Origin of the sequence: Meiothermus hypogaeus (genome assembly GCF_003574035.1) — a bacterium.
GTDB classification, from domain to species: Bacteria; Deinococcota; Deinococci; order Deinococcales; family Thermaceae; genus Meiothermus; species Meiothermus hypogaeus.
Map to the genome: position 1 here is coordinate 1 of NZ_QWKY01000023.1, position 45,454 is coordinate 45,454.

Below are 45,454 nucleotides of genomic sequence, written 5' to 3' on the forward strand. Positions count from 1 at the left end.
GGGTACGGCCAGCCTGGCCATGCGGGGTGGGGTGGTGGTGGGGGCCATCGTGGCGGCCAACGCCCATGGCCGGGCCCACGACCCGGTCACGGGTGAAATTTATGCACGCTACCTGGAACAAAACGGTGAGTTCCAGCTCAAGCACCCGCCCAAATCTCCGGCGACCCCGGATTATACCGATGTCTTCGCCGACTCGTTCGTTCGCAGCAATACCGTTATCGGCTGTGTGGCCACCAACGCCAAACTAAGCAAAACCCAGGCCCAAAAGGTGGCCCAGATGGCCCACGACGGCATAGCTCGGGCGGTCTTTCCGGCCCATACCATGTTTGATGGCGACACGATCTTTTGTCTGGCCACTGGCGAGGTGGAAATAGAGGGCCCCGCCGAACTCAGCCGACTTGGAGCGGTGGCCGCCGATGTGTTCGCTCGGGCCCTGGTGCACGGGGTGCTGCATGCCTACTCGGTGGGGGGGCTTTTTTCCTACCGCGAGTTGTACGATACCTGATACCAGATTCGGTTAGTTCGTCACCCTTTGGTGACGAACTAACCCGACCGAAGTTATCCGCGTAGCGGAGGGCGATACCGCCCCTTGGAAGGGAGACGCTTTCTTCGCCGACCGACAGTGAAGGGCCATCGGCCCCCGGCTAGCGCCGGTACTCAAGGGAGGGGTGTGCTCTAGGATTCAAAAAGACAGCCTCTAGTGTTTTTGGTTTTGTAAACTGTCTTTTTGAATCCGGTATGAAAACCCAAGGCGCAAAGCTGCAAACGCCTGCATCTGCATCGCTTGCATTCCGATAACTCGATACCCCGTTGTTCGACGCCAGGAATCTTGAACCGCTGCCCATCAGAATCGAAAGGATCTGCTGCAATGGACAAACATCAACTAGCCCAAAGAGCGGCCCAGGAAGTGGATGTGAACGAAGTCGTTCGCCTGACCCAGGCCCTGGTTCGTATCGAGAGCTACTACCCGGGGCCCGGCGAGCAGCCGGTGGTGGATTTTCTGGAACCCTACCTGCGCGAGCGCGGCTTCAAGACCACCGTGCAAGAGGTAGAGCCGGGCCGCCCCAACCTGATCGCCGACCTGGGGGAAGGCCCCGGCGGGCTGATTCTGGAGGGGCACACCGATGTGGTTACGCATGGGAACCTCGAGCGCTGGACCGTCCCCCCCTACGAGGCCCGACTGGTGGATGGCCGCATCTATGGGCGCGGGGCTTGCGATATGAAAGGAGGGCTGGCGGCGGCCATCTGCGCGGCGGTGGCGGTAAAGAAAGTGCTGGGAGAGCCCCAGAAAACCCTGCGCCTGTGCATTCCTTGCGACGAAGAAGGCTTGATGATTGGCATCAAGGCCTTTATTCGGGCCGGCCATGCCGAGGGCTTTGCTGGGGCTATTATCTGTGAGCCGGAAGAAAACCAGGTGTGCTTGTGGCAGAAGGGGGCGATGCGGGTCTGGGTGCGCTTTCAGGGCAAGATGGCCCACGGGGCCATGCCCTACGCCGGGGCCAACCCCATTCCCTCGGCCTCCCGCTTTGTGGTGGCCCTCCAAACACTTCAAGCCGCCTTGCAGGCCGAAAGCCAGCACGAGTACCTGGGGCTGCCCTGGGTTACCCCCACGGTGTTTCAGGCAGGGGCAGGGGAAGGGCAGTTCAACGTGATGCCAGACCAGGTGTGGGTGGGCCTGGACATCCGCACCAACCCCGGCCAGGATCACAGTGCGCTGGAAACCAGGCTCAGGCAAGCCATGGAGGGAAGCCTCGAGGCCGGTGTAAGCGCGTCCCTGGAAGTCTTTGAAGACCGCCCCGCCACCGAGACCTCGCGCAACACCACGCTGGTACAGGCGGTGGAGCAGGGCTTACAGCTACTCCAGATGCCCCTTCGGTACGGGGGTGTGCCGGGGGCTACCGACGGTACTTTTCTGTGGGCCTGGGCAGGGCTACCCATTGTGACGATAGGGCCCGGTGGCAAGACGGTTCCCCACCAGGCCGACGAATACATCGAAGTCGAGGAACTCATTGCGGCCGCCCGGCTGTATGCGGCTACCAGTGTGCTGATGCTCACCTAGCTAAAATCTGACAATCGCGTTAGATTGTTAGCAAAGCTGAGTTGGCAGTTGCTGGAAACGGGTTCTTGCTCGGATTTGCCCAGCGTTGGGGTGGTTCGCAGCGTCTTTTCCGGCGAACTCAGCGTCAAGGAGGCAGAGCAATGAAGAAATATCTGGTTGGACTGCTGGCGTTCTTGGTGCTTGGTCTGGGTTTGGGGATGGCCCAGCAACGAGGGGGTGCGATTACCATCGCCATCCAGACCGAACCCGCGGCCTGGGATCCTACCCAGGTAGCCGGCGCCGATATCTCCCGGGTGGTCTACGACAACGTGCTGCAAGGGCTCGTGAAGCGCAACCCCAAAGGCGAGATTGTGCCCTCGCTGGCCTCGCGCTGGACGGTCTCGAATTCCGGCCTGACCTACACCTTCACCCTGCGCCAGGGGGTGAAGTTCCACGATGGCTCCGACTTCACCGCCCAGGATGTGCTGGCCAAGTTCAACCGGGCCCGCAACCCCGATACCCGGGCCTCGGGCCACCTGCGCCCCGATCTCTACCGCGACATCGCCAACATCACCAGCCCCAACCCCAGCACGGTGGTGTTCAGCCTGCGCCAGCCCAACAACGATTTTCTCTTTATCCTCTCGCGCCCGGAGTCCCTGATTGGCCCACGCCAGCGCCCCCTGGCCGAACAGCGGGTGCAGCCCATCGGTACGGGCCCCTTCCGTTTTGCTGGGTGGGAGCGGGGTGTAGCGGTGCGCCTGGAGCGCAACCCCAACTACTACGTGCAGGGCCTGCCCTACCTGGATCGGGTCAACTTCCGCTTCCTGGGGGATGGGGACGCCCAACTGGCCGGTCTGCGGGCCGGTGACCTGGATGTGATTGCCTATAGCTTGCTGCCCGAGAACGCGGTGGTGCTCTCGCGCGACAGCAACTTCAAGGTGTTCTCTGGTTCTGCTACGGCTGAAGCAGTGGCCGGTTTCAACAACAGCCGCCCCCCCTTCAACGACGTGCGGGTGCGTCGGGCCATTACCCTGGCGACCAACAAGGACGAACTGATTCAGGGGGCTATGCTGGGTTATGGCACCAAGATCGGCTCCATGCGTTCGCCGGGCGAAGCCTGCTACGTGGACCTGAGCAACTTCAACGCCTATAACCCCGACGAGGCCCGCCGCCTGCTGGCCGAGGCCGGCTTTACCAACCAGAACCCCCTGCGCTTTACCTTCAACCTGGCCGCCGAGTTCCCCTACGAGCGCCGCATTGGCGAGGCCATGGTGGCCCAGCTCAACAAGCTGGGTCCGCTGCAGGTGACTATCCAGGTGACCGACTTCAACACCTGGATTCAGCGGGTCTTCAGCCAGGCCGACTACGCCATGACCATCATCGGGCACGTGGAGGCCAATGATACTTCCAACTACGCCAACCCCCGCTACTACTGGCGTTACAACAGTCCGCGTTTCCAGCAGTTGTACACCCAGTACCTGCGGGCTCCCAACCAGACCAAAGCCTGTGAAGCCTTAGCTGCTGCGCAACGTTTGCTGGCCGAGGATGCGGCTGGGGTTTGGACCATGAGTTTGCCGGCGCTGGGCGCGTATCGCGCCCGCATCCAGAACTGGCCGGATGGTTTCCTGACCCCCGCCATCAGCGTGGCGGAGGTGTGGGTGCGTCAATAGTTCGCTAACGTTTGCGCCGGGGTCGAGTGTCCAGGGCACTACCCGCTCTAGGCCCTCGGCCCTCTACGCTTGACCATGTTTGCCTATACCGTTCGCCGCCTCGGCTTTGCCCTCGTGACCTTGTGGTTGGCGACCTTGCTGGTGTTTGGGGCGCTCCTCCTCATTCCAGGTAATCCGGCCCAGGCCATTTTGGGCATTGATGCCACCCCTGCCGACCTGGAAGCCCTCGAGGCCCGCCTAGGGCTGGATAAACCCCCCCTCGAGCGCTACTTGAACTGGCTGGGAGGTGTGTTGCGGGGCGACCTGGGGCAGTCCATTCGCTACGAGCGGCCCATCTCCGAACTCATCGTGGCCCGGCTGGGCATCACTCTGCCCATCGTGGTGGCCTCCTTGCTCCTGGCGACCCTGCTGGCCGTGCCACTGGGCATTCTGGCTGCGCGCAAGGCCGGAACCTGGGTGGATGTAGCGGTCTCTACGGGCTCGCTGGTGGGCATTGTGCTGCCCTCGTTCTGGGTGGGCCTGATGTTTATCTACATCTTCATCGTCTGGCTGAAACTGCCCTTGCCGACCAGCTTTCCCATTGGCGGCTGGGAGAACCCCCAGCGGGCCCTGGCTGCTCTGGTGCTGCCGGTGCTCACCGTGGGGCTGGCCAGCGCTTCGTTTCTGGTGCGGCTGGTACGGGGAAGTGTGCTCGAGGTCTTGCACCAGGACTATATCCGTACTGCTTTCGCCAAAGGGCTGGGCGAACGGGTGGTGTTGTACAAGCATGCTCTCAGGAACGCCGCTTTACCGGTGGTGACGGTGCTGGGGCTCGAGTTCGCCAGCCTGCTCATTGCTACCGTGGTGGTAGAGACGGTTTTTGGCATTCCTGGCCTGGGCTCGCTCTCGCTCACCGCCATCAGCGCCCGCGACTACCCCCTGGTGCAAGGGGTGGTGCTGGTGATCGCGGCTTTTATCGTGCTTATGAACCTGCTGGTAGACTTCCTATACGCGTTGTTGGATCCGAGGGTGAGCTATGCGTAGGTGGATCCCCATGCCCAGCGGAATGCAAGGGGTAGACGGTGGCTAGCCAGGCTGCTCTTCGCCCAGGAGCCCGGCGGCGTTCCTGGTGGGGTGGGCTGCCCATCTCGCTCAAGGTGGGGGCTTTTCTGATTTCCCTCATCCTTCTGATGGTGTTCCTCAGCGCGCTGAATCCCACCAACCCCAACGCCACTACCCCCAACCGCCTGGCTCCTATCTTTTCCGAGGGGCATCCCCTGGGCACCGACATCCTGGGGCGCGATACCCTGGCCCGGGTGCTGGCCGGGGCCCAGAACGCCCTCTATGTGGGGCTGATTGCGGTGGGCATTGGGCTTTCGGTAGGGCTTTTGCTGGGGGTGCTGGCCGGATATTTGGGTGGCTGGCTCGACCAGATTTTATCGGTGCTGCTAGAAACCCTTTACGCGCTGCCCGCCCTGCTGCTGGCGTTGCTTCTGGCGGCCATCTTCAACCCGGGTGTGACGACTTCCATGGTGGCCATCGGCCTGGCAGCGGTGCCCGCTTTTGCCCGGGTGGCTCGAGCCAGCGTGCTCTCGGTCAAGGCCCTGCCCTACATCGAGGCGGCCCGCGCCCTGGGCATGGGCCAGGGGCGCATCATGCTGCGGCACGTGTTGCCCAACATCATGGGGCCGCTGGTGGTGCAGGCCAGCCTGGCTTTTGCGGTGGCCATTCTGGCCGAGGCCGCGCTTTCGTACCTGGGCCTGGGTACTCAGCCCCCCAACCCCAGTTGGGGCCGGATGCTACGCGAGGCCCAGAGTTACCAGGAGCTCACGCCTTATCCGGTCATTTTTCCGGGGCTGGCCATCGGCCTGGCGGTACTGGGCTTCAATCTGCTGGGCGATGGGCTGCGGGATTACCTTGACCCCAGGAAGAGAAGCTAATGGCCGATAGCCAGTTGCTCTTGGTTATGGGCTATAGGCTGTAAGCGAGGTACACATGAACTACAAAGACATGTTTCGACTGGACGGCCAGGTGGCGTTGGTGGTGGGTGGGGGTTCGGGGATTGGACAGGCTTCCTGCGAAGCCCTGGCGGCCCAGGGGGCAGCTGTGGTGGTCGCAGATATGAAGGCCGAGCTCGCCGCCGAAACTGTGGAAAAAATTAAGGCCAGCGGTGGGCAAGCCGAGGCCCTCGAGGTCAACATTACCGATGCCGAGGGGGTCAAGGGGCTCATTGCGGGTATTGTGGAGCGCCACGGTCGGCTGGACGTGGCGGTCACGACCCCCAGCATCAACGTCCGTAAGCCCATCCTGAGCTACACCGGTGAAGAGTTCGACCGGGTGGTGAACGTTAATCTCAAGGGCACTTTTAACGTACTGACCGAAGCAGGCCGGGTCATGGCCCAACAAGGCTCAGGCTCGCTCGTGGCCTTTTCTTCCATCCGCTCGCTGGTGGTGGAGCCGGGGCAGTCGGTCTACGCCATGACCAAGGCCGGAACCGTGCAACTCGTCCGGGGTTTGGCGGTAGAGCTAGGCCCCAAAGGGGTGCGGGCCAATGCCATTGGGCCCGGTGTGATTGATACCCCCCTCACCGCGCCCATCAAGAGCAAGCCCGACTGGTACAACGCCTACGCAGAGCGCAACATCTTGCGTCGCTGGGGCCGCCCCGAGGAAGTGGCTGCAGCGGTGGCTTTCCTGGCCTCACCGGCGGCCTCCTACATTACCGGCACCATTTTGTTTGTGGATGGCGGCTGGACGGCTATTGACGGGCGCTTCACCCCACCGCTCTAAAAAAACTGTGGCGCAAACAAACCCTGGGGCTTTGGTATAGTACCCTGATGCTGTTTGGCCCTCCGGGGCCGACGTGGGTGGTGCATGGGTCGCAACAATGCTTACTGGTTTGCACTCCCGGCGGTGGCGCTGCTGGGCCTGTTTTTGTTGTACCCCTTTCTAGATGTGCTGCGTTTCTCGACCTGGGACTGGTCGGGGTTGTCGGAGCCTAAGGTGATTGGCCTCGAGAACTACCGCAACATTCTGCGCGACCCCGATTTTTACAACAGCCTGCGTATCACCCTGATCTTTGGGGTCATGACCCTGATTCCCTTTGTGATTCTCTCGATACTGCTGGCCCTGGCCCTGGACGGCCAGCCCTACGAACGCCCCATCAAAGCCCTGCTCTTTTTGCCGGGGCTGGTCACGTTGGGCGGAGCGACGGTGGCCTGGTATACCCTGTTTTCGCCCGAGTACGGCGCGCTGGCTTCGGTACTGCCGGTGCCGCGCTGGGATCAGAGTCCTTTTTGGGCGCTGGTTCTGATTATGCTCTTCACCATCTGGCGGCACATTGGCTATGGGGTGCTGGTGGTTTCGGCCCGCCTCAAGGCCATTCCCAAAACGCTGCTCGAGGCCGCCGCCGTGGACGGGGCCACCGCTTCCCAGGCTTTCCGCTACATCACCCTGCCCCTGCTGCGCCCGGCCATTACGTTTCTGGTGGTCATTGGTACGGTGCTCACCTTACAGGGCTACACGGCGGTGTTCCTGCTGACCCGGGGCGGCCCTTTTGGCGGCACCGAGGTGCTGGGCTACTACCTCTACAAAACCGGCTTTGAAGTGGGCCGCCTGGGCTACGCCGCCGCCCTCACGGTCATCATCTTGCTGCTCACCCTGGCCTTTGCCCTGGCGCAGGCCCGGCTCTTGCGGGAGGAGAAATGAACTGTAAGACCGTATGCTCCGCACGGACTGGGGTGTGTGGTGCCGATGGGCTCGAGCTGCGGAGGGTTGGGCGTGTTCGACTGCTTTTCCCTGCCCTAGCGCCCTTATGTCCTTATGCCAATCTGGAGGTTCGCGCATGCGCTGGTTAGGGCATTTGTTGGTGGCAACGGTGGCCCTGCTGGTGGCCCTGCCCTTTGTCTGGATGGCCTATGCGGCCTTCATCCCACCTGAAGCGGTGTTCAGTGGCGATATCTTCGGACAGCTAGGCTTTAGCCTGGCCAACTTCGAGGTGCTGGGCCGGGGCGGTTTCTGGGAGGGCTTCTGGGGGCGTTTGCTGTTTTCGGTGCTCCTGACCGGCGGCGTGACTTTGCTTCAGCTCACCACCGGCTTTCTAGCGGCCTATGCCATCAAGGAAGGCACAAAAATTTTGCCGTTCTTTCTGGTGTTGCTGGCCATTCCAGTGGAACTGCTGCTGGTTCCCTTGTACGGACTGCTGGTGGGCCTGAAGATTCTGGACACCCTTTGGGCTCTGGTACTTCCCTTTGCGGCGAGTCCTTTTATCGTGTATCTGCTCTTCCAGGGGATGCGTACCGTACCGGAGGAACTGCTGGAGGCCGCCCGGCTGGACGGGGCGGGTCATCGTGTCCTGCTGACGCGCATTCTGTTACCGCTGTTGCGCCCCCAACTGATTGCAGCGGGGGTGCTGGCTTTTGCCGCCCACTGGAACCTGGTGCTCTACCCGCGCATCGTAGCGGGTAGCAAGGAACTCAAAACCGTGCAAACCTGGATTACCGATTTACAGCGCCAGAACCCTGCCGACTGGGGGCCGCTCTCGGCAGCCGCCCTGGCTGCAACTTTGCCTTTGGTCATCATCTACCTGCTCTACGAGCGGCGCATTGTAGAGACCTTTGAAGAAGGGCTCAAGGGCTGAGATGCTGCATAATCTATAGAGGCCTCCGCTCGCTGCACGTCTTGGCAGCATCCAGCCCTGGTCTTTTCCTCACCCTGACCCTTGTATCTTGCTTTAGCCCCTTGAACGCCTTTCTCATCCTCGGTATGGCAAACTGGTAAGGGTTTGCAAAGGCAAACCGTGGAGGATGATTAAGTCCATGCGTCTGTTGATGTTGCTTGTGATGGGGTTGGGGCTGGCCTGGGCCCAACGCCCGGTAGAGGTTCCCTTCTGGCACACGGCGGGGCCGCCCGGCCAGGAGGTGCTGGAGGGTATGATCCGCGAATTCAACGCTTCGCAGCGGGAGTACCGCATCGTACCAAGCTTTGTGGGCGACTACCGCGAGGGGGGCCTGAAGCTGCTGGCTGCCTTGCGTTCGGGTGGTGCGCCAGCGCTTTTCCATGCCGAAATCTCTTTTTTGGGCCGGATGGTGCAGGATAATGTGGCCCTGCCCCTGGACGAGTATCTGGGCAACCTGCCGAGCGATTTTTATCCGAGCTTTTTGGAGGCCGGTAAGTTACGGGGCCGTAGCTATGGCTTGCCGATTGGCCTGTCCATCCCAGTATTTTTCTACAACGCCGACCAGTTTGCCGCCCGTGGACTGGGGGCACCGCGCACCTGGGACGATGTGGCCACGGCGGCCCAACGCCTCACCACCCGCGCCGCCAAAGGGTACACGGTCTCGAGCGACATTTACAGTTTCAATGTACTGGTGATGAGCCGGGGGGGAGCAATCGTCAACGGGCAGGGTCGCCCCGACTTCACCAACGCCAAGGCGGTAGAAAGCCTTCAGTACCTGCAAGACCTGGTAAAGCGCAACATCGCCCAAAGCCGCAACATTGCCGAAGCCCAGTTCTCGGTCGCGGACTTCTTGCGTACCAAAACCTTCATGGGCATTGCGCCCATCACCATGTGGCCCCTCATCGAGAACCGTGCGCCCATCCCCTTTAAGTTGGGTGTGGCCGCGGTGCCGCGCTCAGAGGGCGGTAAAGTGCCGCTGGCCGGGGGTACGCTGGTGGTGCTGCGGGGGGCCAGTGAGCAGCAGGCGCGGGGTGCGGTGGCTTTCTGGCGCTTCCTGATGGAGCCGGCCAACATTGCCAAGTGGGTGCGGGCTACCTACTACATGCCCATGCGCCGGGCAGCGCAGCCCCTGCTGGAGGACTTCTACCGCGAAGACCCCCGCCGCCGGGTGGCCTTTAGCCAGGTGGAGTATGCCGAAGTATGGCTGCAAGACCCCGAGTTTACGGTCTGGTATAGCTTTTTGGAGGACGCCCTCGAGCGTGCCCTCAAAGGCAATGCCAACCCCCGGCAGGTGCTGGAAGAGGCCCAACGAAGAGCCAACGCCGTGGAGCGGCGCTAGTAGACAGACCCCGGTGAAAGCCGGGGTTTTTGCTTGCGTATGACCAGGAGATCGTACGTCTGATGGTTATCCCTTCCATGCCCCTGACCCCCTGCTGATGGCTGGATGGTTTTCTGTTTGTGCGTAGAATAGAGCTACTCACAGGAGGAACGTGTGAAGCATTTGCTAGCTTCGTTGGTTTTGCTAACCGGATTGGCCTCGGCTCAGACCGAAATTTCCTTCTGGCACAGCATGGATGGCCCCGCCGAGCGGGTGATCGCGCAGTTTGCAAGTGCCTTCAATGCCTCGCAGCGCAACTACCGGGTGACGCCGCGCCTGATTGGCGACTACCGCGAGGGTGAGGCCCGGCTCCTGGCAGCCCTACGGGCCGGGGGAGCGCCGGTCATGTTCCAGGCCGAGATTCTGCTGTTCCCCCGCCTGGTGGCCGAAGGGGTGGTGCTGCCGCTGGATGAGCTGGCGAATGCTCTACCCAAAGCCTTCACGGACGATTTGTTCGAGGCCGCCTGGGATTATGGGCTCATCAACAATCGCCGCTTTGGACTGCCCTTCAACACCTCGACCCCGGTACTCTTCTTTAACGAAAACCAGCTGCGGGCCAGGGGGCTCAAAGTGCCCAGCAACTGGCGGGAGTTTGAGCAGGCGGCCAAGGGGCTCACGAGCCGTACTTCCAAGGGCTTTATTGCCCTGTCGGAGTCGTGGACCTTTGAGGCCCAGGTGACCAGCCGGGGGGGTAATCTGGTCACTGCGGATGGGCGGCCCAACTTTACCTCCAAAGAAGTGGTGGAGGCCCTCGAGTTCCTGCAGCGCCTGGGACGCGAAGGCAGCACCAATGTGCGCAACCTCTCCGAGAGTTTCTTTGCCCAAACCGATTTTATCCGCACCAAGGGCATGATGGTCATGGCCTCGATTGCCAACTGGCCGGCTGCCGAGAATGCTTCCTTCGCCTTCAAGCTGGGGGTGGCCCCCATCCCCCGCGAACCGGGCGGCAAGGTTCCGCTGGGCGGAGCACAACTGGTGGTGCTGCGCGGGGCCAGCCCGGAGCAGCAGCGCGGGGCCTTCGAGTTCTGGCGATTCCTGATGGAACCCCAGAACATCAAGACCTGGGTGGAGGCCAGCTACTACGTGCCCTTGCGCAAGTCGGCTGCGCCCTTGCTGGAAGCCTTCTACCGCGAGAACCCCTACCGCAAGGTGGCCTTTGAGCAGGTGGCGGTGGCCCAGCCCCGCCCACGGGTACCGCAGTTTGCCATCTGGCGTAACTTCCTGGAAGAAGCCCTGGAAAAAGCCCTCAAGGGCAATGTGCCTGCCCGGCAAGCCCTGGAAGAAGCCCAGCGCAAGGCGGAAGCTGCACGCTGATGGCGGTTCTGGGTCGTCGGGCAAAAAAAGCTGGGGTTATACCGGATTCAAAAAGACAGTTCACAAAACCAAAAACACCAGAGGCTGTCTTTTTGAATCCTAGAGCACACACCTCCCTTGAGTACCGGCGCTAGCCGGGGGCCGATGGCCCTTCACTGTCGGTCGGCGAAGAAAGCGTCTCCCTTCCAAGGGGCGGTATCGCCCTCCGCTACGCGGATAACTTCCAAGGGGCGGTATCGCCCTCCGCTACGCGGATAACTTCGGTCGGGTTAGTTCGTCACCCTTTGGTGACGAACTAACCGAATCTGGTATTAGTGGGTAAAGCGCGGCAGTCAAAGGCCGCGATGTAAATGGCAAGTTTCTGCTCGAGCTTTAGGCTTTTGGCCTCTGCCACGCTCCGCTGACGGGGGTGGGGTATAAAACTACCATCATGGTGCTTTTGCACAGGCTGTGCAAAGGACTGTGAAAGACTGTAGTTGTAGATGGGGGCTATGAGACGATTCTTGCTTGTATTGGGAGTGCTGGGCTTGCTTGGGGGGATGGGTTGGTCGGTCTGGCAATGGTACGGATTTCTTCGACCTGGGCAGGACTTTATGGACTTGCAGAGTATCGGGATTGTGCCGCTTAGTGTCTTGTGCGAACGAAAAATCCGGCCTCCGAAAGCCCGGTTGGACGCTGCTACCAGGCGATTGAAAGCTCAGCTTTTGGAAGCGGTCTACCGCCCGCTCAACCCTCGTGCTGCGGGCGAGGCCATCGTGCTCAATTACCACGATGTGTTCCCCAGGCGCACTGCGGATAATGTCTGGTGGGACATAACCCCCCAGGAGTTCGAGCAGCAGATCGCCTGGCTCAAGGCCAGGGGCGCTCGTTTTATTACCCTCGATCAACTTCGCCGACACTTGACCCTGAACGCACCTTTGCCAAAAAATCCTGTAGCCCTCACTTTCGACGACAACCACCAGGGTTTCTACGAGCATATCTATCCCATCCTCAAACGTGAAAAAATCCCGGCGGCCATGTTTGTCCACACCGATTTCGTGGGGCGCGGAGGGCCTCGAGCCCGCATGGACTGGGCTACACTGCGTAAACTCGATCGAGAAGGGTTGGTGACGATTGGTTCCCATACCGCCTCGCACCGCGACCTGACCCAGCTCACGCAGGCAGAGCAGCGCCTTGAGCTTTTGGAGTCGAAGTGGGCGCTGGAACGCGAATTAGGCCGCCCGGTGGTCTACGTTGCCTATCCCGAAGGCAAGGCCGATGCCCTGACCCTCAAACTGGCCCGCGAGGCGGGCTATGTCATGGGCTTCACCATAGACTGGCGCCTGCCGGGCGACTCGCCGGATATGCTGGCCATTGGTCGCTACATCCAGACCCAGATGCCCCGGGCCTGGTACACCCTCAACCCGCAGGACAAACCCCAGCCCCGCATCGGCCTTGTGGAGCGCCGCCTGAAAGAAACGCCCGTGCGCCTGGAGTACCGCCGCGACCTGGGCGTGCGCTGGGCCATGATTCGGGGGGGGCGGGCCGAAAGCCGGCTCTCGAGCTACCGCGAGAGTGTGCGCGACTTTGTACAGCAGGCTGGAGCGGTGGCCGGCATCAACGGTACCTTTTTTGCCGACCCTTACCTCAAAGCCCAGGACAACACCATGGTGGGGCCCATTGTGGCGGCGCCCAAGCGGTTTTTCGTTCCGGAGCGCAACCCCTATGTGATGTACCGCATAGTGGAGCGCCCCCTGGTGGCCTGGAACCGCGAACGCATGATTTTTGTGCCACTCAAGCTAGACATGAACCGGCCCGACTCCATCCGGCGCTTCATGCCGGACTACACCGACCTTTTTGTGGGCGGGGTCTGGATGGTGCGGGGGGGCAAGGCGGTCTGGCCGCTCAAGAACCCACCCGCCGACCACTGGGAACCCCGGCCCAGGGTGTTTTTTGGCTATGCCCAGGGTGAGCCGGTGCTGGGCGCCTCCTTGCAGCCGGTGAGCACAGCCCTGCTGGCCCGGACGGCCGCAGCGGCGGGAGTCGAAGAGGCTGTCTTGTTGGATTCGGGTTACTCGACCTCGCTGGTGTACCAGGACCGGTTGGTGGCGGTGGGTCGGCAATGGGACGGGGTGCCCAGCCGACCGGTACCGCATGCCATTGTGCTTTTGGGGCGGCTCGAGCAGGCCCGGAGCCCTACTGCTGCCAGACAGAACTAAGAGCATCGACCTTGAGTTGTAGAGCCCAAAAGTGCGGGGTTCCAAGCTAGAGAATAGCGTCAATCTTGTTTTTGGGCCGCGCCAGCACTGCACCTTTTTCGGTAATCACGATGGGACGCTGAATCAGGATGGGGTGCTCGCTCATGGCTTGCAGAATGGCCTCTTCCGAGGCCCCTTCGTAAAGGCCTAGCTCCTCGCCCTTTTTCTCGCCTGGACGCAGCAATTCCGAGGGCTTCATGTTCAACTGTTTCAGTATGGACTCGAGTTCAGTCCTGCCGGGTTTTTCTTTTATGTAGAGGTAAATTTCGGGCTCGAGGCCTTTGGACTTGAGATACTCGAGGGCGCCCCTGGAGGAACCACAGGAAGTGTGGTGCCAGATGGTGATTTTGCTCATGACCCCTATCATAGCTATGAAATGTCAGAAAAAAGCGGGGCAGAGCAAAGATGCGATGCCGGGCGCGTCACCTCTTCCTGGGCGTTCTTGCAGAAAGCTTTGGGGGTGATGGCTTTATCCAGGAAAAAAGAAGAACCTGCTCGTGTGGTCGTGCTTAGTATTACAGCTCGTCTTCCAAGAGCGCTTCCCAGGTTTGCTGACGGCGGATAACTTCCCAGTTTTGACCGGTCCACAGCAACTCGGCGGGGCGCGGGGTGTCGAGGTAGTTGCTGCTCATGCTGCTGGCGTAGGCCCCCCCTTGCAGGATGGCCAGCAAGTCGCCCTCCTGGGGTTCGGGCAGGGTGATATCCCGCGCCAGCACATCCCCCGACTCGCAGGCCGGGCCTGCCAGGTCGTAGGTTTCTTTGAGGGGGTTTTTGTAGAGCGGTTCCACCGGGTGAATGGCACCATAAAGCATGGGCCGGATCAACTGACTCATGCCCGCGTCAATGAGCAGATAGTTGCGCCGGGTGCGCTTGACGCCCCAGCAGCGCGTGACCAGCACCCCAGCCTCGGCAACCAGGTAACGGCCCGGCTCCAGCCATAGCTCGGCGCTATGCTTGCGGGCCAGTGAGATAGCCTGTGTTCCTACCTTGCCCAGGTCGAGGCCCAGCCCAAAACCACCCCCTAGGTTCATCACTTGAAAAGGGCCGTGGGTACGGTAAAGCTCATCCATCACCCGGTAGCCCGCCGAGTAGTCTTCGGGGTGCTCGAGGGCCGACCCCAGGTGAATGTGCAGGCCCAGCACTTCCAGGTGGCTGTGGCGGGCTTGCTCTAGGGCAGCCCCTACCTCTTCGGGCAGGATGCCGAACTTGCTCTCGCCGCGCCCGGTGGCCAGATGGTCGTGGGTGGCGATGGGCAGGTCGGGGTTGACCCGCAAGAGAACCTTGGCCTTGGGCAGCATCTTGATGGCCCGTCGCAGGTCAGCCAGAGAATCGAGGCCCAGAATGGGGATGCCGATTCGGTTGAGCTCCTCGAGCATGGCCGGGGTCTTGACCGGCCCATTCAGCAACACCTCGTTGCGCTGGAAGCCGGCCTTGTACGCCCGGTAGACCTCGCCCAGGCTTACGGCCTCCACAAAAGCCCCCCGCTCCAGCAGCCGCCGTAGCAGGCCCAGGCGGGGGTTGGCCTTCATGGCATAGAAAATTTCAGCACCCGGAAAGGCTTTTTGCAGCCGCTCCAGCCGCTCCAGAATGACCTGCAGGTCGTAGGCATAAAAAGGGGTGGGGAAGAGGCGGGCCGCTTCCTTGAGGGCTTCTCTAAACTCAGGTCGCAGGGCGGTGTAGGATTGGGACATGCTCATCGGTGTGACCCCTCAATCGCGCAGCACAGAAGGTCTTTTTCGAACCAGAATCTGGGGCCTGCTCGAGCCGTACGTACGGGCTCTGGAAAGCCAGGGTGCGAGCATTGTAATCCTTCCCCCCCAGGCCAGCGATAGGCTGCCTGCCCTACTGCACAAGCTCGATGGGGTCTTGCTGCCCGGTGGGGTAGATGTAGACCCCGCTCACTTTGGCGAAGAGCCCATTCCGGAGATGGGCGAGGTGAGCCTGGAGCGCGATGCCATAGAGCTGTTTGTGGCCCGCTACACCGCCCAGCACGGCATCCCCACCCTGGGGGTTTGCCGGGGGGTACAGGTGATGAATGTAGCCCTGGGGGGTAGCCTCTACCAGGATCTGCCCGCCCAGGGTTTCCGTAGCGTGCAACACTACCAGAAAGCCGAGCCGCCGGTGTTGGGCCACAGCGTCGAACAGACTGGCCAGAGCCCCCTGAACAAGCTATTTGAGCCCCGTTTTCGGGTGAACTCGTACCACCACCAAGCCCTCAAAGATCTGGCCCCAGGGCTACGTCCGGTCGCCACTGCGCCCGATGGCATTGTGGAAGCAGTAGCCCTGGAGGGCCACCCCTTCTACCTGGGGGTGCAGTGGCACCCCGAGCTGCTCCCAGAGCAGTGGGGTATTTTCCGTGCGCTGGTGGAGGCTGCCGCCGGGCAACCTGTCGGCTAGTGGTCTGGTAACCGGAAAAACAGTATGCACTACGGTCCCTCCAAATGAGCCGCACATCGCAATTTTGGGCAATCAATGTGCTTCAAAACGAACCGCAAAACAAGCTACCCGTGCATTGGACAGCATCACAGTGCGGGTAAGGTCTCCCGGGGGGGCAAGAGTCCAGGGTAATGGGCCACCCAAGCACACTGCTTTTTGCCGAATTTGTTCTCCAGACATAGGCCAGGGAGTATGCTCGAGCCAATGAGCCTGGAGCAGTATTCCTCTGCGGTTTTGGCCCTGTTACAAACCGTCCTCGAGCAGGAGGCCCCCGCCTTGCGCACGGCTGCGACCTGGATTGCCAATGCGGTGGCGGAAGACCGCCTGATTTATACCTTTGGCACCGGACACTCCCATATGCTGGCCTCGGAGATGTTCCACCGGGCCGGTGGGCTGGCTTCGGTAAGCCTGATGATCGAGCCAGGCGCCACTTTTCAGGTAGGGGCGCTGGCCGGAACCCTCCTGGAGCGGACGGTTGGCTATGGTTCGATCATTGCAGAGCGCTACCCCATCGAGCCAGGGGATGTGCTGATTGCCATTTCCAACAGCGCCGCCAACGCGGTGGTGCTGGAGGTGGCCCAGGCGGCCAAAGCCAGGGGAGCCAGGGTCATTGCGCTTTTGAGCCGTCAGTATGCCCAGATGAAGCAATCGCCCATGTTCGAAATAGCCGACCTGGTGCTGGACAACCACGGCCCTGCTGGCGATGCCCTGGTGGAAATCGGCGGCGAAGTGGTGGGCCCGGTCTCGACGGTGGCGGGTGCGTTTATCCTGAATGCAGTCTGGTGTGAGGCCGCGCAAATACTCCACCGCCGAGGGCTGCCCATTCCGGCCTACCGCAGCAGCAACATGCCGGGGGCCGAAGACCACAATGCCCGTTGGGTTGCACACTTCAAGGGCAGAGTACGGCACCTGTGAGCCGGGTTAAGCCAGAGCGGTTTATTCGCACTGAACACAACCCTGTGCTTAACCATGCTGATAGCGGCTCTCATACTTCCATGAGAGCCACCCTCAGGATCGCTTGCGTGCAGAAAGATGTAAACGATGAAAGTTGAAGGAATCTTAACCCGGCTGTGAGGGTTTCTTAATGTCGTTTTGAACCACCCTATTTTTTTGTGCGATATACACTAGATTTAGTGCGGGTATCCTATGGTTTTATCCGGAGGTCAGGGCTTGTCGTTGTATCAGACTCTCAGTAGATCCCTTGAACCCATGCTTGGGGAACGCACCCGTATGGTGTTGGAAGAGGGGGTGCGTCGGCTGGGCATCAGCCCGGACAAGCTCGATGCATCCCAGGCCGAGGTTATTCTCAAACGCCTGGTCTACCGCGAGCTTCAGACCAAAATGAGCCCCAACGCGGCCCGCAGCCGCATTGAAGAGATGCTCAGGGAACTGGGCATTGGCGGAGTGAACGGCGCTAACGCGGGCGCGGACAAGCTATCGGCCCATGCCAAAGGTGTACTGGCCGACCTCGAGGCCGGCCTCAAGCGCTTCAGCCTGTACCTGGACTGGCCCGAGGTAGGGCGCTTGCGCGGTCTGATTAATGTGATCAAGCAAGACCCCGAGGCCTCGGCGGTGCGGGCTTTGCTGCGTGAAGGGCAGGAGGTGTTGGCGGCGCTGGAGGAAAAGCTCCAATCGGCCCTGCTGCGCCAGACCCGCGACCTGACCGACCTCGAGATGGCCTTGCAGCGGGTGCAGAGCGTGGGTGGCCCCAAGTTGCGCCGCCTGGAAAGCCTGATTCGCCAGATTCAGGAGGCCCACGCCCAGGAAACCCTGGCCTCCGCCGAAGTTGAGCGGGCCCGGGCACTGGCTGCCGATATGCGCAAGCTGGTCGAATCGTCGGTGGTGCAAAACCCCACCAGCGAGACGGCCATTACCCTGGACACCATCGAAGATATTCCGGCAGTGGATCGCCCCACCGAGCCCCAGGTGGTGCTCAAAGACCCCACCATCGAAGCACCCGCCCTGGTGGAGGAAGCGCCGGATGGCTTCGACGATGAAGCCCTGGTGCTCGACCTCGACTTCGACGCCCTGACCGCCGAGCAGCAGTCGCGCATCCGCGAGATTGACGTAGCCGAGGATACCCGGCACCTGGAGGCTTTCAAGGAGCGCTACGCAGCGGTGCTGAGCATCCCCAAAATTGCCAGCGAACTGGCCACCCTGCAGGCCGAATTACAGGCCGGAAACCCCCTGGGAGAGCGCCTGGGGGCTTTTGGCGAACTGCTCAAGGCCACCCATGCAGAGGCCCTGGCCGAAGCGCGGGTGCGCTACGAATGGCTGGCCGACCGGCTGGGCCGCCTCGAGCTGCCCCCCGAAAAAACCGCTCCGGTGCAAGCCCGGCTGGCGGTGGTGCTGGAAACCTTGCACGCCGGTGGGATACCGCAGGAACTACCGGAGCTTGAGCGGGCCATGGCCGGCCTCGAGGCCGAAGAAAAAGCCAGCCGCGAGGTCCGCGAGCGCCAGGCCCGTCTCGAGCATGCCCTGGCCACCCTGCGCACCGAGGCCGAACACGCCCTCTCGCCCTTCCGGGGGCACCCGCTGGTGGAGTCTTTCATGATGGCCCTGACGGGTGTGGATATCTCCGAGTCCTCGCTCCAGACCTTGCGCCAGGAACTCTCCGAACTGCTGTCCCAACTGGCCCGCGAGCGCGAAGAGGAAAGTCTCAAGCGCATGGGACTAAGGGCTACAGTGCAGGCCCTGCCCACCCTCGAGATCCTCGATCTGGATAAGCAGCGCCTCATCCAGCAGATTGATCAGGGTGCCGGGAGCCTGGGCGAACTCGAGCGGGCCGTGGGGCAACTGGTGGACAAAGCCAGGGGGCTGGTGGCGAGCAAGCTGGATGCTCTTGAGGCGCGCATTCGCGACCTCGAGCAGACCCTCAAGGAGTCCCTGATCGAGCTCAAGCAGCCCTTGCAGGCCACCCGCGAGGCTCTTGCCCAGGGCCGCATCGCCGACCCCACCCCCCTGGAGCGGGCTCTGGGCGAGCTGATCGCTGCCCGCCGGGCCGCGATGGCCGACGAGCTCTCGCGCTACGAGATGGCGGCCCGCAGCATGAGGGGTCTGGGGGGTGAAGAACTCGAGGACAAGGTGGCCCAGGCCCGGGCCTACCTCCAGGCCGGCGAGCTGCCAGACCTGACCGAAATTCACGCTTTGCTGGGCCGCCTGCGCCGCGCCCAGGAAACCCTGCGGGCTGAGCTGGGGGGGCGCATTGGTGCGCTCCTGGAGGCCTACAACACCCACAAAAGCGTGGGTGGCGAAACAGCTTTTCGCATCAAGCCGTTGTGCGATTTCTTACTCTCGGCCGCCGAGCGGCTGCCCCGCCTGGGGGTGAGCGGCCTGCTCGAGGTGCGCCGGGCCCTGGAAGAGGCTGAACGCCTGGAGGCCCAACTCGCACAGGAACACGCAGCAGCCCAAAGCGTACTTCAGGAGCTTAAAGGGGCCGACCTCGAGTCCTTGCTGGATGTGTTCGAGTCCCCCACCCAACTGAGCACCCCTCCAAAGCCCGAACCCCCCAAACCTGCTCCACCCGAAGCCACCCCATCACCCCAACCACAGGCTTCTGTTTCTGTCCCATCTACCCAGGCCGAAGTGCTGGCCCAGTTTCAGATCCGGGGTGTGGAGGCCATCGCCCTCATCGAGGCGGGCCAGGTGGTGACCGGAAGCCTGCCATTTGCTTCCAGCAGCGCCCAGATGGTCTTCGACGATCTCTTGAACCTCGCCAACGAGCTGGCTGGGCAGTCTGCTCAGCTCTCGGTAATTTCTCTGCCCCAGTGGGTGCTGGTGCTGGTGCCCCTAAAGCAAAAAGGGCTGGTGATCCTGGCCGAAAAAGCTTTGCTCTCACGCTTGCTGGCGCTCATCGAGCGCCAGCGCGACGCACTCGAAGCGCTATAAGAGCACATTTGCAAAGACCGCTTTATTCGCCGCTGCCGTGCACGTACTGAAGCTCGTACAGCTTGGCGTAGTAGCCGCCTTTTCGCAGTAGTTCGTCGTGGCTTCCTTCTTCCAGCAGCTTGCCCTTGCGGAAGACCAGAATCCGGTCCACATGGCGGATGGTCGAGAGGCGGTGGGCGATCACAATCGAGGTGCGCCCCTCCATCACCCGGTAGAGCGCTGCCTGAATCTTCTGCTCGGTCTCGGAGTCTACGTTGGCGGTGGCTTCGTCCAGAATCAGCAGAATATCGGGGTTGTGCAGGATGGCCCTGGCCAGCGCCAGCAGTTGCTTTTGTCCGGTGGAAAGCCCACCCCCCCGCTCGTGCAGCACGGTCTGGTAGCCCTGGGGCAGTCGCTCGATGAACTCGTCGGCCCCAACAAAGGCGCATACCTCCTTAATGCGCTCGAGTGTAATACGGTCGTCTCCCAACCTCAGGTTGGACTCAATCGTACCGCTAAACAAGAAAGGGTCTTGCAGCACAATGCCAATCGCGCGGCGCAGGTCGCGCTGGGCATACTCGCGCACATCTACCCCGTCAATCTTTACGGCCCCCTGCTGCACATCGTAGAAGCGAGCAATCAGGCTAATCACGCTGGTCTTGCCCGCGCCGGTAGCCCCTACCAGGGCAATCTTCTCGCCGGGCCGCACCCGGAAGCTTACCCCCCGTAGCACCCAGTCCCAGTCGTCTTTGGGCTCAGGGGTAAGGGCTGAGGGCCCAGGCCTGGTATCCCTACCCTCTGCTTTTATCGATCTGCTCATGGTTCCGTCGGGTTTGGCCTCCCCGCCTAGCGTTCCGTCGGGTTTAGCCTCCCCGCGCTTGCCGTAGGCAAACCATACGTTTTCGAAGTCAATCTGGCCTCTAAAGCGCTCGACCTGCTGGGCGCTGGGCTTATCGGCCACTTCTTCTTCGGTATCCAGGAGTCCAAAAATGCGCTCCGCTGAAGCCATGGCTGCCTGGAAGATGTTGAACTTGTCGGAGAGGTCTTGCAGGGGTTGGAAGAGCTGGCGCACGTAATCGGTGAATGCCACCAGCAGACCAAGGGTTATGGCCTGCTGCACCACCTGTCCGCCCCCGTACCACAGCACCAAGGCCACGGTGATTTCCCCCATAAAGCCCACCAGCGGAAAAAACAGAGCAAACCACTTGATGATGTCCACCCACGCCCTGCGGAGGTCGCTCGAGAGCAGGTTGAACTGGGACTCGTTTTTCGGTTCCCGCAAAAAAAGCTGGGTGGTCTGAACCCCGGCCAGGTTTTCCTGAAGCGAGGCATTCACCTTGGCCAGCCGGAGCCGCATGGCCCGGTAAGCCTCGCGCATACCGTTGCGGATCCAGGTGGTCACGGCCAGGAAAAAGGGCATGATGGCAAAAGCCACCAGCGCCAGCCGCCAGTCCAGCACCAGCATAAAGGTCATCAGGCCCACAATAAGGGCGAAGTCGGCAATGAGTCCCACCAACCCGCCGGTAATGAACTGGTTGATGGCGTCCACATCGGAGGTAATGCGGGTCATCAGGCGGCCTACTGGGTTGCGGTCGTAGTAGCCCAGGTGCAGGCGCTGGAGCTTGGCGAAGATTTCCGAGCGTAGGTCGTAGAGGATGTGCTGCCCCACCCAGCTAATCAGGTAGGTCTGGGCGTAGTTGGCAATGAAGTCCACCACCCGTACCGCCAGAAATAGCGAGCAAATCAGGAGCAGGGTTTCGTAGCGCTGAGCCAGGGGCAGCACCTCGCGCGGCACGATGGCGTTGTCTATGGCGTATTTGAGAAACAGCGGGGTAGAGGCCGCCGTAAGGGTGCTCACCACCAGGGCCAGCAAGGCCAGCCCCACTTGTTTCCAGTAGGGCCGCACATAGACCAGAATGCGCCGGGCCAGCTTGGCATCAAAACTTTTCTTAAAGGCTTCTTCTTCGTGCATAAGGCTCCGCGGCTGATGGCTAGTGGCTGATGGCTGGTAGCTTTATATCGCCTATGAGCTATCCGCTACAGGCGATGGGCGCTAATCCACCTCCGCTTGCAGGCGTTGAATGCGATCGAGTTCGGCATAGATGCCCCCGGTGGTCAGCAGCATTTCATGGGTGCCCTCTTCGGCGATTTTGCCGTGATCCAGGACCACAATCCAGTCGGCATATTGCAGGGTCGAGGTGCGATGACCGATCAGGAGGGTGGTCTGCTGGCCCAGCATACTCTTGAGGCCAGAGAGAATCCGCGACTCGGTTTCGGTGTCCACGGCACTCATGGCATCGTCCAGAATCAGGATGGGCGGCCTGAGCGCCAGGGCGCGGGCCAGGGCGGTGCGCTGGCGCTGCCCGCCCGAAAGGGTAACGCCGCGCTCGCCCAGCGAGGTGTGGTAGCCCTTGGGAAATCCCACGATGTCGTCGTGCACCCCGGCCAGCTTGGCGGCCCACTCGGCCCGCTGTGGGTCTGCCTCGGGTAGCCCAAAGCAGATGTTCTCCAATAGGGTGTCGGAGAAGAGAAAGGGCTCCTGTGGCACCATCCCGATAGCCCGCCGCAGGGTAGCGAGGGGCAATTCCTTGACGTCGTAGCCCCCCACCAGCACCCGGCCCGCAGTGGGATCCAGGAGGCGGGGAATCAGGCTCACCAAAAGGGTCTTGCCGCTGCCGGTGCGTCCGGTAATGCCCAGGGTGGTGCCCTCTGGGATGGTCAGGGTGATGCCATCCAGCACCTTGCGCCCCCCGAGCTCGAGGCTCACCTCCTCGAACTTGACCTCCCCTCGCAAAAAGCCATCAGCCACCCCCTTCGCCCCGTTCGGGAGAAGGGAATTCGGTGGGTCGGCAATTCGGGCCGGCTCGTGCCAGAACTCCTCGAGCCGCTTGTAGCTCGTCGAGCCCCGCTGGAAGATGGTCAGCGTCCAGCCGAGCCCTACAATTGGCCAGCCCAGCATCATCAGGTAAGCGTTGAACTGCACAAACTGGCCGGCGGTCATCTCGCCCCGGATGACCATTCCACCGCCCATCCACAGCACAATCAGGGCGGCAAAGCCCATCAGGAGGCCCATCAGGGCCCGTACCGGGCCGTCCACACGGGTCAGGGCCAGGCTTTTGGCGATGTAGTCCTTGTTGAGGGCCTGGAACGACTTTAGCTCGCGCTCTTCCAGGGCAAAGCCCTTAACCACCCGAATGCCGGAAAAGTTCTCCTGGGCGCGGGTAGAAATTTTATCGAAGGACTCCTGACTCTCGCGGTAGCGCTGGTCAATCAGGCGTAGAACGTAGTACATGACGACAAAAATGACGGGGAAGACCAGCGAAAGCGCCAGGGCCAGCGGGACGCTGACCAGATACATGGAGACTATGGCAAACACCACAAACATCAGCAGGCGGCTGCCCATGTTGATGCCGCCCCCCAGCATCTCGCGCACCGCGCCCAGGTCGGTGGTGAACTTGTTCATCAGGTCGCCAATGCGGTTTTTGCCGTAGAAATAGCTATCCAGCGAAAGGGCTTTCTTGAACAGGTCCATGCGCAGGTCGTGTTCGATGTAGCGGCTGGCCACCACCAGCAGTTGGCGGTTGGCCCAGGAGAAAAAAGCCGAGGCCACGGCGGCCCCCAGAATGGCCCAGACCCAGACCAGGTAAGCCTCCCCGGCCCGGATAGCGTCGATGGCATGGCGCAGGAAGTAAGGTGAAAGGGCCGCCACACCCACCGAGGCAATGCCGGCCAGCATGCCCCACAAGTATTGGGGCCCATAGCGCCGCAGGTAAGGCATCAACGCCCGGAGGGGGCCGAATACTGACCGGTCAGTTCTGGGGTGCGGTTGCGCTTGATCCGGCGGTTGCATCTTGACCACTTTATTCCTCCCAGGGTGTGTTGAGCGTAAGCTTTGGCCTATTTATGCACCAATGCAAGGCACAAAAGTATAGGGTATCAAACCTTCAAGTCTTTAGCCAGTTCGAAGGCCACCTGGCCCCAGGCGGCATCTAGACCCACTATCCGCCAGGGCTTGGGAGGGGGGGCTTTTTTGAGCAACTTGCGAAGCGGGGTGGGCAGGGGCAGGTATTCGGCATCGTGCACGTAGAGCAGCCCCTCCACCTTGCCCAGCCTCGAGAGGTAGCGGTGCATGCCGGCGGCCTCGAGGTCGGTGGGCAGCTCCAGACCAAGCTCCAGGTGGGCCCCTTCCTGGCGAAGTTTGGCCGGGGCTTTGTCGGCCAGGAACAGGCTCAGCCCGTGTGCGGCCAGCCCAGCCTTCAGGGCGGTCAGCCAATGCGTGTCACAGAGCAGCATGGGCTGGGCAATTAACCCAATCGGATGGGTTCCGGACTGTTTGGGCGGTGAATAAGAGGCGTTGAGCAGGTGCTTGGTGCGCTCCAGGGCCCGCCTTGCCAGCATGGGGTTCTGGGTCAGGTTCTGTCCGATTTCCGCCGCCAGACCGGCCACCTCCGGTGAAAGCTCGGCGGGAACCACCAGTACCGGGGGGAGTCCTGGTACGAGCTGCTCGAGGGTCGCATCCAGGCCCACCAACCAGGGAGAGGAGCTGCCCTTCTGGGCCTCCTGGCCTAGCTGGGTATCGGGCAGTAATAAGAAGTCCACCCCCTGGCTCTTTAGGCTAAAGATTTGGCTCAGCAAGCGCCGAATCGGTGGCGGAAAGGGAAGGTTTATGGCCTCCTCCTCAGCTCGAACAATCTCCACCTCGAGCGCTCGCAAGTATGCTTCCCAGAAAGGCAGGTAGCGGTTGGCAAGCCAGCTATTCAAAACACCCACACGCACCGGACTATCCTATCGCACATCGGGGTGAATGTTGTTTGGGGGTTCTCGCTACTCCAGACCCAGCGCTACTTCTTTCGGGGTGCCAGGGGGCTCGAGCGGGGCATCATCTCCGATTTGCGAAAGAAACTGGGTTAGGGCCTCGAGGCTCTCAAACTGGTGAAGTTGCCCTTGAGCCTCGTCCTTGAGTACCGCCCACAGGCCGTACGGGTCTTGCCAGAGTTGCAATAAATAGGTTCGGGTCTTCGACATAGCGCCCTCGTATGCAACCGAGGGTAGCAAAGCCACCGTTACAAGACCGTTATGTTTGCAGGAGCTGCCACACAAAGCTGCGGAGGGCCAGAACGCCCTGGCGCAGCGACTCGGGTTCGACCCATTCTTCGGGGGTATGAGCACCGCCCCCACGATACACGCTCAGTGTGATGGCCGGGATACCCGCCTCCACGCCCGCCGAGGCATCGGTAGAACCGGCGGTGAACTGGGCCTCGAGGCCTACTTCCATAAAAGCCTTGCGGGCTGCTTCCAGCATGGCCGGGGTGGCTGTACTACCGGCCGGGCGCTCGCCCAGCACCTCAAACTCCAGACGCACATTGAACCGTCGGGCTGCCTCCATCAAAATTTCTAGTACCTGGGCGGTTTTCTGGGCCAGAACCGGGGCTTCCAGTGCCCGCAGATCAAGCTCGAAACCTACCTCCTGTGGGATTGCATTGATGGCTTCACCACCCCACAACTTGCCCACATTCAAGCTGGTATGGCTGGGGCGCTCGAGGGCGTACATCTGGGCCAGGGCCTGTCCCAGCGCAGGCACCGGCGAGGGGGCCTCGCGGTCGCCCCAGGCATGGCCCCCCGGCCCCAAAAAACGGGCCCGCATCCGGTGTGAACCCGCCGAACGGCTCACAATGCCAGGTAGATACCCATCCACCCCGATCATCTGCTGGGGTTGCAAGTGCTTGACCAGATGCCGGGCCCCGCGCAGATTACCCAGCCCCTCCTCGCCCACACTAAAAGCCACCGTGCAGCCCAGGGCCACCAGTTCGCCCGCCAGGGCCATCAAGACCGCCACCCCCGACGAGTTGTCGCCCACCGCCGGGCCATACCAGCGGTTTTTCTCCCGCCGCAGAACTGTAGGGGTCAGCACGGTGTCAATATGGGCGACCAACAAGGTCGGGCCGCTGCCGGCCCAGACATTGCCCAGTTCATCTGTACGGGATTCCAACCCCTGGGCCTGTAGTTGCTGGGCAACCCAGGCCCCACGGGGCCCATCGCCGCCAATTTCGGCAATTTCTCCCAGCAGCATTATGGGATCAAGCGTGGTTTTGGTGGCAAGGTCGCTCATCGGGCTTTGATGATACAGGCTTTGGGCTGGCTATGCAGTGGGGGCGTAACCCCCAATGCAGCACCGCCAGGGTGCAGGGGAGCTGTCGCATGTTTCAGGTCATTTGTAACAAGCGGCGTCCAAAGAGGCGCGGGCCTTCGGCTCTGGGCTTTTGGTAGTTGCTGACTAAGGCGCAAAAGCACCACTCGGGGTTCCTGACCATTCCTGGGCTTACTATTCGTCGCTCTTTTCCGCCAGGCCTTCGCGCAGGGCGTAGAGGGCGGCCTGGGTGCGGTTGTTCAGGTGGAGCTTCTGGAAGATGTCGGACAGGCGGTTGCGCACAGTTTTTTCGGAGAGCGAGAGTTCGGAAGCAATCTCGAGGTTGGTGTAGCCCTGGGCTACCAGGCGCAAAATTTGCACCTCTCGCTCCGATAGCTCGGCGTGCTCTTTGGTGGTGGTCTCCTGTTTGGCCTTGAAGTCCTGGATGATTTGCTCGGCCATCTCGGCATCGAGCAAGACCTCGCCCTGATAAACCCGGCGGATGGCCTCCAGGAGTTCCTTGGCGTCGGCGTCCTTGAGCATGTAGCCCCGTGCCCCTGCCTTGACAGCCTCGAAGACATAGCCGTCCTGGCGGTACATGGTGAGCATGATGACTTTGGCTTGAGGCCATTCCTTGAGGATTTCCTGGGTGGCCTGGACGCCATCTAGGCCAGGCATCTGGATGTCCATCAGGATGATGTCGGGGTGGGCCTCGAGGGCGTGGCGCAGGGCCTCGCGCCCATCTTTGGCCTCGCCCATGACCTTGAAGTCGGGTTCGGCCTCCAGCAGGCTTTTGAGCCCCTGGCGAAACAGTGCGTGGTCGTCGGCAAGTAGGATGCGAATCATTACAGCGTATTGTATCGCCTGAGCCAGGGTTTTATCGAGCGAAAATAAGCAATATGGAGCAAGGAAACCGGAAGCAGAGGCTTGTGGGTCACATCTTCTAGTGCAAATTCCAGTTGAGTGCATACCCACTCGAGCTTCTCTGACTTGACGTTTATACCGTCCAGACGGTACAGTATGTTGCGGGTATCGGTATGGAGATTAAGTACCCAACCATAGAAGCCAGGACGCGGATTTTACAGGCCGCTGCGGAGGTGATACGGCAGGAAGGCGCGATGGCCCTAACGCTGGATGCGGTAGCAAGGGGAGCTGGGGTCAGCAAAGGGGGGCTGCTCTACCATTTCCCAAGCAAAGATGCACTGGTGCAGGGGTTGTTGGAATATCAGCTGGATACTTTTGAAGAGAGCCTGCGAGCCAGCGGTCTGCCTTTTGCCGAGGCCTATGTCAAGCTCGGCTCCTACGATGGCTCGCGGGGCCTGCTGTTGGGCATGCTGGCGGCCCTGGCCCTGAACCCTAGTTTGCTGGAAGTCGTGCGTGAACGCTGGCAGCGCTGGTACGCCCGGATTCCTCAGAACCCCGATGTAATGGTAGCAATCCTGGCCACCGATGGCATCTTCATGACCGATGTCCTTAAGTTGGGCGTGCCAGAGGGTGACTATAAGCGAAAAGTTTTGCAGCGAATGCTGGAACTGGCAGGTGGCTGATGGCCTGGGCCTTATTGATTTTATCCGGGCTTTTCGAGGTGGCCTTTACCACCCTGATGAAGCTCTCCGATGGCTTCAAGAAACCGCTGCCCACCCTGGGGTTTTGCGTTTTTGCGTTCTTGAGCCTGGAGATTCTCTCACACGTTATGTTGACTATCCCGGTTGGCACTGCCTACGCAGTCTGGGCCGGGATAGGCGCTTTCGGCACAGCGCTGGTGGGCATTTTCTTCTTCAAAGACCCGGTGAACCGGGGGCGTCTGTTTTTTCTCACCAACCTGATTCTTTCGGTGATCGGGCTGCGGGTATTCGGGGGTGCGTAGTGGCCTGGGTCTATCTGGTCATCGCTGGAATCTTTGAGGTGGGGTTCGCTACCAGCCTCAAGCTTTCGGAAAACTTTAGCAACTGGCCCTACACCATCGGCTTTTTCGTCTGCGCAGCCATCAGCTTTGGGCTGTTGGTAGTGGCTATCAAGCATATCCCCCTGGGCACTGCCTACGCTGTCTGGACGGGTATTGGGGCCTTTGGTACCGTGCTGGTGGGGATTCTCTTTTTTGGCGATCCCGCCACCGTGGGCCGCATCGTCTTTCTGGTGCTGCTGATTGGTTCGATTATCGGCCTCAAACTGGTCTCACCAGACGAAAGGAAACCTACACAGGTCAAGGAGGCTTCGTGAACGGCTGGGTATTGCTGCTGCTGGCAATTGTGTCGGAAGTGATCGGTTCGACCGGTCTCAAGGCCACGCAGGGCTTTAGTAAGCTTGGGCCCTCTGTAGTGGTAGTGGTGGGCTATGCCAGCGCCTTCTACTTTCTGAGCCTGGCGCTCAAAACCATTCCGCTCAACACCGCCTATGCGGTCTGGTCGGGGCTGGGCACCGCGCTAATTGCGGTATTGGGCTGGCTGGTGCTCAAGGAGCCCATGAACCTTCCGATTGCCCTGGGAATTGGGCTCATTATTGTGGGGGTGGTGGTTTTGAACCTGGCCTCGAGGCCCTGACTCCAGACCTTCACCGCCATGTTGGGCAGGTCGTCTTCCAGGTCACATCCCTCTGGGCTGCCCGGTAGCTCCTAAAACCTGCTGCCAGAGTTCGCTCTGAGGGTCAATCTGCTTGCGTTTTTGCGTAGCCATCGAAATAGGCACATGGGTGAAGTGCTGGTTCCAGTAGCCTACCATCATGTCGGTGCGCCCGCTCATGCCGGCATGGACAGCATGTTGCCCCAGGGCCAGACAATACTCCGAGTCCACTGCGTTGGCTGGTACGCTCCGGATGATGTAGCTGGGGTCAATGTATTTGATGGTGGCTTCCAGGCCTTTCTGGTCGAAATAGCGAGCCATGGCCTCCTTGAGGAAAAGCCCGATGTCCTTGAGCTTGACGTTGCCCGAGGCGTCTGTAGCTACTTCTCCTTCGATCAAGTCCTGGCCGGCGCCTTCGGCCAGGGCGATAACCGCATGGTGGCGGGTCAGAAGGCGCTCTTCTAGAGCGGCCAGAAAACCCGCCAGGCTAAAAGGCACCTCGGGCACCAGGCAGAAATTCACATCGGCGTTGGCTAAGGTAGCGTGGGCGGTGATGAAGCCGCTGTAGCGGCCCATCAGCTTGACCAGCCCGATGCCGTTGTAGGCCCCACGGGCCTCGGCGTGGGCAGCTTCCAGCGCCCTGGTGGCCTCCTCGACCGCGGTAGCCACGCCAAAGCTGCGTTCGATCCATTCGATGTCGTTGTCAATGGTTTTGGGGATGCCAATCACGCTAATCGCCAGGTTCCGCTTCTGTAGCTCCTGAACCAGGGCCGAGGCCCCGCGCAGGGTACCGTCACCGCCTACTGCAAACAGAACTTGTACCCCCAGTTGCTGCAAGCGCTCGATCATATCGGCGGGTTCCTGGGGGCCCCTCGAGGAGCCCAGCAGGGTGCCGCCGTCGTCGTGGATGTCCTGCACCATCTCGGGGGTCAGGAGCAGGGGCTCGATGCCCTGGCTGGCAGCCAGCCCGGCGTAGCCATAGCGGAACCCATAGATGCGCCTCACCCCATAGCTGTAGCTGAGGGTCATCACTACCGAACGAATCACGTCGTTCAGGCCCGGGCAGAGCCCGCCACAGGTCACGATTCCGCAGGCAATTTCGGTAGGGTTGAAAAAAATCTGGCGGCGGGGGCCCGCTAGCTCAAAGGTAGCGGGTGGATTTTGCAGCTCATCCAGCATGGAAGCCAGCAACACCCGGCTACCGTCCTCCACAAATACATCCCGCTGGTTTTGCAGAGGGCTCTGAAAGCGGGCCGGGCCCAGGATGGGAATTTGGGTGTTGGGAGTACTGTTTTGCACAAAGGCCATCTTATCCGTCGGTTGGGGTTTCAGGGCAAGGGTCTTTAGCCCTCAACCCGCCAGTGGACTTCCGCTAAAGAAGCGAAATTTTCGTTTCTGACGCAGTAAACATATTTCTCTGGTGAGCCTGACAACCACGGTGTACCCTAAAACTATGAGCCATCCCGGCCCAAAGGCAAGCCTGGGGGTATTGCTGGTAGACGACCATGCGGTCGTGCGCCAGGGGTTGCGGATGTTTCTGGCCACCGATGAGGGGCTTTATGTGGTGGGTGAGGCCGAAAACGGGCAGGAGGCCCTGGAGAAGGTGGCCCTTTTGCACCCCGACGTGGTGTTGATGGACTTGCTGATGCCGGTGATGGATGGGGTTCGTGCGACCCGCGAGATTAAGGCGCGCTTTCCCGAAGTAGAGGTAATTGCTCTGACCAGCGTATTGGAAGACCAATTGGTGGTTGAAGCCATGCACGCCGGGGCAACGGGTTATTTGCTCAAGGATACCCACCCCGAAGAACTGGTGGAAGCTATCCATGCAGCGGGCCGGGGGGAGGTGCGGCTGCACCCCGAGGCCGCGAAGCGGCTGGCCCAGGAAGTGCGCACCGCCGAGATGCGCGAGGCCCTCACCCCCCGGGAGACTGAAATCCTGCGTTTGATTGCGCATGGGCTATCCAACAAGCGCATCGCCCAGCAGCTCAACCTGTCCGAGCTGACCGTCAAGACCCACGTTTCTAACCTGCTGTCCAAACTGGGGCTGTCTTCGCGCACCCAGGCGGCTTTGTTCGCTATTCGGGAGGGGCTGGTTGGGCTCGAGTGACTTCCTGCTCAGGCTTGACCCCCGAACCCTGGCGGGGTTTTTGGAGGCCACCCGCGACGCGATTCTGATTGCCTCCGCTGAGCGCAGGCTGGTGTACGCCAACCGGGCAGCCCAGGACTTGCTGGGCTATAGCCTGGAGGAACTGCAAGCCGTGGACATCCTGGACTGGATTGCGCTGCCCTACCGCACACGGGTGGTTGAGCGCATCCAGCACAACCGCAGCGCCCTGCCCGGCTTCTTCGAGATAGCCCTGGTACGAAAGGACGGAAGCTGGCGGTATGTACGCTGCTCCATCTTGTATCTGGAGATTGAGGGCCAGTTGTACGGAGCGGTCATAGTCCACGACCTCACCTCACCCCAGACCCTGCGCCGCCACGAGGCGCCCACTACGGACGCGAACGGGCGGGATACGGCTCAGGACATGGTGGAGGAGGTGCGCCTCGCAAATAAGCGTCTCGAGGCGCCCACTACGGACGCGAACGGGCGGGATACGGCTCAGGACATGGTGGAGGAGGTGCGCCTCGCAAATAAGCGTCTCGAGGCGCCCACTACGGACGCGAACGGGCGGGATACGGCTCAGGACATGGTGGAGGAGGTGCGCCTCGCAAATAAGCGTCTCGAGGCGCCCACTACGGACGCGAACGGGCGGGATACGGCTCAGGACATGGTGGAGGAGGTGCGCCTCGCAAATAAGCGTCTCGAGGCGCCCACTACGGACGCGAACGGGCGGGATACGGCTCAGGACATGGTGGAGGAGGTGCGCCTCGCAAATAAGCGTCTCGAGGCCCTCTACCAGGCCGACGAAAAGCTCTATGCCTCCCTCGAGCTCGATCAGGTCTTGCAGGCGCTGGTAGATGTGTGCGTGGATCTGCTGGGGGCCGACAAAAGCTGCATCCTGATCTGGGATGAAACCCACCAGCACCTCATCACCCGCGCTCAGCGGGGGTTTGCCTCGCAGTTCGTACAGGTCATGAGCGAGTACGCCGGGCGGGGCCTGCTGGCCTACGCAGCCCAGAGCGGCGATACGGTGGTGGTACAGGACACCTACCAGGATGAACGCGTAGACCGCCACGTGACCGACCCCGAGGGCATTCGGGCCTTCATGCACATCCCCATACGCCTCGATGGCGAGGTGTTTGGGGTTTTTAGCATTAATAACTTGCTTCCCCACACCCTGGGCCCCGAGGAGCAGCGGGCTTTTACCTCGCTGGCCCGGCGGGCCGCCGTGGCCATTCGCAACGCCCGCCTCTACGCCGAGGCCCAGGGCAAGGCGGCTCTCGAGGAGCGCCAGAAACTGGCCCGCAACCTGCACGATTCGGTTTCTCAGGCCATCTACGGCATTGTGCTGGGGGTACGCACCGCCAAAACCCAACTGGCCCGCAACCCCGAACAGGCCCCCGCTGCGCTGGATTTCGTGTTGAACCTGGCCGAGGGGGCCATCGCCGAGATGCGGGCCCTGATCTTCGAGTTGCGCCCGGAGTCGCTTAAGCAAGAGGGATTGGTCGCAGCCCTGTCCAAGCAGGTCGCAGCGGCCAGGGCCCGTCATGGTCTTCGCCTCGAGGCCAGTCTATGCCCCGAACCCGCCCTGAGCCTGGAAGCCAAAGAAGCCCTCTACCGCGTGGCCCAGGAAGCCCTCAACAACATTGCCAAGCACGCCAAAGCCCACAAAGCGCACCTGCGCTTGCAGCAGGCAAACGGTATGGTACAGCTCGAGATTTGCGACGATGGGGTGGGGTTTGATAGCCAGCGCGAGTATTCGGGCCACCTGGGTCTGGTTTCCATGCGGGAGCGCATCGAGCGCCTGGGGGGTCGCTTTGAGGTTGTCAGCAGCCCCGGTGCCGGTACAACGGTGCGGGCAAACCTGCCTCTTCCGGGGGGTTGATGGGGGTGGGGGCTTTGTCCTGCGGCAAAAGGAGTAGCGTAATGATGTGCAGACGCTGCTGTGGCATTTACTGGCCGCCACCCTGATTGGGTTTGCGGTGGGCCTCGAGCGCGAACGGGCCAAAGTGGAGCGCCAGGGCTCGGCCATCGGGGGGGTACGTACCTTCACCCTGCTGGGATTGCTGGGCGGAGTGAGCGCCCTTGGGCCGAATTTGTGGTTGCCGGCGGCAGGTCTTTTGGCGGTGGCCGGACTGGCGGTGTACTCGCTCAGAAATAGCCGCGATGCCACCAGCCAGGTAGCCGCCCTGACCGTATACGTGCTGGGGGTGTTGTGCGGCCTGGGCACCGTGCTGCCGGCCCTGTTTGCCGGGGCCTTGCTGCTGGGGTTCCTGGCTTTTCACGACGAACTCCATGCTTTTGCAGGGGGGATTCAGCGCAGCGAAGTGGAGGCGGCGGTCTTGCTGGCCTTGCTGCTGGGGGTGGTCTACCCACTGCTTCCCGATGCCAACTATGGCCCCTATGGGGTCTGGAACCCCCGGGAAATCTGGCAGGTGGTCCTGCTGGTGGCCGGGGTCAACTTTGTGGGCTATCTGGCCTTGCGCTTGCTGGGTTCCAAAGGCCTGTGGGCAGCGGCCTTGATGGGCGGCCTGGTTTCGTCCACGGCCGTTACCCTTTCGATGGTGGCCCAGGGACGGGCTAACCCAAGCCGCAACCCGCTGTGGGCCAGCGGGGCTGTGCTGGCCTCGCAGATGATGCTGGGGCGGATTCTGGTCTGGAGCGCCACCGCTCCGGCCCTTTTGCAGATACTCTGGTTGCCGATTGCGGTGTGGCTGCTGTGGGGCTTGCTGACGGCGGCCTGGCTGGCCCGGCGCGACCGGAATGTGTCGGAAAGCATACCCGTGCAAAACCCCTTGCAACTTCAGAGTGCTTTGCTTTTTGCCGGGGTTTATGCGCTGGTCAAGCTGCTGACCAGGGTGGGCCTCGAGGTCTTCGGGAGTGCGGGGGTGTTTGTGGTGAGCGCCCTCTCGGGTGTGGCCGATGTGGACGCCATCTCGCTTTCGCTGGCGCGCCTGACGGCCAGCGAACAGCTGATCTTGCAGGTCGCGGCCATCGCCATCCTGATTGCGGCTTTGAGCAACACCCTGTTCAAAACCATGCTGTCGTTTGGCGCCGGGCGGCTGGGGGTTTACGTGGCCCTGGGGCTGTTGCCGGGTGGATTGTTGGCTTTGCTGACGATGCTGGGTCGCTAAACGCTTGCTTCACTTCCCAAAACGCCGCTCCCGTTTCTGGTAGTCGCGCACTGCCCTCAGGAAGTCCACCTTGCGGAAGGCAGGCCAGAAGGCGTCGAAGAAGTAGTACTCGCTGTAGGCGGCCTGCCACAGCAAAAAGCCCGAGAGCCGAATTTCGCCCGAGGTGCGAATAATGAAGTCGGGGTCGGGTACACCCGCGGTGTAGAGCCGCTCGGAGATGTGTTCCATGTCCAGCTCGGCGGCCAGCTCTTCCGGTGATTTGCCGGTCTGGGCGGCCTCGAGCAGCAGGCTCTTGACGGCATCCACAATTTCTTCCCGCCCCCCATAGCCCATGGCGATATTGAGGAGCATTCCGCTGTGGTGCTCGGTGGCTTTTTCTAGCTCTTCCAGGGCCTCCAGCACCTTGGGTGGGAAGCGGTCGTGCCGGCCAATTACCTTGACCCGCACCTCGTTGGCGTGGATGCGGGGGTCTTGGGCCATTCGCTTCGCTTCCTGAACAAAGAGCTGCATGAGGGTCTCGACCTCGGTCTGGCTGCGGTTAAAGTTGTCGGTGGAAAAGACCCAGATGGTCACGGTAGGAATTTTGAGCTCGAGGCACCACTCGAGCACTTCATAGGCTTTCTGTACCCCAAATTCGTGACCCTGATGTCCCTCCAGGCCCAGCTCCCTGGCAAAACGCCGGTTGCCGTCCAGAATCATCCCCAGGTGCTTGGGCGCCTGGCCCCGGCGCACCTCGGCCTCGATCCGTTTTTCGTACCACCAGTAAAGCGGCTTGAGCAAGGCACCAAAGAGCTGTACCAGTTGTTGTCGAATCGAACCTTTGGGAACGCGCACAGGGGATGTTGCCGCCATGGGCCACCTCAACCTATCTATCTTAGCGGGAAGTCTGTAGATAAGGTGTGCAAGTTGGGCGAAGCCAAGGCCTTGATCGTTTGCCACGCTGCCTGACCCTGAGCGGCTGGCTTTGGCGGATGGGGACGCTACCGGGATTTTGACCAAAAAATATGACCTGGACGAGAATTTCGGAAAACCGGCAAAGCCCCTGGTTGTGCAGCAAAAAGTGTTCAGCGACGCAGACGATCTACCTTGAACACAAAGCTCAGCACGAAGCTGCCGTGTTTGGGGCTCTTCATCTGGATGCTGTTGCCCTGCAAGGTGAGGCTGGTAGGGGTGAGGGTGGTGATGGTCACGTTCCCGCTGCCGCCCCAACTCTTGCGGTTGTTGGGGTTGCGGTCATCCACGTAGCTCAGGGTGCCCCGCACCTGGGAGTTCAGGGGATCGCCTATGCGGTAGGTCTGGCCCTGTTTGAGCGGCCCTTTGAGGTCAACCGAAAGAATACGTGGCGCGTAGGGGGGTGGATTGCTGTTGGGGTCGGCAAAAAAGTGCAGGCTCACTCGAGCCGAGTCCTTGAATGCGTCCCCGGTCACCCGAATTTGGGGTTTGGCGGGTAACCTGCCCAGATCCAATCCGCGCACCTGAAGCCGGAAACTGCCGCCGGTGGCCGGGGTAAGCCCGGCTTGCGCCAGGGCCAAGGCTGCCAACATCAGTCCCATTACCCATAGTCTGGTCATGCCCCCAGGTAAACAGAACCCAGCCTGAGGGTTATGAAAGTTCTGTGGAGGCGCCTTGACTTTGCAGAGCTGGGTGGCTTGTGCAAACTGCTTCGGGAGGACTTGGCGTGTATTGGTGGTGCAAATGAACCGGGTTTGGGCTTAAGATCCTCTATATTCGGAGTTACAACGCAATGCATGCGTTAAACCGTGGAGGTTGACTATGAAACCTAGGGGTTTGGGTCTCTTAAGCTTGTTTTGTTTGCTGGTCTGGGGGATGGGGGGGACAGCCCTGGCCCAAACCCTGCCACGCGATGTACGTGAGCGCATTATTGCCGCCACAGTGTTCATCACCTACCCCACCGGCACCAACACCGCTAGTGTGGGTTCGGGGACACTGATTAGCCCCCAGGGCTTCATCCTGACCAACTACCACGTGATCGGCGACCTGGAGAACCGGCGCATTGCCCCACGCCTTTTCGTGGGTACCATTCGCTTTGTGGATCAGCCGCCGGAGGTACGCTACCAGGCCGATGTGGTGGCCAGCGACCCCAACCTCGATCTGGCCATTTTGCGCATCACCCGCACTTCTAATGGTCAGCCCATCGGGAATGTCACCTTTCCGGCGGTTCCCATTGGCGACTCCAATAAGCTGATTGTGGGTGACCCCATCTATGTGTTTGGCTTTCAGGGCACCGGCGGTAACACCATTACCATTTCTACCGGCGTGGTGGGCGGTTTTACCGGTGAAGACATGGTGAGCGGTGGCAAGCAGTGGATCAAGCACGATGCCCAGACCGGCCCCGGCAACTCGGGGGGCGGCATTTTCAACCAGGATGGCGAACTCATCGGTATCCACACCCGTGGGTTGTCGGGGCAGGGCAACTCCCGCACCGCCTTTATGCGCCCTTTGGCCCTGGCCTGGGGTCTGATTGGCCCCAATGTGGCGGGGTTGGTTAACCGGGCCCCCGCTGTGTCCAACCCCCAACCCCAGCCGCAGACAGCCACCAGCACCGCCTGGCCCCCGGCCCTTGGCACCGGCCAGACCTGGCAGGTGCGGATTCAGGGCGGCCAGTGGACGGGCGAGTGGTCGGTGGTGGTGGGCCAGAAGGATGCAGACGGCGACTTTGAGGCGACTGCCAGCCTGGGCAGCCGCCGCACCGAGGCCTTGTTTTTCCTGCAAGACAATATCCTGCGCCTGAACATTGGCGACCGGTATCCGCTGGCCCGCTGCCGCTTCGACCCTCAAAACGTGAGCGGGGTCATCCAGGGCAAGCTGTTCGTGTTCAAGGATGCCAACTCCGATGCCGAAGAAATTGGTACCTGTGTGGCCAGCCAGCGAGGCGCCCAGGCTGTACAGCCGGTGCAGCCCCAGCAACCCCAGGCCGCCTGGCCCCCCAGGCTGGCCGTGGGGCAGCGCTGGCAGCTCAGTGTGACGGGTAAAGATCTCGAGGACGCCGGAATCGTGACCCTCTCCGAGCGCGACAGCGATGGCGACCCCAAGGGAACTGCGGTCTTCGGCAATAACTTCTCAATGGTGGCTTACTTCTACATGAGCCGCAGCGGAGCTGCTTTCCTCGACATGACCGTTCCCAGCGGGGCAGATAGCCACCGTGCCTGGTTCCGCTGCCACTTCGAGCAGCAGGGCAATGCGGCCAGTCTCAAGGGAACCCTCCAGACCTTCCGCACCGATGCCAACGGTCAGATTAGCGACCTCAAGGATGTGGGGACCTGTACTGCTACCCTGAGCCGCTAGCGAATGCAGGCTAACTGAAGAAGCCAGAGAGCCAAATCAGACTCCTTAATGTTTATCGAGCGGCCCTAACTATGTGGTAACCGGATGCAGTTGCTAGGCAGTCCCAAGCTGACGAATCAATCCAGAATGCAATACCCAAACGAATTCACAGTTTGAGGTGCTTTGGGTACGTGGAGGTTAGCGAAGTAAGTTTTAGGGCATTCAACCATAGGTTCCTGTAGTTGATCTTCTGGAGGAGTAGCTCATGAAAAAGTTGATCATACCTATTTCTCTTGTCTTTATGCTTGGTTTTGCGCAAGAACAGCCTCAAGTTTTTGGAGATGCCAGATTTGTTGAACGACAGGATGTTATGACTGACGAAGACCGTTCTTCCGTGGTCATCTCTGAGTTAGCAGCACAACCAAATGCAACGTTGGTTTGGCGGTGTAGAGGAGATCGTTTAGAGGTGTTGGTATTTGCTGGAGAAATACTAGATAGTAATTCAAATCGGTTGTTTTTCAGAAGTGATAAAGGTGCGGCAGCAGTGATAGTTGGTAGTTTGTCTACCAATAGGCGAGCGGTTTTTATCAATAACTCGGATCATAAAATGTTTACCCAAGCCGTCTTGGGTACAAAAAATATTTTCGCAGTTCGATTTGGATTTCTCGAAAATGAGGCGTTTACGTATCAATTCCGAGTATCAGGTCTAGCAGATGCATTGGCTAGATTGAAATGCTACAAGCAATAATCCGGCCTTATCTTATGAGGGTTTCTGAATTGCTTCTTCTTAGGCTATTCCTCCGGGCCACAAAGACAACTATCTTCCCTGGCGCCTGAAAGCATTGTGGACTGAGTGCAGAGCGTCTTCCTCTCTTCCGGTTCCCTCTCCGGTATGCTTGGGGCATGAAGATAACCACCATCGTGCTGGACTCGGTGGGACTGGGCTATCTGCCCGATGCCGCACAGTTCGGCGATGAAGGAGCCGATACCCTCGACCACACCGTGCTCAAAACCGGCCTCGAGCTCCCCCACCTGGCCTCGCTGGGGCTGGGCCATGTACCGGGGGTGCACACCCTGCCCAGGGTTGCAGAGCCTTTAGGCGCCTTTGGGCGCATGATGGAGGTGAACCCCGGCAAGGACACCTCCACCGGCCACTGGGAGTTTGTGGGGATTCGCCTCGAGCACCCTTTTCAGGTTTTTCCACAGGGTTATCCACAGGATTTCCTGGCACAGTACATCCAGCGCATCGGGGTGGAAGGCTACCTGCTCAACCAACCCTACTCGGGCACCGACGCCATCCGCGACTTTGGCGACGAACACCTGCGCACCGGTTGGCCCATCGTGTATACCTCGGCGGACTCGGTTTTTCAGGTAGCCGCGCACATCGGCAAGGTGCCCCTGGAAACGCTCTATGCTTGGTGCCAGACTGCCCGCGAGATGCTGGTGGGGCCGCTGGCCTGCGCCCGGGTGATTGCCCGCCCCTTCGAGGGTGAGCCGGGCCACTACTACCGCCGAGAAGACCTGCGCAAAGACTTTGCCCTGGAACCCCCGCCCAACGTGCTGGATCTCATCAAAGCCGGCGGATTGGAGGTGGTGGGGGTGGGCAAAATCCCCGACATCTACGCTCACCGGGGCTTCACCCGCGAGGTCAAGGCCGGCAGCAACGCCCTTGGCCTGGAACGCACCCTGGAACTGATGCGCGAGCCTTTCTCCGGCCTGGTCTTTACCAACCTGGTGGACTTCGACGCCAGGTACGGCCACCGCCGCAACCCCCAGGGCTACGCTGAGGCCCTGGCTGCCTTCGATGCCCGGCTGCCCGAGTTGCTCGCTGCATTGGGGCCGGAGGATTACCTTTTCATCGTCTCCGACCATGGCAACGACCCCACCTACCGCGGCACCGACCACACCCGCGAGTACGGGTTGCTGCTGGTGGTGGGGCCCGGAATGGCCGGCAAAGACCTGGGCACCCGCGCCACCTTTGCCGACCTGGCGGCCAGCCTGGCCAGGGGCTTCGGCCTCCGGTGGACGGGGCCTGGTACAAGTGTTATCTAGGTGTTTTGGCGCACCTCTTCAAAGGTGTAGCGCCGCATGATCTCGCCGTTTTCAAAAACCGTCTGCAGGATGCTCTGGGGATGGGGCTGGGTCTCTTCCAGCGGCAGCTCTACCGTGCGGATACCCCGCTCGTCCTTGATGACGTCCAGGCGGCCCTTTTTGGAGAGTTTGCTGGGGTCGTCTATCGGGCTTTTGCCTACCCCGTAGGTCTCGCCGTTCACGCTAACCAGGTGCAGCTTCTGGGCGAACTTCTGGGTGTCGCGGTGGGGGTGCTGCAAGAGGGCCCCGCCCATGCCGAAGGCCACGTTGGAGGCGCTGTAGCCCCACTGCTCGAGCAAAAACAATACCTTGCGGATGGTGTCGGCGTTTACCCCATCGCCCTGGATGACCCGTACCCCGTTCAAGACCTTGTAGCCCTTTCGGTTGAGGGTGGCTCCAAACCTGGCCTCGAGGGTTTGCACAGTGCGCAGTACCACAAAAGGCGGGTCGCCCGAGTCGGGCCGGATGACCACGGTGGCTCCGGACTGCTGAATGAGCTCGCGCAGGTCCTCTCCGATAATCTGGCCTACGGCGTGCTCGCGGTTGTAAGAGTCGATCACCATGGCAAAAAGTGCCCCCGGCTTGCCGTAGGTCTCGATCATCTGCCGGTAGGCCTGGACCTCGCCCTCGCGGCCAAAGCTGGTTACGGTGGCGTGCTCCATGGCCGGAATGGAGTAGCCGGCCATCTCGGCCCCGTAGTAGTTGCGGGCGTAAATGAGGGCAGTGACGGTGTCGGTGCCCTGGAAGTTGACCAGGTGGGCCATGCCGCCCAGCCCGGCGCTCTCCAGGCTGCTCACCCCCCGCGCGCCAAAGTCGTGCAGCTTGAAAGGCAGCTCGGCCTCAGGGTCGTCGGCGGTCTTCTCCAGGTAGGCCTGAAGGATGTTGCGGATGTTCCAGGAGATGGTGCAGACCGTGGTGGGATACCAGACTGCCCGCAGCAGGGCAGTCTCGAGCCAGCCCGGCAGCCAGGGCACCCGGGGGTCGGTGCTTTCGATAATCACCAGCGGGTTATGCACGGGAATTACCGCTCCTTCCGGCACGGCCCGGATGCGCACGGGGAGCCTGCCGCCCAGCTCCTCGGCAATGTAGCGCCAGCCGTCGGTGGGAAAGGGCAGGCCGTGGGTCAGAAAGACCTCTCGGGCCTCCTCCACATCGGCCATACTGACCCCTTTGGACAGGTACTCCATCAGAAAGGCCTGCAGGCCAAAAAAGCGCACAAAGTTGGAGTCGCCCCCCCGGCTCTCAATGTACCAGCTCGCGTAGGTCATGTTCTTGGGAAACTGGGCGAAGTGGCTGGCCTTGTAGCTGTCGGTGTTGAGAATCAGGTTGTGGGGGTTGAGGGGTTTCATGGGAGCTCCTTTCTTTGGGGCTTGACCGGTTTTTGCGGCGCCCGCCCCAAAAACCAACAAATCTGCTGATAGTGGTCTTCAAAGAAGCGAGCCTGGTGGGGCTCGAACTCGTCTAAGGGCAGCCAGAAAGCCCGGGCTGCGTCGTCTTGCCCTTGGACGGCCGGGGGTGGGGCGCTCCCGAGGTCGAAGTAGTGTCCGAAGCTAATCACCCTGCCCCGCAGGCTTCGGCCCGGGTAGTCGAAGGCTTTGGTGGCTTTGAGCAGGGAGGGCTTCAGTTGCAGGCCGGTTTCTTCGCGTAACTCGCGCAGGGCGGCCTCGAGCAGGGTCTCCTTAATCTCCACATAGCCCCCCGGCAAAGCCCAGGCCCCTTTGCTCAGGGCCCCTGCCCGCTCGACCAGTAGCACGTGTGCCTGGGCCAGCACCGTTGCGTCGGTAGCCACATGAAGCAGGGGATAGGGGTAGCGCTGGTCGAGAGAGCGATAGTACTGCAGGGTTTTCCATTCGGCCTGCAAACGGCCAAACTCTGCCGTGGCGGCAAACTGCTCCATGAAACGCAGTACGGCCTCGGGTACCATGGCCTTCCAGTCGGCGTTCCCGGCAAAATAGCTATTGCGCACATCGGTGGCGTTGAGGGTGCTCGCCACCCCACTGGGCTCAAAGGGCCAGTTGCCAAAGCCGTGCAGGTAGTAGCTGCTCTCGTCCTTGTGGTAGCCGGTGATGTAGATCTCGGCCCCTGGGCCTGCAAGGCCCTCCACGGCGGCCCGCACCGTGCGAAACCAGCGGGGGTCGTCGTAGAAGTCATCCGCGACGGCTACGAAGTGAAGCCGCTGGGCGGCCACGGCGTCCAGGCTCGCCCTGATCATGGCCTCGCGTTCGTCGGCGCTAAAAGGGTTTTTGGGGGTGGGATAGCAAAAAGCACTGCCCAGCACCACAATCAGCCGGTCAAAGCGGGCCAGGGCACGGGTAATGGTCTCGAGGTGGGCGTGGTGGGGCGGCTGGAAGCGCCCGATGAACACCGCCGTTTTCATAGCTCCCTCCGAAAGCGGTAAAGTTCCGCAGGCCGACCCAGGCCGCGCTCGAGCTCGCCGGTGGGCTCGAGCATCCCCGAGGCCAGCATCTTGCGGCGGAAGGAGTCTTTGTTGAGCCTTTTTTGCAGGATGGTTTCGTGTACGGTCTGCAGTTGGCGTAACGTAAAGCGCTCTGGCAGCAGCTCAAAGCCGATGGGGGTGTAGCCGAGTTTGCCCCGGATGCGCTGGATGGCTACCCCAAGAATCTCGGCATGATCGAAGGCCAGCGAGTACTTTTTGAACTTGCTATCGAAGATCTCCACCGCGCTTTCCCCCTCCGGGATGCGCAGCCTGAAGAGGGCCTTCTCCTCGCCCATCTCGCGGATGTGGCTGGCTTCCACCAGGGCGTAATAGGCCACGCTGATTACCCGCGTGCGGGGGTCGCGTTCAGGGTGACCAAAAGTGTAGAGCTGCTCGAGGTAGATGGGGTGGCGCAGGGGACCCTCCCGCTCCATGCCCGCTACCCCCTCGAGGCCGGCTTTTTGTCGTAGCACCCGCGCAGCGGCTTCGTCGAGCGACTCCTGCATTTGCACGAACCCGCCCGGCAGGCTCCAGTAGTTAAGGAAAGGATGCTCTTTGCGCTTGATCAGCAGGGCCTCCAGATGCCCGTCGCGCAGGGTCAGAATAACCACATCTACCGTAACGGAAGGCCGGTCAAATGCGCTGGCATTGTAGGAGTCCAGGTAGCGCTGTTCTTCGTGGCTGCGTTGATGCACCGGGCCCTCCAGGATAGAAAAACTTATATGCAATAAGCATATATCTAGTATCTAGATAAGTCAAGTCGTTCCGGCCTAGCGCTTTGTTGCGCCAGTATTCTTGCAAAATGTACACAAAATAAATGACGTTTAGCCAGTTTTTGCCTAAGGGTCTTGATGAAGTTTATCAATTTGTGCTAACGTGTCTCTTCAAGCGGTTGCTGGCGATACGCTTTGAGGTTGAAAAAGTTAGATATATAAAGCATCTAAATGTCAACCAGCGACCTGGCACCGCCCCAGGAGGCCCCATGAACCACGATTTTGACGTCATCTCGGCTGCCCGCAACTGGCGTTTCAAGGATGTTCGGCAGGTTTCCAGCGACATTGCCGGAGAGGTCTTTGCCAGTGATGTGCTGGATATGGATGAACTGCGCGAGCTGGTTTCCAAGCCGGTCTGGAAGTCGCTGCAGGCCACCATCGAAAAGGGCACCCCGCTCGACCCCAGCATTGCCGATACCATCGCCTTGGCCATGAAAAAGTGGGCCCTGGAAAAAGGTGCCACCCACTACACCCATTGGTTTCACCCCCTCACGGGCTACACTGCCGAAAAACACGATAGCTTCTATAGCCCCATCTCCGAAGGCAAGGTGATTGCCTCCTTCACGGGCAAGGAGCTCATCCAGGCTGAGCCGGATGCTTCTTCGTTCCCTTCGGGCGGTCTGCGCGCCACCTTTGAAGCACGGGGGTATACGGCCTGGGATCCTACCTCGCCAGCCTTTATCATGCGCCACTCCAACGGGGCAACCCTTTGCATTCCCACCGCCTTTGCTAGCTGGACCGGCGAAGCCCTCGACCTCAAAACCCCCCTGCTGCGCTCCATCGAGGCCCTTAACAAAAGTGCCCAGCGGGCCCTCAAATACTTTGGCCTGCAGGCCAATAAAGTTTCCTCGACCCTGGGGGCCGAGCAAGAGTACTTCCTGATTGACGAAGAGTTTTACTTCCGCCGCCCCGACCTGGTCATGACCGGGCGTACCCTCTTTGGGGCCAAGCCGCCGCGCGGTCAGGAACTTGAAGACCACTACTTTGGCTCCATCCCTGACCGGGTGCTTTCCTTTATGACCGACGTAGAAAACCAGCTCTATGCGCTGGGGATTCCTGTAAAGACCCGCCACAACGAAGTAGCCCCCGGCCAGTACGAAATTGCCCCCATCTTCGAACCCTCCAACATTGCTGCCGACCACCAGCAGCTCATCATGCAGGTGCTCAAGAACACCGCCCGCCGCTATGGCCTGGTGGCGCTGTTGCACGAGAAGCCCTTTGCCGGTATCAACGGCTCTGGCAAGCACTGCAACTGGAGCATGGGTACCGACACCGGTATCAACCTGCTCGAGCCCGGCGATACCCCCCACGACAACCTGCAGTTCCTGTTTTTCTGCGCAGCCGTTATCAAGGCAGTGGACGTGCACCAGGATCTGCTGCGCATCAGCGTAGCCTCGGCTTCCAATGACCACCGCCTGGGGGCCAACGAAGCGCCGCCGGCCATCCTCTCGATCTTCCTGGGTGAGCAGCTCACCGACATCTTAGAGCGGCTGGTCAGCGGTAAAGGCGGTTCAGGCAAGAAGGCGGGTGTGCTCGAGCTCGGAACCCCAGTGCTCCCACCTCTGCCCAAGCACGCCGGCGACCGTAACCGCACCTCGCCCTTCGCCTTCACCGGCAACAAGTTCGAGTTCCGTGCGGTGGGCAGCAGTCAGAGCATCTCCTTCCCCATTACCGTGCTCAACACCATCGTGGCCGATGCCATTGACGCGCTGATGGACGCGGTCGAGGCCAGGATGAAGAAGAAGATGGCCTTTGAACAGGCCGCGCTAGAAGTCATCAAGGAGACCTACGCACAGCACAAGCGTATAGTTTTCAATGGTGATGGCTACTCTGCGGCCTGGCACAAAGAGGCCGCCAAGCGGGGGTTGTTGAACCTGCGCACCGCAATCGATGCCATCGAGCACTTTACCGATGAGAAAAACATCAAGCTATTCACCCGCCTGGGGGTTCTCAACGAACGCGAGATTCACGCCCGCCAGGAGATCATGTACGACATCTACTTCAAGCAGGTCAACATCGAAGGCGAGACCACCGAGTGGATTGCCCAGACCCAGATTCTACCGGGGGCCCTGAGCTACCTGGCCGAACTCTCGGAGATTGAGGTCAAGTCTCGGGCGGCCGAGCGTACCATCGCGCAGGTGGTGCAGGCCACCGATGCCCTCTCCGATGCCTTAGAAAAGCTCAAGGCCCAGAACGCCGAGCTTGGCGGCGACGAGGTGCACGAAAAAGCCCACCACATGCGCGACAACGTGCTGCCGGCCATGGCCGAGGTACGCAAGGCAGCGGATGCACTCGAGCGCATCCTGGCCGATAGGTACTGGCCTCTACCTAGCTACCGTGAAATGCTTTTCGTCAAGTAAGAACCTGCCTCTGCCTCCGACACCTCCCTTTACGGGGGGTGTTTTTTTACTCCAGGGCCAGCTTCACGAACATCGAGCCATCCGGGTTAGAGCGCTCTTTACATAGAATGAGCCTCCCGAGAATCAAGAATCCTCTATCCCAGACAGAACAGTTGCCGCCCGGAAACTCGAAACCCAAGCACTCGTGGGCGCGTAACAATCGTCTGGGCGCAGACGCATTCTCGTTTTCGTGGGCGGCCACGTCTTTTAGGAGCGCGATAAACCTGTCTGCCGACCTCCGCGGAGTTATCTGGTCAACCCTGTAGCTGTTTTATTGAGGGCCTGGCGCTGTCTGAAACAGCCCGATAGTCGGCAATCGGTAGGTAACTTTGTGCGCGGTGGGCTTCAGTACGTCGACTCATCTAAAGAATTCGGTTGAGTAACGAAGTGGTGTGATGATGGGTAAAAACCAACATTTTGGAGAGGATTGGTTTGAAAGCCGTTGCCAAGCAGAGAGGGAATGTTGTATTGGACGGTGACGAGTACGGTAAAGGGCAATCTGCAGCCAGTCCTTAGCTCTAGGAATAGACCGGATGTTTCTCCGTTTTTGCCGTCGCCACAGCCTGCCATTCCCCACTTCGGCGGTGTTGTTGGTTTTGGGGAGCCGGGGTTCAAGCCAGTAACTTTTGACCTGATTCCAAGCCCGCATGAGGGGTTCCAGACAGCCCTTCCAGCGGGGTAGCAGCACTTGCCAGAAATAGGCTTCCGCCTCCCCCAAGGTCTTCATCTCCAACAGCACTTGCAGTTCCAGCTGCAGCCGATTCCTTTGATCTTTGGTGGTCTTGCCCAGGATATCCCTGCTCAGGTGGAACCAGCACCTGACCTGTTGCACTTTAGACCCCAGCCAGTTCAAAGCCTCTGTGATCTCGGGCGCCCCATCGGAAACCACATAATCAAGCGACCCATCGCTGAGCAAATCCCGTACCCGTTCAAACCCCCGCTCCTCGGCCAG

Annotated in this window: 40 protein-coding genes; 25 read left to right on the top strand and 15 right to left on the bottom strand. The window is 60.9% G+C overall.

Annotation, left to right across the window (positions count from 1 at the left end; translation table 11 throughout):
- From Mhypo_RS07775 to Mhypo_RS07825, 11 genes are all read left to right on the top strand, one after another.
- Positions 1–505, top strand: a 505-nt coding sequence (locus Mhypo_RS07775) for a P1 family peptidase (protein ID WP_206074901.1), incomplete at its 5' end; no start/stop codon positions are given.
- 363 nt (positions 506–868) lie between these two features.
- On the top strand, positions 869–2,059 hold the full coding sequence (locus tag Mhypo_RS07780; protein ID WP_119340735.1) for a M20 family metallopeptidase: 1,191 nt from the start codon (positions 869–871) through the stop codon (positions 2,057–2,059).
- A gap of 140 nt (positions 2,060–2,199) precedes the next feature.
- Entirely contained in the window at positions 2,200–3,708 is a 1,509-nt protein-coding gene (locus Mhypo_RS07785; protein ID WP_119340736.1) for an ABC transporter substrate-binding protein, read from the top strand.
- Positions 3,709–3,783: 75 nt separating this feature from the next.
- Positions 3,784–4,731, top strand: coding sequence for an ABC transporter permease (locus tag Mhypo_RS07790; RefSeq protein WP_119340737.1), 948 nt, complete (start codon positions 3,784–3,786; stop codon positions 4,729–4,731).
- A 146-nt stretch (positions 4,732–4,877) separates the two neighbouring features.
- On the top strand, positions 4,878–5,627 hold the full coding sequence (locus tag Mhypo_RS07795; protein WP_170148249.1) for an ABC transporter permease: 750 nt from the start codon (positions 4,878–4,880) through the stop codon (positions 5,625–5,627).
- Between the two features lie 55 nt (positions 5,628–5,682).
- A complete protein-coding gene (locus Mhypo_RS07800) occupies positions 5,683–6,474 on the top strand; it encodes an SDR family NAD(P)-dependent oxidoreductase (RefSeq protein ID WP_119340739.1) in 792 nt (263 codons plus the stop codon).
- A gap of 84 nt (positions 6,475–6,558) precedes the next feature.
- Entirely contained in the window at positions 6,559–7,392 is an 834-nt protein-coding gene (locus tag Mhypo_RS07805; RefSeq protein ID WP_119340740.1) for a carbohydrate ABC transporter permease, read from the top strand.
- Between the two features lie 136 nt (positions 7,393–7,528).
- Complete coding sequence (locus Mhypo_RS07810; protein WP_119340741.1) at positions 7,529–8,323, top strand: carbohydrate ABC transporter permease; 795 nt, start codon at positions 7,529–7,531, stop codon at positions 8,321–8,323.
- A gap of 178 nt (positions 8,324–8,501) precedes the next feature.
- Positions 8,502–9,701, top strand: a complete 1,200-nt coding sequence (locus Mhypo_RS07815) for an ABC transporter substrate-binding protein (RefSeq protein ID WP_119340771.1) — start codon at positions 8,502–8,504, stop codon at positions 9,699–9,701.
- A gap of 153 nt (positions 9,702–9,854) precedes the next feature.
- Positions 9,855–11,054 carry an ABC transporter substrate-binding protein gene (locus tag Mhypo_RS07820; protein WP_119340742.1) on the top strand — a complete coding sequence of 400 codons (1,200 nt, stop codon included), beginning with the start codon at positions 9,855–9,857 and terminating at the stop codon, positions 11,052–11,054.
- 491 nt (positions 11,055–11,545) lie between these two features.
- Positions 11,546–13,252 carry a polysaccharide deacetylase family protein gene (locus tag Mhypo_RS07825; RefSeq protein ID WP_170148246.1) on the top strand — a complete coding sequence of 569 codons (1,707 nt, stop codon included), beginning with the start codon at positions 11,546–11,548 and terminating at the stop codon, positions 13,250–13,252.
- Positions 13,253–13,298: 46 nt separating this feature from the next.
- Here Mhypo_RS07825 and arsC read toward each other — a convergent pair whose 3' ends face one another.
- Both arsC and lysA read right to left on the bottom strand, forming a co-directional pair.
- Positions 13,299–13,646, bottom strand: a complete 348-nt coding sequence (gene arsC, locus Mhypo_RS07830) for an arsenate reductase (glutaredoxin) (protein WP_170148247.1) — start codon at positions 13,644–13,646, stop codon at positions 13,299–13,301.
- A gap of 160 nt (positions 13,647–13,806) precedes the next feature.
- Positions 13,807–14,982: a diaminopimelate decarboxylase gene (gene lysA / locus Mhypo_RS07835; RefSeq protein ID WP_420845999.1), complete on the bottom strand. Its 1,176-nt coding sequence runs from the start codon at positions 14,980–14,982 to the stop codon at positions 13,807–13,809.
- On the opposite strand from lysA, the gene Mhypo_RS07840 reads away from it, so the two are divergent.
- The 3 genes from Mhypo_RS07840 to Mhypo_RS07850 all read left to right on the top strand — a co-directional run bounded on the left by Mhypo_RS07840 (position 14,981) and on the right by Mhypo_RS07850 (position 19,615).
- Positions 14,981–15,688 carry a gamma-glutamyl-gamma-aminobutyrate hydrolase family protein gene (locus Mhypo_RS07840; RefSeq protein ID WP_119340746.1) on the top strand — a complete coding sequence of 236 codons (708 nt, stop codon included), beginning with the start codon at positions 14,981–14,983 and terminating at the stop codon, positions 15,686–15,688. The genes lysA and Mhypo_RS07840 overlap by 2 nt on opposite strands.
- A 231-nt stretch (positions 15,689–15,919) precedes the next feature.
- A complete protein-coding gene (locus tag Mhypo_RS07845) occupies positions 15,920–16,642 on the top strand; it encodes a sugar isomerase domain-containing protein (RefSeq protein ID WP_119340747.1) in 723 nt (240 codons plus the stop codon).
- Between the two features lie 294 nt (positions 16,643–16,936).
- Positions 16,937–19,615: a hypothetical protein gene (locus Mhypo_RS07850; protein ID WP_240637161.1), complete on the top strand. Its 2,679-nt coding sequence runs from the start codon at positions 16,937–16,939 to the stop codon at positions 19,613–19,615.
- A gap of 22 nt (positions 19,616–19,637) precedes the next feature.
- Here Mhypo_RS07850 and Mhypo_RS07855 read toward each other — a convergent pair whose 3' ends face one another.
- From Mhypo_RS07855 to Mhypo_RS07880, 6 genes are all read right to left on the bottom strand, one after another.
- Positions 19,638–21,566 (bottom strand): ABC transporter ATP-binding protein, encoded by a 1,929-nt coding sequence (locus Mhypo_RS07855; protein WP_119340749.1) that lies wholly within the window; start codon positions 21,564–21,566, stop codon positions 19,638–19,640.
- An 81-nt stretch (positions 21,567–21,647) separates the two neighbouring features.
- Positions 21,648–23,372, bottom strand: coding sequence for an ABC transporter ATP-binding protein (locus Mhypo_RS07860; RefSeq protein ID WP_119340750.1), 1,725 nt, complete (start codon positions 23,370–23,372; stop codon positions 21,648–21,650).
- Positions 23,373–23,530: 158 nt separating this feature from the next.
- Positions 23,531–24,364: a hypothetical protein gene (locus tag Mhypo_RS07865; RefSeq protein ID WP_240637162.1), complete on the bottom strand. Its 834-nt coding sequence runs from the start codon at positions 24,362–24,364 to the stop codon at positions 23,531–23,533.
- A 54-nt stretch (positions 24,365–24,418) separates the two neighbouring features.
- The gene (locus Mhypo_RS07870) at positions 24,419–24,619 is read right to left on the bottom strand and encodes a hypothetical protein (RefSeq protein ID WP_119340752.1); all 201 of its coding nucleotides are present in this window, start codon (positions 24,617–24,619) and stop codon (positions 24,419–24,421) included.
- 49 nt (positions 24,620–24,668) lie between these two features.
- On the bottom strand, positions 24,669–25,703 hold the full coding sequence (locus tag Mhypo_RS07875; RefSeq protein ID WP_119340753.1) for a M20/M25/M40 family metallo-hydrolase: 1,035 nt from the start codon (positions 25,701–25,703) through the stop codon (positions 24,669–24,671).
- A gap of 213 nt (positions 25,704–25,916) precedes the next feature.
- Positions 25,917–26,567: a response regulator gene (locus Mhypo_RS07880; RefSeq protein ID WP_119340754.1), complete on the bottom strand. Its 651-nt coding sequence runs from the start codon at positions 26,565–26,567 to the stop codon at positions 25,917–25,919.
- Between the two features lie 191 nt (positions 26,568–26,758).
- Here Mhypo_RS07880 and Mhypo_RS07885 point away from each other — a divergent pair, with 191 nt between their 5' ends.
- Genes Mhypo_RS07885 through Mhypo_RS07900 form a run of 4 tightly spaced genes read left to right on the top strand, consistent with a single transcriptional unit; the run spans position 26,759 to position 28,261 of the window.
- Complete coding sequence (locus Mhypo_RS07885) at positions 26,759–27,268, top strand: TetR/AcrR family transcriptional regulator (RefSeq protein WP_119340755.1); 510 nt, start codon at positions 26,759–26,761, stop codon at positions 27,266–27,268.
- A complete protein-coding gene (locus Mhypo_RS07890) occupies positions 27,268–27,588 on the top strand; it encodes a DMT family transporter (RefSeq protein WP_119340756.1) in 321 nt (106 codons plus the stop codon). Before Mhypo_RS07885 ends, Mhypo_RS07890 begins: the two co-directional genes overlap by 1 nt.
- On the top strand, positions 27,588–27,941 hold the full coding sequence (locus Mhypo_RS07895; RefSeq protein ID WP_119340757.1) for a DMT family transporter: 354 nt from the start codon (positions 27,588–27,590) through the stop codon (positions 27,939–27,941). Before Mhypo_RS07890 ends, Mhypo_RS07895 begins: the two co-directional genes overlap by 1 nt.
- A complete protein-coding gene (locus Mhypo_RS07900; RefSeq protein WP_119340758.1) occupies positions 27,938–28,261 on the top strand; it encodes a DMT family transporter in 324 nt (107 codons plus the stop codon). Before Mhypo_RS07895 ends, Mhypo_RS07900 begins: the two co-directional genes overlap by 4 nt.
- A 42-nt stretch (positions 28,262–28,303) precedes the next feature.
- Here the strand turns inward: Mhypo_RS07900 and Mhypo_RS07905 are convergent, their stop codons facing one another.
- Positions 28,304–29,578 carry an ATP-dependent 6-phosphofructokinase gene (locus tag Mhypo_RS07905; protein WP_206074902.1) on the bottom strand — a complete coding sequence of 425 codons (1,275 nt, stop codon included), beginning with the start codon at positions 29,576–29,578 and terminating at the stop codon, positions 28,304–28,306.
- 154 nt (positions 29,579–29,732) lie between these two features.
- Here Mhypo_RS07905 and Mhypo_RS07910 point away from each other — a divergent pair, with 154 nt between their 5' ends.
- From Mhypo_RS07910 to Mhypo_RS07920, 3 genes are read left to right on the top strand one after another with little or no spacing between them, the layout of a single operon-like run.
- Entirely contained in the window at positions 29,733–30,386 is a 654-nt protein-coding gene (locus tag Mhypo_RS07910) for a response regulator (RefSeq protein ID WP_119340760.1), read from the top strand.
- Positions 30,373–32,268 carry a GAF domain-containing protein gene (locus tag Mhypo_RS07915; RefSeq protein WP_119340761.1) on the top strand — a complete coding sequence of 632 codons (1,896 nt, stop codon included), beginning with the start codon at positions 30,373–30,375 and terminating at the stop codon, positions 32,266–32,268. The genes Mhypo_RS07910 and Mhypo_RS07915 overlap by 14 nt, the downstream gene beginning before the upstream one ends.
- 46 nt (positions 32,269–32,314) lie before the next feature.
- Positions 32,315–33,517, top strand: coding sequence for an MgtC/SapB family protein (locus Mhypo_RS07920; protein ID WP_119340762.1), 1,203 nt, complete (start codon positions 32,315–32,317; stop codon positions 33,515–33,517).
- Positions 33,518–33,526: 9 nt separating this feature from the next.
- Here the strand turns inward: Mhypo_RS07920 and Mhypo_RS07925 are convergent, their stop codons facing one another.
- Together Mhypo_RS07925 and Mhypo_RS07930 are read right to left on the bottom strand one after the other, a co-directional pair.
- Complete coding sequence (locus Mhypo_RS07925; RefSeq protein WP_119340763.1) at positions 33,527–34,369, bottom strand: isoprenyl transferase; 843 nt, start codon at positions 34,367–34,369, stop codon at positions 33,527–33,529.
- Positions 34,370–34,581: 212 nt separating this feature from the next.
- Entirely contained in the window at positions 34,582–35,088 is a 507-nt protein-coding gene (locus Mhypo_RS07930) for a hypothetical protein (RefSeq protein ID WP_147075479.1), read from the bottom strand.
- 202 nt (positions 35,089–35,290) lie between these two features.
- Between Mhypo_RS07930 and Mhypo_RS07935 the strand changes: the two genes are divergently transcribed.
- The 3 genes from Mhypo_RS07935 to Mhypo_RS07940 all read left to right on the top strand — a co-directional run bounded on the left by Mhypo_RS07935 (position 35,291) and on the right by Mhypo_RS07940 (position 38,854).
- On the top strand, positions 35,291–36,823 hold the full coding sequence (locus Mhypo_RS07935) for a S1 family peptidase (RefSeq protein ID WP_119340765.1): 1,533 nt from the start codon (positions 35,291–35,293) through the stop codon (positions 36,821–36,823).
- 244 nt (positions 36,824–37,067) lie between these two features.
- Positions 37,068–37,550, top strand: coding sequence for a hypothetical protein (locus Mhypo_RS17905; protein WP_147075481.1), 483 nt, complete (start codon positions 37,068–37,070; stop codon positions 37,548–37,550).
- A 155-nt stretch (positions 37,551–37,705) separates the two neighbouring features.
- Positions 37,706–38,854, top strand: coding sequence for a phosphopentomutase (locus tag Mhypo_RS07940; RefSeq protein WP_119340766.1), 1,149 nt, complete (start codon positions 37,706–37,708; stop codon positions 38,852–38,854).
- On the opposite strand, the gene Mhypo_RS07945 is transcribed toward Mhypo_RS07940, so the two are convergent.
- From Mhypo_RS07945 to Mhypo_RS07955, 3 genes are read right to left on the bottom strand one after another with little or no spacing between them, the layout of a single operon-like run.
- Positions 38,851–40,242 carry a nicotinate phosphoribosyltransferase gene (locus Mhypo_RS07945; RefSeq protein WP_119340767.1) on the bottom strand — a complete coding sequence of 464 codons (1,392 nt, stop codon included), beginning with the start codon at positions 40,240–40,242 and terminating at the stop codon, positions 38,851–38,853. The two genes, Mhypo_RS07940 and Mhypo_RS07945, sit on opposite strands and share 4 nt — an antisense overlap.
- Positions 40,239–41,270, bottom strand: a complete 1,032-nt coding sequence (locus tag Mhypo_RS07950) for a bifunctional nicotinamide-nucleotide adenylyltransferase/Nudix hydroxylase (protein WP_119340768.1) — start codon at positions 41,268–41,270, stop codon at positions 40,239–40,241. The genes Mhypo_RS07945 and Mhypo_RS07950 overlap by 4 nt, the downstream gene beginning before the upstream one ends.
- Complete coding sequence (locus tag Mhypo_RS07955; protein ID WP_170148248.1) at positions 41,267–42,025, bottom strand: NUDIX hydrolase; 759 nt, start codon at positions 42,023–42,025, stop codon at positions 41,267–41,269. Before Mhypo_RS07955 ends, Mhypo_RS07950 begins: the two co-directional genes overlap by 4 nt.
- Positions 42,026–42,312: 287 nt before the next feature.
- Here Mhypo_RS07955 and Mhypo_RS07960 point away from each other — a divergent pair, with 287 nt between their 5' ends.
- The gene (locus Mhypo_RS07960; protein WP_119340769.1) at positions 42,313–44,463 is read left to right on the top strand and encodes a glutamine synthetase III family protein; all 2,151 of its coding nucleotides are present in this window, start codon (positions 42,313–42,315) and stop codon (positions 44,461–44,463) included.
- Between the two features lie 397 nt (positions 44,464–44,860).
- On the opposite strand, the gene Mhypo_RS07965 is transcribed toward Mhypo_RS07960, so the two are convergent.
- The coding region (locus Mhypo_RS07965; protein ID WP_206074903.1) for a transposase at positions 44,861–45,454 on the bottom strand (594 nt) is incomplete at its 5' end.

What these genes read in the sequence shown, in the direction of transcription:
- Mhypo_RS07780 (WP_119340735.1), top strand. Translation starts at nt 869, where the DNA reads ATGGACAAACATCAACTAGCCCAAAGAGCGGCCCAGGAAGTGGATGTG.
- Mhypo_RS07785 (WP_119340736.1), top strand. Translation starts at nt 2,200, where the DNA reads ATGAAGAAATATCTGGTTGGACTGCTGGCGTTCTTGGTGCTTGGTCTG.
- Mhypo_RS07790 (WP_119340737.1), top strand. Translation starts at nt 3,784, where the DNA reads ATGTTTGCCTATACCGTTCGCCGCCTCGGCTTTGCCCTCGTGACCTTG.
- Mhypo_RS07795 (WP_170148249.1), top strand. Translation starts at nt 4,878, where the DNA reads ATGGTGTTCCTCAGCGCGCTGAATCCCACCAACCCCAACGCCACTACC.
- Mhypo_RS07800 (WP_119340739.1), top strand. Translation starts at nt 5,683, where the DNA reads ATGAACTACAAAGACATGTTTCGACTGGACGGCCAGGTGGCGTTGGTG.
- Mhypo_RS07805 (WP_119340740.1), top strand. Translation starts at nt 6,559, where the DNA reads ATGGGTCGCAACAATGCTTACTGGTTTGCACTCCCGGCGGTGGCGCTG.
- Mhypo_RS07810 (WP_119340741.1), top strand. Translation starts at nt 7,529, where the DNA reads ATGCGCTGGTTAGGGCATTTGTTGGTGGCAACGGTGGCCCTGCTGGTG.
- Mhypo_RS07815 (WP_119340771.1), top strand. Translation starts at nt 8,502, where the DNA reads ATGCGTCTGTTGATGTTGCTTGTGATGGGGTTGGGGCTGGCCTGGGCC.
- Mhypo_RS07825 (WP_170148246.1), top strand. Translation starts at nt 11,546, where the DNA reads ATGAGACGATTCTTGCTTGTATTGGGAGTGCTGGGCTTGCTTGGGGGG.
- arsC (WP_170148247.1), bottom strand. Translation starts at nt 13,646, where the DNA reads ATGAGCAAAATCACCATCTGGCACCACACTTCCTGTGGTTCCTCCAGG.
- Mhypo_RS07840 (WP_119340746.1), top strand. Translation starts at nt 14,981, where the DNA reads ATGCTCATCGGTGTGACCCCTCAATCGCGCAGCACAGAAGGTCTTTTT.
- lysA (WP_420845999.1), bottom strand. Translation starts at nt 14,982, where the DNA reads ATGTCCCAATCCTACACCGCCCTGCGACCTGAGTTTAGAGAAGCCCTC.
- Mhypo_RS07845 (WP_119340747.1), top strand. Translation starts at nt 15,920, where the DNA reads ATGCTCGAGCCAATGAGCCTGGAGCAGTATTCCTCTGCGGTTTTGGCC.
- Mhypo_RS07850 (WP_240637161.1), top strand. Translation starts at nt 16,937, where the DNA reads ATGCTTGGGGAACGCACCCGTATGGTGTTGGAAGAGGGGGTGCGTCGG.
- Mhypo_RS07855 (WP_119340749.1), bottom strand. Translation starts at nt 21,566, where the DNA reads ATGCACGAAGAAGAAGCCTTTAAGAAAAGTTTTGATGCCAAGCTGGCC.
- Mhypo_RS07860 (WP_119340750.1), bottom strand. Translation starts at nt 23,372, where the DNA reads ATGCCTTACCTGCGGCGCTATGGGCCCCAATACTTGTGGGGCATGCTG.
- Mhypo_RS07870 (WP_119340752.1), bottom strand. Translation starts at nt 24,619, where the DNA reads ATGTCGAAGACCCGAACCTATTTATTGCAACTCTGGCAAGACCCGTAC.
- Mhypo_RS07875 (WP_119340753.1), bottom strand. Translation starts at nt 25,703, where the DNA reads ATGAGCGACCTTGCCACCAAAACCACGCTTGATCCCATAATGCTGCTG.
- Mhypo_RS07880 (WP_119340754.1), bottom strand. Translation starts at nt 26,567, where the DNA reads ATGATTCGCATCCTACTTGCCGACGACCACGCACTGTTTCGCCAGGGG.
- Mhypo_RS07885 (WP_119340755.1), top strand. Translation starts at nt 26,759, where the DNA reads ATGGAGATTAAGTACCCAACCATAGAAGCCAGGACGCGGATTTTACAG.
- Mhypo_RS07890 (WP_119340756.1), top strand. Translation starts at nt 27,268, where the DNA reads ATGGCCTGGGCCTTATTGATTTTATCCGGGCTTTTCGAGGTGGCCTTT.
- Mhypo_RS07910 (WP_119340760.1), top strand. Translation starts at nt 29,733, where the DNA reads ATGAGCCATCCCGGCCCAAAGGCAAGCCTGGGGGTATTGCTGGTAGAC.
- Mhypo_RS07925 (WP_119340763.1), bottom strand. Translation starts at nt 34,369, where the DNA reads ATGGCGGCAACATCCCCTGTGCGCGTTCCCAAAGGTTCGATTCGACAA.
- Mhypo_RS07930 (WP_147075479.1), bottom strand. Translation starts at nt 35,088, where the DNA reads ATGACCAGACTATGGGTAATGGGACTGATGTTGGCAGCCTTGGCCCTG.
- Mhypo_RS07935 (WP_119340765.1), top strand. Translation starts at nt 35,291, where the DNA reads ATGAAACCTAGGGGTTTGGGTCTCTTAAGCTTGTTTTGTTTGCTGGTC.
- Mhypo_RS17905 (WP_147075481.1), top strand. Translation starts at nt 37,068, where the DNA reads ATGAAAAAGTTGATCATACCTATTTCTCTTGTCTTTATGCTTGGTTTT.
- Mhypo_RS07940 (WP_119340766.1), top strand. Translation starts at nt 37,706, where the DNA reads ATGAAGATAACCACCATCGTGCTGGACTCGGTGGGACTGGGCTATCTG.
- Mhypo_RS07945 (WP_119340767.1), bottom strand. Translation starts at nt 40,242, where the DNA reads ATGAAACCCCTCAACCCCCACAACCTGATTCTCAACACCGACAGCTAC.
- Mhypo_RS07950 (WP_119340768.1), bottom strand. Translation starts at nt 41,270, where the DNA reads ATGAAAACGGCGGTGTTCATCGGGCGCTTCCAGCCGCCCCACCACGCC.
- Mhypo_RS07960 (WP_119340769.1), top strand. Translation starts at nt 42,313, where the DNA reads ATGAACCACGATTTTGACGTCATCTCGGCTGCCCGCAACTGGCGTTTC.